This window comes from Bradyrhizobium lablabi, assembly GCF_018131005.1.
In the GTDB taxonomy this organism is placed as follows: domain Bacteria; phylum Pseudomonadota; class Alphaproteobacteria; order Rhizobiales; family Xanthobacteraceae; genus Bradyrhizobium; species Bradyrhizobium lablabi_D.
This window is the reverse complement of record NZ_JAFCJK010000011.1, coordinates 172236-225311: the sequence shown is the minus strand read 5'-3', so window position 1 is coordinate 225311 and position 53076 is coordinate 172236. Positions and strand designations below refer to the sequence as shown.

The window sequence follows — 53076 nt, the reverse complement described above, 5'->3', positions numbered from 1 at the left end:
CGACGGCAAGGCGGGCATGCTGACTCGCGCGGCACTCGGCGCCTATCAGAAGTCAGCGGGCCTGAAGGTCGATTGCTGGCCGAGCGATGCGGTGCTGCGCGCGATGAGCGCGGCGCGCTAAAGCGGCTTGAGATCAAGGCGGACGCTGATGCGGGACGGGTTGTTTCTGCTCAAGCCCGATTTTGAGGATCCAAAAACGCATCCCCGAGCAAACAAAAACCCGGCCGCGAAGGCCGGGTTCGCAAAGCAGAGCGCGGAAGGCGCGTCGGTGGATCAGTCGCAAACCTGGATGCGACGGAAACGCCAGCCATACCCATCCCAGAAGCGTTCGCGGGTCCAGTGGCACGGCGGCCCTTCGACGTAGGCGGGCGCTGGAGCGACGTAGACCGGGGCCGGACGGCTGGCTGCGATCGCGCCGCCGAGCAAGGCACCGCCGATCAGGCCGCCGGCAACGCCGGCGGCGACTGCACCGTCTCCGGCCTTGGCAGGCGGCGCGACGACCAGCGAACCGGCAATCGTGGCGACGGCGACAAGGGCAGCTAAAGTCTTCTTCATTTCTTTGGCTCTCCTGGAGGGTGGTGGCGCCGTGGCCTGGCGCCGGGTTTGAGATGATTCGCACGCTGGTCTTTGACTGCTGTCTCGCTAAACAGCGCAGAACAGTCAACGAAACGTAAACGTGGAAGGCTCAATCAGCCAGAAAAGCGGTTTTTTCACGCCATACAAAGCAGACGTCCCGGAAACCAGTGGATTTCCCGGGACATCTGGTGCGATTTAATCGAGATGAACGGAATCAGTCGCAGACCCTGACGCTGCGAACGCGCCAGCCATAGCCGTCCCAGAATCGCTGGCGCTGCAAGTAGCAGCCGGGGGGCGGGCCGTAGCCGGGCTCGGCGACGTAGGCCGGTCCCGGCGCGTAGCCGGGTCCATAATAATAGCCGTTCTGCGATGCGATCGCGCCGCCGACGATGGCGCCACCGATCAAGCCCGCAGCGACGCCAGCGGCGACTCCGCGTTGCGCCTGGGCCGGAGCGGGCACCGCTACGGCCGAGACCCCTAGGGTGGCGGCGGCGCAGAGCGCCAGCAATGTTTTCTTCATAGCTTCACCTTTCTCGCAGGAGCGGGGACAGCAAGCGATCTGTCTTAGCAAAGGTTCCATATTTCGGTTGAATGATCAATGAACGGCGCCGCCTCGATTAGCGACCAATGCCCGCAAGGCCCTCACGATCATGCGATGCACAAAAGTGGAACCCATCGAGGCACGGAATGACAGCCTTCTTGATCGCAGTGGGTGCGGTGTCGCTGGCGGTCTACGCCCTGATGATGGCGAACGGACGGCACCGGGTGCGGCGCAGTAGCGCCGGGACTGCGGGGACAAGCGGCTCCACCAACGATACTTCAAGCGGCGACAGCTGGAGCTTTGGCTGGTTCGGCGGCAGCTCAAATTCCGATATTGCGTGCAATTGCAGCGGCGACAGCTCGGGCAGTGATTGCGGTGGGGGCGGTGGCGACGGGGGCGGAGGCGGTGGCGATTGAAGTCAATGCCTTTGGAAGCGGCGATCTCGTTTCCCGAAGCGACAGTTTAGACTCATTCCAATTTGGATCGCGCATCAGTTTGGAATTGCTTCAAAAAGCGCTTTTTCCTTTTGCATCCCGTCGGGCCGTTCAATAGATCATGTGGCAGCATCACCGTTGGATCTGCCTTCTCTGATGATCGTCTGTTCCTGTAACGTCCTGAGCGACCACGATGTCCGGACCGCCGTAAATGGCGGCGGGTCCCTGACACGAAATGCCAAGCAGGTGTATGGCTGCCTCGGCTGCAATGCCGAGTGCGGTCGCTGTGCGCGAACCATCAAGGCGATCATCGACGAGGCGCTGGGGCCGTGCGCCAAGGCCTGCTGCAGCGGATGTCCGCACAGCCATCCCCAACCGGCCAACGAAGACGCCCAGCCCGCCGAATTCGGGCTCGCGGCCTACTGATCAGCCCAAGACCACCCGCTTCCATTTGTCCACGCGTTAGCTTTCGCGGAGTGTTGCTCTTGCCCGGAATCTGACTTAGAAACATTCTAAATTAGAATTCCGGCCGATTTGGCACGACAGGTGGAGTGGATCATGCAAGGCGACCCGAAGGTCATCGATTATCTGAACAAGGGGCTGCGCAGCGAACTGACCGCCATCAACCAGTACTGGCTGCACTACCGGGTCCTGAACAATTGGGGCCTGCTCGAGATGGCCAAGGTCTGGCGCAAGGAATCCATCGAAGAGATGGAGCATGCCGACAAGTTCACCGACCGGATCCTGTTCCTCGATGGCTTTCCGAACATGCAGGTGCTTGATCCGTTGCGGATCGGCCAGAACGTCCAGGAAATCATCGAGTGCGATCTCGCATCCGAAGTCGCCGCGCGCGCGCTGTACCAGGAGGCGGCGACCTACTGCCATGGCGTCAAGGACTATGTCAGCCGCGACCTGTTCGAGTCGCTGATGAAGGACGAGGAACATCACATCGACTTCCTCGAGACCCAGCTTGATCTGATCAATCGGATCGGTCTTGAACTCTACACCCAAAAGCACGTCGGGCATCTGCAGCACGAAGATTAAGGCCCCGGGCCGCTGTCGCCGGACGCTCTACCGCGGAACGAAAAAGGCCGCCCACGGGGCGGCTTTCTTGATTCTCGGCCGCATCCCTGCGTTTCGGGGTCGGTCAGTAGCAGCGGATGACGTTGACAGTCTGCTCTACGCCCCCGCGACCGGGGACCGTTACCGTCTCGGTGGGGCAGCTCGACACATACGGCCGATCGGAAGGGGCCACCGCCGGAGGATAGCGATGCGCCCAGTCCCACGGGACGTCATATTTGTACGTGTAGTTGATGTCGTTTGATACCGCCGCCGGCGGAACTTCGGCGAGCGGCGCGTTGTACCCGCCGTAATCGTCTCCGCTTAGCGACGGCCAGAAGATGCCAAGGTTGCGTCCGTGATGACGGACGGCGGAATGCGGCGAGGTGAACCCGCCGCGCGCTACTACACTTCCGGATCTCGCGAATAGGTCGCTCGACGAAGCAAGTATCAACGCTGCAACGCTGACGGACGCTAGGAGCGCCCAATGCATTCTATACGCCATGACACGCACCAACTCGGTTACGAAGCTTTCCAACGAACGCTAAACAGGGCCTCGCCACGCCCGCAAACTCATAATTAATTATTGGTTAAGAAGTAATGTTAACAAGGCGCCGTTGTCTCAAAACGGCACGAGGCGACACCATGTCGCGTCATAGCTGCGTCTTGTAGCGCTCGTAGACGACCTCCTGGCTCTCCGGCTCGCCGAGCGTGGTCTGGTCATGGATCACCTGGCTGATGCTTGGGAATACCTTGCGCTCGACGCGGGTATCCGCCGCCCACAGCCTCGAGCGCATCAGCGCCTTGCCGCAGTGGAAATAGGCTTCCTTGACCTCGATGCGCAGCACCGCGCGCGGCGGCTTGCCGAACTCGATCATCGATCCAAGCAGATCCGGATCGGCCGACAGGCGGCCTCTGCCGCCGATGCGTAGCGTCTCGTCGATGCCGGGGACGAAGAAGATCAGTTGCAGCAAGCCCGTCCCTTCCACGATGTTGCGAAAGCTGTCGATGCGGTTGTTGCCGGAGCGATCCGGCATCAAGAGCTCGTTCGGCCCGGCGACGCAGACGAAGCCCGGCGTGCCGCCGCGCGGCGAGGCGTCGACGCTACCGTCCGAGCCCGAGGTCGCCAGCACGCAGAACGGCGACATCTCGATGAATTTTCTGGCGTGAGCATCGATCTCCGGGCGCGCCTTGGCGATGACGCGCGCGGTCGGTTGTGGATAGATCGTGGCGAGATCCGAAGCGGCAAGATCGGTCAATGCAGTTCTCCGGTCAGTTGCGGCATCTCTCCGTTGCGCCCAGATTAGCATCGAGCACCGCCGTCGTCATCTCGATGTCATCTAAACCGATCCGCCGGCACTCCCCGATGCACGTCGTCGACCGCCTCGGGCAGGCCCGGAGCGATCGAGCTTCTCGCGGCATCGCGCGGGCTCGATCGCGGCCTACATCGTCCGCTGCGGTGCGCTCTGCAAGAGCTCCTGCAACTGCTTCGTGTAGAACCTCGCGTTGCCGGTGGTGAGATGGCCGCGCGTCTCAGTGCTGGCGGGGATCAGATAGATCTTGCCGTTCTTGATCCGCTTGACCGCAGCTTCGGTGACACCGGTCTCCGGCGGGTTGCGCTCGTCATCAGCGGCGTTGATCGCAAGCAGCGTCGCCTCGATCTTCTCCAAGCCGGCGGAGGGATCGTAGTCGTGCGAGGCCTCCCATTGATAGATGTAGTCGTTAGCATCGGCAGTAACCGGCAGCGCCAGCTGTTCGTCCACCATCTTGTCGGCCTGCGCGGCGGTCGGCGTCAGCGTCTGGTAGCCGAGCGTGCCGCCGGCGCTCGCGAAACGATAGGCAGCGATGGCGTATTTCATCATCCGCGGCTGGCTGGTGTAGTTGCCGCTGTTGTAGTCGGGATCGTTGCGGATGGTGTCCAGCATCATCCGCCGCAGCATCCAGTTGCGCGCCGCCATCGCGGTCGGCTGCGAGGCCATTGGCACCAGCGCATCCATCATCTGCGGATAGCGCACGCCCCAGATCCAGGTATGCATGCCTCCCATCGAATTGCCGATCACAAGCCGAAGATGCTTGATGCCGAGGCCTTCGGTGACGAGCCGGTACTGCGCATCGACCATATCGTTGTAATCGTATTTCGGAAAACCCGTCCGCATCGCGTCCGACGGTTTCGACGATTTGCCGTGTCCGATGCCGTCGGGGACGATGATGTAATATTTCGACGCGTCGAGGGGCTGGCCTGGTCCGAACAATTCCCCCGCGAAGGTCGGTGTCAGCATGCTTGCGGCCGAGCCGCCAGAGCCGTGCAATACCAGCACCGGCTGCCCGGTTGGTGCGCCGAGCGTTGTGTAGTGCAACCGCAGTTCCGGCATCGTCTCGCCGGTGTGGAATTTGAAATCTTTCGCGATCCACTCGCCGTCCTTCGGCGCGGGATAATCTGCTGCCATTGCCGTTGCCGACATCGAGACGAGAGCGGCTACAAGCGCCGCGCGAAAGATCTGCATGCGTGTTCTCCCATGGCATGGGCCGCCTTGCCGGGGCCTCATTGCGATGAATCTAGCATGGCAGGAAGCATGCGCCGAGGGCTGCGCATGGCGACGCCAACGGGAAAATTTCACATGCTGCGTGGCGGACGCGGGGAATAGTTCAGCTTCCGTCCTCGACGTTGGTGTCCGGACGGTCATTGCCGGCGGCGGTCTCAGTCAGCCATTTTCCATCTGCGGTCTCGTACTGGATCGCCTCGGTGCGTCCGGGCACGCGCTGCTCGGTGGCGGCACGCCGCGCCGCAGCGAGGGCTGCTGCATGGGTCGCAAACGGTTCAGAAAACACACCGTTCACGGTGTAGGCCCAGCCGCCGTCATGCTGGACGATCTTGTAGGTCACGTGGCTCATCGGGAACCTCGCTCCGCCGAAACGATCAGGGTGTCAGGATAGACCACGATGTCGTATTTTGCAGCAGCGGATCGTCCTTTGGGGGAGCTGCCCCGCCACGGCAGCGCACGGAGAGCTTTCATGTGCCGTAACATCAAGACCTTGTTCAATTTCGAGCCACCTGCCACTGAGGACGAGATCCAGGCCTCGGCGCTGCAATTCGTCCGCAAGCTGTCCGGTTTCAACAAGCCGTCGCAGGCCAATGAGGCCGCCTTCGACCGCGCGGTCGCCGAGGTCTCCGATGCAGCGCGAAAGCTATTGACTTCGTTGCAGACGTCGGCGCCGGTGCGTGACCGCGAGGTGGAGGCGGAAAGGGCGAGGGAGCGTTCGCGGCTTCGGTTTGGCTGAGTCGGCGCGCGACGGCCACAGTGACGCGGCTCACGGTAGGGCAGTACGACGCCGGTCAGGATGCCTGGTCATCCGCGCTCTGGAGCTCCGCCATGACACCAGCCTTTTCGCTACATCAGCATCAATACACCATGTGATGGTGATCACCGCTCAGATGCGCACGTGAAGGAGAATGACCCACGAGCCGAGAAGGGCCGTCACTTCTTGTCCTTCTTGTCCTTGCGGCGGCGCTTTTTCTTCTTCTTGTGATCGTCGTCGTCATCTTCGTCGAAATCGCCGATATCGACGTCATTGGCGATCGCCTCGGCGGCTGCGCGCTCGACTGCCTCTTGCTCGGCTTGCTCCGCCGCTTCGCGCTCCTTGGAGCGTTTGTAATCTTCCCAGGCGTCGAAGATCATGTGCAGCCACGGCATCACCTGGTCGATCGACGGCAATTGGCCGGGCGGGCCGGCCTCGCCGCGCGGACCGGATTGTCCCTGAGGCCCCCGCGGGCCGGCCTCGCCACGCTGGCCTTGCGGACCTGCTTTTCCCTGCGCGCCAGGCTTGCCTTGCGGTCCTGCCTTGCCTTGCGAACCGGGCTTACCTTGCGGTCCCGGCTTGCCGCGGGCGCCCTCCGGCCCCGGCCGGCCCGGATGTCCCTGCGGACCTGGACGGCCCGGCTCGCCCTGACGGCCACGCGGCCCCGATCGTCCCAGGCGAGAAGTTGTGTCGTCAACCAATGCTATGCTCCGTCAAATGGCAGCCGCTTGTATCAGAGGTTGGATGACGGCTTCAATTCTTGGGCCCGCGCCTGTGCACTCGATCAACAGTCATAATTGCGCAGGAGATTCGGCGCGAGGGAGAGCGACGTGCGGTTCTTGACGGGCAGGGAGCAGCATGTGTCGCGCGTGCGCGGTCACGCCCTCTGTAGGCCTGAATTGGTCCCGCCGCTCGACATCGTGGTGACGCGGCACGACGTACCGGACGAGACCGCGTTTCGCGGCAGCGGCGTTCTCGATCTTTATGAAGAGTTGTTTCCGCCGAACGAACGCGACAGTGGCGACGATATCGTGCGTTGGGTGTTGTCGGACGACGTCGGCAAGCGGCGCTGCTTCACCGTCAACGGCGAGGCCGTGTCCTACAGGCTGGATTCACGCTGTTTCATCCTGCGCGCCGCAGAGCGCGCGATCGGGTTGGGCTTCTTCACCTATGATCACGCAAGCCGTCTCCTCTACTGCAATAATGTCGGCGTGCAGACGAAGTGGCGAGGCGGCAGCCTGGCGCGTGCGTTCTATCTCGAAATGGTCGGCATGCTGGATGAGTTGTTTCCGCACAACATCGGCGTGGTGTTGGAAGTCGAATACTTCGATCGCGACAGGCTGGAGGCGATCATCGGCGATCTCGAGCGGGGCGGTGAGCGGCGGATGACCGCAAACGATCAGGTCGAGATCCGAAAATTTCTTCGCGTGAGCTGGTATCGAAAGCTTGACCATGCCTTCTTCGTCGACGTACGCACGAAGCAGCCGATGCTGTGCCGCTCTCCATGCCTCGATCCCGCATTGCCGCCGTCGGTGTGGGCGGGCGCGGAAGAGGACTACTGGCTCATGTGGCATCCGCGCGCCGGCGCGGCCACGGGCGTGTCGGGCGCCGGCGTACTGTGGCGCACGGCGGTCGAGACGCTCTATGTCGAGATTCTCGCGAAATCGCTGGTCGCGGCGGACCCGGATGGCCGGCGCGCCTATTGGGACTACGCGACCACGCGTGTCGCGGGCATGCTGCGACAGGCCGCCACAGTGCCGGTGACCTTCGCCAGCTATCCCGAGCCTGCCGGCAACTCGCTGCTGTCGCGCTGGCGGCAGCTTGCGATCGACCTGCCGATCTGAGCCGCCGCGACGTCGCGGCCTAGTCGCAATGTGGCGGCACCTCGACGCCGTCGGCCGAGTATTCGCGGATCTTGTTGCGCAGGGTACGGACCGAAAGTCCGAGCACGCGCGCGGCACGGGTGCGGTTGCCGTTGCAGCGCGCAAGCGTCTGCAGCACGAGCTCTCGTTCGATTTCGCCGACGGTGGCGCCAATCAACAATGGTACGATTTCATTTGGGGCCAGCGACGGCAGCAAAGCTTGCGGCGCGGGCAGGGTGGACGCGTAGGACATGACACCTCCCGATCAACGCCCGCCTCAACGCTGAAGCGGAAACATCGAGAACCAACTCCCCCAAGCCCATGTCGACGGTGGGCGGATTTGGTTAACAAGCCCTTAACGCGAGGCCAAATGCTTGCCGCGATGGGGAAAATCCTGAAATCGCCATGATTGCGGCCGGCCTTGGCCGTCACACCGCCCGATAGCCGCCATCCACCATCACGATCGACCCAGTGACATAGGCGGACAGGTCGGAGGCGAGGAACACCGCGGGGCCGACGATGTCCTCCGCCTTGCCGGCGCGGCCGAGCGGCGTGTGCGCAATGAAGGTCTTCGCCAGCTCCGGGTTGTTGGCGCGCGCAGTGGCGTTGAGCGGCGTCTCGATGAAGCCCGGGCCGATCGCGTTGACGCGCACGCCCTCTTTGCCGAGTTCGGCGGCGAGTGCGCGGGTGAAACCGAGCACGCCGTGCTTGGAGGCGGTGTAGGCCGGCGAGCTCGGCGTGCGCACATGCACGAACGACTGGATCGAGCCGATATTGACGATGCGACCCTTGCTCGCGCGCAAGGCGCCGAGGAACGCATGCGTCACGTTGAACACGCCGGTCAGGTTGATCGCTATGACGTCCTCCCAGTCCTTGATCACGGCCTCGTCGGCGCCGAGCATGCCGTTGCGGCGCGCGATGCCGGCATTGTTGACGAGGATCGAGACCGGCCCGACCTTGTCCGCCACCCGCTTCGCCATTGCGACGCAATCCTCGCGCTTTGTCACATCGAGTGTGAAGCTCTCCGCCTTGCCGCCGGCACCGCGGATCTCATTCGCGGCGTCCGCTGCCGCATCGCCGTTCATGTCGAGCAGCACCACGCGGGCGCCCTCTTTTGCATAACCTGCCGCGATCGCCCGTCCGATGCCGGAGCCCGCGCCGGTGATGACCGCGATGTGGCTGTCGAGAAGGGCCATGGCGTTTCCTTTTGTTGTTCCGGTGGAGACGCCAGCCTGTATCAGATGGCGTTCATTGTCCACGCAGGCCAGCGATGCTCTGCGTGCATCACGATGTCACCGCCGCATGGATGGCGCGGCAGTGCCGCACGATGTTGTCGTGGGCGACCACGAACTGCTTCAGCGGCGTATCGATGTCGTAGAAATAGATGTTGGCGATGAAGCCGTAGATGCCGGCATCGATGCCACTGGGCGTGTCGCCATGCACATAGCCCTGCTGCGGGATCAGCGCCGCGATCGCGCCGAGATCGGCGAGCCCGCGCGCCATCGCGGCGTCGGGATCGAAGCGGCCGATGCCCTGGTAGTAGTAGCGCTGGGCGTTGAACTCCCTGGCCTTGAGCAGGCCCTCGTCGGTGAGCGCCGGGTGCTCGCGCTTGAGCGCATCGCCGAACAGGCGCCAGTAGCGCTCGTCCTTCCAGCGCGAATACGACATCACCCAGTAGAGGTCGTCGAGCATTCGGGTGATCAAAAGGTTCTGCGTGCGTTGCTCGGGCGTCAGCGCGCTGTCGATCGTAAGGCGGTATTTCTTGGTCAGATAGGCGAGAATGGTCTCGCTGTCGCCGACCGTATCGTCGCCGTCGACGATGTAGGGAAGCTGGCCGCGCGGCGCCTTCGAGGCATCGAAGATGTGCTCATGGCGGAACGGCACGCCGGCGAGTTTCAGGAAGGCAAACACCTTCAGGCCGTAACCGTTGTTGTCGGCGACGCCGAACAGTGTCGGATAGGAATAGAGCGTCAGCATGTGATCAACGCAAAAGAGTGGGCTCGCGCGAAGCCCACTCTACGTGATCAGTCGACCCTTTGCACGCCGCTCATGACGAACAGGTGCCGTTGGCCAGAAGGCCGGTCTTGAAGGCATAGGCGGCTTCGAAGGTCGGCAACTCCATGCTGACGACGGTATAATCCGCCGGCCACGGCGCGCTCGGGATGCCCTGGTCCCAGATCTGGCATAGACCGTTGCCTTGCCAGCGGATCAGATGAAAGGGTGCGGCGCTGGCCGGGCTCGCAGCGGCAAGCGCTGACAGCGTGACGGCAATGGCGGCACAGGCAAATGTGAGGCGACGCATCTGGAAATCTCCGGTTGGAAGAAACGTGCTCCGCAGGGGAGCCCTGGAGCGGAGGGCCGGGAAGCCGAACATGAATTGAGTATTGCATTCCCGAAGACTGGTTCAACGCGCCCGACTTCAAAGCTTCGCGATTGCGCGCGTCGTCGAGGCCGCGCCCGCGACAAATTGCGCCGCAGGATGTGCGAGCTAGACTCAAGGATCACGCGCGATTCGTTGCCGAATCGCGACGCATGCAAATTTTTCGGGAGACCCATCTATGCGCTTGTCATCCGCCCTTCGTACCGCGCTGGTCGCGCTGACGGCTTTCGTCGGCGCCGCGTTTTCATCCGCTGCCCATGCCGACAGCGGATTCGTGACGCTCACGATCTACAAGGCCGGATGGATCATCGGCGGCTCGGGTGGCGGCGGCACGCTGACCTTCCGCGGGCGGACTTATCCGCTCTCCACCGGCGGGCTTGACTATGGTCTGGTGTTCGGCGGCTCCAAGACCGTGCTGCGCGGCCGCGTCAGCAACATCAACCATCCCTCCGATGTCGCGGGCGTCTACGGCGCGGCCGGCGCTGGCCTTGCGATCGGCCGCGGCGCCCGCGCGATCGTGCTGACCAACCAGAAGGGCGCGGTCCTCGAGCTCACCGGGCACCAGGTGGGGTTGATGGCGAATGCGGATCTGAGCGGGCTTGCGATCACGATGCGGTAGGAGATGGCGTTGGTTCCTAGTAGCTCCGTAGTGTGGGTTAGCCGACCGCGTGCGCCGTAGCTGTGCGAGCGAAGGCGGAAGGCGTAACCCACCGATCGCTCGCGAGATGGCTGGTGGGTTACGCTTCGCTAACCCACCCTACAAGCCTTCGAACCGACGACGTCACTCCTTCAACGCTGCCACGCCCTCGATCTCGATCAGCATCTGCGGATTGGGCAGCGCCACCACGACGCAGGTGGTGCGCGCGGGGTAGGGCGGCGGACCGAACGCGCCGGCATAGAGCGCGTTCATCGTCGCGACGTCGGAGGCGCGCGTCAGCAGCACATTGACCTTGACGAGATCGTGGAGCGTTCCGCCCGCCTCGGTCAGCACCCGCTTGATGTTGACGACGACATTGGCGAACTGCGCCTCGAAGCCGTCGGGCAGCCCGCCATTGGCGTCGAAGCCGGGAATGCCCGAGATGAACAGCAGGTCGCCGACGCGGGCGCCGAAGGACAGCGGCGGCGCCTTGACGCCGGGCGGCGGAGGAAAGTGCTTGATCGAGGTCATGGGTCACCCGTCGGCACGAGATGGAATTGCGGGAGCTTCGATTGCGTGTGCGGCGACAGGCCGGCGGCGCCAGAGTTCGTAGCCGATCATGCCGAGGATCATCGCAACGACGAATACGATGATCGGCAGGCTGAGCCCTGCCAGGTTGACCAGCGCAGGTCCCGGGCAGATGCCGACGAGACCCCAGCCAATGCCGAACAACACCGAGCCTGCAACCAACGGGGTATCGATGTCGCGGCGATCCGGCCACGAAAACTTCGTCGCCAACACCGGCGCGGCGCGGCCGCGCGCGACGGCAAAGCCGGCAGCCGCCACGGCGACCGCTCCCGCCATCACGAAGGCCAGCGTCGCATCCCACGCGCCAAACAGGTCGAGGAAGCCGAGCACCTTCTGCGGATCGGTCATGCCCGAGATCAGCAGCCCCGCGCCGAAGATCAGTCCGCAGATGAAGCTCGCGACAACGGCCATCGCGCTAGCCTCCAAATCCGTGACGCACGATCGCAACCGTTGCGAACGCCGTCAGCATGAAGATCATTGTCGCCGCGATCGAGCGCGCCGACAGCCGCGCGAAGCCGCAGACTCCATGGCCGGAGGTGCAGCCATTGCCCATCCGGCTGCCGAAGCCGACCAGCAGGCCGCCGATCGCGACAATCGCGAGGCTCGACGTCATCACGGGCCGCGGCAGCGGCGCGCCGAACAGCGCCGCAATCAGCGGCGCCGCGATCAGCCCCGCGACGAACGCGATCCGCCAGTCGCGATCGGACGGCGCGGCCCGCAGCAACCCGCCCAGAATGCCGCTGACGCCGGCCAGCCGCCCGGTGAGCAGCATCAGCGCCGCTGCGCCAAGCCCGATCAGCGCGCCGCCGAGAAGTCCGGAGAGTGGCGTCAGGTTATGCATGGCGGCAGGCTCGTTGCGGTGCAATCATCTTGATGCGAAGCATCAGCCGGGCGTTTGCCAGTGCACCATCATAGCGCGCCTGCCGAGGCAATGACAAAGCTAAACTGCGACGTGGACCGGGCCACTCAACGCGACAGGGCATCCGCCGCCAATTGTTCGCGGTACTCTTCGTCCAGAAACTGATCGGGTGACAGGCCGTCGTCATTCGTCCTGGCGTACATCCATCGCTTCATGCTTTCGGACGGATCAAACGGGCTTCGTCCCGTCCCGACAACAACGAACCATTGCCGTTGTGTCGTCCTGTCACGCGCCTCGAACAACCAATACCGCCTTTGCGCGTCCTGTCTCCGCGCGTGCGGGCCGCCAATATCAAACGCGGTCGGCTCTTCGCCAAGCATCAGGTGGTAATGACATCGAAAAAGATAGTCTTCGATTTCGATGTGCGAGTATGGAGCCACATCCGAAAGCCGATCGATGCTCGGTGTTTTCTCCCAGTCGATCGGAAACATAGCCATTCGCGTCTCGAGTCAGTCGCAGGGTGAACTAGGTTGTAGGGTGGGTTCGCCGACTGCGCGCGCGGTAGCTCTGCGAGCGAAGGCCGAAGGCGTAACCCACCATCGTTGTCGCGAAGGCCCGGTGGGTTACGCTTCGCTACCCACCCTACGAACTGCGAACTCTCTACACGTTAACACATATCGGCGGGCATTGTCCGCCCGTTGATCCAATCCGCCAGATCGCGCCACGGCTGCAACGTCCAATGTCCGGACGCCGCGCCTGATGGCGAGCATAGCACGAAAACCTCGGGAAAGCCGCTCATCGATGGCTGCCTGCCGAGCGAAATCGCGCTGGTCGGCTTGCGGTAGAACAGGCTCGCCGCCTTCTTGCTGGTGAAGGCTATGGTCCGCGGACGATGCGTCTCGATCTTCGCGCGGAAGCCCGCGACATCGAAGGATTGCGTGGCGATCTGGTGATCCATCCCGGCGCCGGACTTGGAGAGATCGGTGAAGCCGATGCCGAGCTCAAGCAGGGCTGTGAACTCGCTTGGCTGATAACACCGCGGCGCGATCCCTGCCTCATGCAGCGCTCGCCAGAAGCGATTGCCGGGATGGGCGTAGTAGTGCCCGACGGCGGCCGAGCGCGTGCTGGCGGCGGTGCCGACGAAGACGAGACGGAGGTCGGCGCGGAGTTGGTCGGGGAGGCGATGAGGGGCGTTGTCGGGCATCTTCAATGCGACCAATGGACTCTCTTCTATCATGGGCGGCGCATAATCGATACTTACACCGGTCTGCGGATAGGAGAACGAATTGCCAGTCGTAGGGTGGGTTAGCCGAAGGCGTAACCCACCACTGTTTGCGCGAGGGCTCGGTGGGTTACGCTTCGCTAACCCACCCTACGATCCATCACCTTGATACGAAGCATCAGCCGGGTGTTTGCCAGTGCGCCTTCATGGCGTGTCAGCCGCGGCAATGACAAAGGCAAACTCAGGATGCCCCGCTGAATCAGATCTCGCAGTCGATTGAGTTCAAAGCCTTACGCAAACCACCAAATGCGCTCAGTCGACAGGGCTCGGTGTCGCTTGCAGCCCTCGAACGCTCGGAAATGGTAGTTCGCTTGATATCGGCTTCCTTTGGCTTCGGCTTGGGAAGGACAGCGCCAACCTTCCTTGATTTGGGATGGTGCCGATGGTGGTTGATCACCCTCGGGGGCTCCGAAGGACCGATACTCTGGCCTTCCGACGGAGAAATGCGTTCGTCGCCTACAGATGGCTGCGCTGCCTTTTCGTTGCTCGCAGCGGCAATCTCCAGTCGATCACCCTTCGCCAACGCATCATGTGAATCGGAAATGCCTACGGTCGTTTCGGCATGGGGCTGGACGACCGCTGCCACGGTAGGCCGCGGAGTTCTGAGTTCCATTGCCGCTAGTAATCCTACACCCAATGGGATGAGGAGGCCCACCAACACCATTCTCAGCATGATGCTGCTCCGACCTGATAGTGTCGGCGAAAATTCTGCGATCTAATAAGGCAACTTGGCGGCGGCTCACGTAACATCCAGACCTGCGTGCAGGCCGTTTGCAAACAGGGTTAACCGCCGGCGTAGACGTTTCCTGACGCGCGACGCTGAATCGATGAACAGGATCGTCTCCGCCATTGGCGAGGCTGGTGCCACCCGAATTGACAGATAGCCTGCGAGCGCTTTGCGTTGATAGAGTCAAGCCGACGCTGCTGGTGGGAAACGGAGTTTCCGAATGGGTGTGGCGGGTTGGCGCTTCGCGCAGAAGAGAAACATGATCGGGCGGGCGGCCATTGTCGCCGCGCTCGAAGAGTGGGCGGTGATCTGCGCGACGGTGGTCGCGGCCGGCTCTTTGATCATGCTTGTGATCGTGGTCTACACAGATTGGCCGCAGTAGGTGGAACCGACCGCGGCCGGCGAGCACTGGCGCTGTCCTCGGGCGGGGCTCATGAAGCGAGAGCTGTCGCGTTCGGCGCTAAAGCGCGATGCGATCTGCATGAATCATCATCGCGCTTTGGCTTTGTTTGAGCATGTCTCCGCGCAAGCGCTCCGCGTTTGTCGCGAGGTAAAACCGCCTCACACTTCACCGATCACGCTCTATGCGGCACGAACGTACCCGTAGCGCAGGTTGGAGGGTTCCTTGGCCGCCAGTGTGTATTCATTTTTGAGCGCCGCGAGGCGATCTTCGGAAAAGGCTGGCATCTTGTTGTCAGCGGCCCTCAGCTTGATCTTGTAGAACCTGGTCGCATTACCGGAGAAGATCTGCTGCTTGACGGTGCTGTTGGCGTCGCCGAGCGGTGCAAATCCGTATTTTTTCTGCATGTCCTCCGGGATTTCAAGCCGGCGCAGCGCCTCGATCTGCCACTGCGGTGAGCCATACCAAACCGAGTCGGTGCCCCACATGACATGATCCACCCCCATGCCCTTGATCAGCGTGCCGACAAGAGCGGCGCAGAACTTCGGATGCGCGACCGCCGAGTTGGCAAATGACGTGCCCAACTCGGCATAGACATTGGTGACGCCGAATTTCTGCGGGATTTCCGCAAGATCCGAGGCCCACTGGATGCGGCCGGTTTGTTCGAAATCCGCCCACGCCTTGTCCGGCAACTCGAGGAACGCCCGCAGTGCAGAGTGATAGATCACGAAGTTCATCTGCGGCCAATCCTTGGCCGCCTTTCCGATGTCCCAAGCGGTTGCGTATTCCCACACGCCGGCAAACGATTTCTCATAATCGGGCGGCAGCAGTCCCTTGTGGATGCACAGCGTGTTGATGCCCGCCTTCACCGCCTTCTCGTAGAACGGATACATCACTTGCTCGTCGTCGAGGCGCCAGGGGAACTTGGAGGGCGCCAGCGGATCGCCGATCGTGTAGGACTTCCAGGAATCCGGTTTGTAGACCTCGATTGCCTTGTCAACCTCCTCCATCCAGCCGGGCTGTTTGGGCGTTATGACGCTGTGCGCCAGCAGGCGCCGGGAGCCAGCAAAGTCGTTGATGAGTTCACGCGCCTTGACGATCTGTTCGTTGGATAGCAGCCACCAGCTCGGATCGTCAAACGGCGCGCCACTCAAGAGAGCCATATGGGTGTCGCTGTCGTAGTAAATCTCCTTGACGTAATTCTGGAACTTGTAGCGGGCGAGCGACGAGACGCCTTCCTCCTTCATCTTCGGATTCCAGTGGTCACTCGCAAACTGCGCCAGTCCCAACAGCTCCTTATGATCGAACTCGTCGCGGACGAAGTGGGTCTGCACGTCAAAGATGAACTGGTCCGCGAGATTTTGCGACCGGGCAAGCATCAACTCGGGTTCGCGGGCCTCGGCCGGCGCGACCTGGAAAACGTTACCGTAGATATCGTTCATTGCGAGAAACGCCGCGGCCATGCCGCAGCTGGTGTGCAAGAACTGCCGCCGGCTCAGGCCGAGCCGTTTGCCGTTGGCATCGGCGAGTTCGTTGATACGCGTTTCAACCTGCTTCTGAATGGCGCTCTGCGGAGGCGGTAGATACTCGCCGTTTGATACGATCTGGGTAGGGATCGGCGTAGCAGCCGATGCTGCTTCGGCACCGGCAACGAGGCGCTGCTCACGTTCACTAAGCCAACTGCTCATCGTTCTCCTCCCTTAGTTAAGTGCGCGCATCATGCCGCGCGCTCGGCCACTTCCGATCCGCTAAGGGCGTACCGCGTTCTGTCCGCATCGCGCGATGAGAACGGAAGGATTGTTCGAGTTTGATCGGACTAAGCGGCGCCCCGCTTGCGCTCGTGGACTCAACGCCGAAACTCGTAGGGGCGCAAGCGAGGTAATTCGGCAGCGTCGCTGTCCCAACGCTTCATCCTGGGTGCTTGCCAGCAGGTCGGGCATGTCGGCCTTCTTGAACTTGGCGTTCATCTGCGCCATGCCCTTGTCGTTGAGCGCCGCCACGTAATCCCGCACGTCCAGATTATCGAGCAGTCGTAGGGTGGGTTAGCCGAAGGCGTAACCCACCATTGTCTGCCGAAGGCTCGGTGGGTTACGCTTCGCTAACCCACCCTACAATCCTTGGGCTCTCGGCTCGGACCTCGCGCGATGTCCGCTGCTGAACCGCTAGTAGGGCAAAGACTTCGCAGCAAAAAGGCCGGACTTCCGACCGGCCTTTGCTATCGCGTGGATGCGGATGCCCGGGTCAAAACCGGGCATGACAATGGAGAGTGGTGCTACCTCACAACACCCGATTGCTCTCCTTCACCTTCTCTGCATCGAGATACACGTTAGACCCCATCTCCCTGAACTTAGCGCTCATCTGCGCCATGCCGTCCTCGATCGTACCTGACACCGACATTCCGACGCCGGTCGGGTCGTTCAGCGTCGCCGCGTAGTCCCGCACGTCCTGGGTTATCTTCATCGAGCAGAATTTCGGGCCGCACATCGAGCAGAAATGCGCGACCTTGTGGGCTTCCTTTGGCAGCGTCTCGTCGTGGAAGTTCTTTGCGGTATCGGGATCGAGGCCGAGGTTGAACTGATCTTCCCAGCGGAAGTCGAACCTCGCGCGCGACAGCGCGTCGTCGCGCAGTTGCGCCGCGGGGTGGCCCTTGGCGAGATCGGAGGCGTGGGCGGCGATCTTGTAGGTGATGACGCCGGTCTTGACGTCGTTGCGATCGGGCAGGCCGAGATGCTCCTTGGGCGTCACGTAGCAGAGCATGGCGCAGCCGAACCAGCCGATCATCGCCGCACCGATCCCGGAGGTGATGTGGTCATAGCCCGGCGCGATGTCCGTCGTCAGCGGCCCAAGCGTATAGAACGGCGCCTCGCCGCACTCCTTGAGCTGCTTGTCCATGTTGATCTTGATCTTGTGCATCGGCACGTGGCCGGGGCCCTCGATCATGACCTGGCAGCCCTTGTCCCACGCGATCTTTGTCAATTCGCCGAGCGTCTCCAGTTCGGCAAATTGCGCGCGGTCATTGGCGTCGGCGATCGATCCTGGCCGCAGGCCGTCGCCGAGCGAGAATGAAACATCGTATTTCCGCATCAGATCGCAAATCTCTTCGAAGTGCGTGTACAGAAAACTCTCCTTGTGATGCGCGAGGCACCACTTTGCCATGATCGAGCCGCCGCGCGAGACGATGCCGGTGACGCGGTTGGCGGTGAGGTGGATGTAGGGCAGGCGCACGCCGGCGTGGATCGTGAAGTAGTCGACGCCCTGTTCGCACTGTTCGATCAGCGTGTCCTTGTACAGCTCCCAGGTCAGCTTGACGGGATCGCCGTCGCATTTCTCGAGCGCCTGGTAGATCGGCACGGTGCCGATCGGCACCGGCGAGTTGCGCAGGATCCATTCGCGAGTGGTGTGGATGTTGCGACCCGTCGAGAGGTCCATGACGGTGTCGGCGCCCCAGCGGATCGCCCACACCATCTTGTCGACTTCCTCTTCCACCGAGGAGGTCACGGCCGAGTTACCGATATTGGCGTTGATCTTGGTCAGGAAGTTGCGGCCGATGATCATCGGCTCGAGCTCGGCGTGGTTGATGTTGGAGGGGATGATGGCCCGTCCCCGCGCGATCTCGGAACGCACGAACTCCGGCGTGATGAAGGCCGGCACGGAAGCGCCGAAGCTCTCGCCGTCGGCAAGCGCTGCTTCGGCGCGCTCGAGCTGTGCTTTGCGACCGAGGTTCTCGCGCTCGGCGACGTAGATCATCTCCTTGGTGATGATGCCGGCGCGGGCGAATTCGAGCTGGGTGATCTTGTGGCCGTCGAGGCCGCGCAGCGGCGTGTGGTGCGCGGTGAATGCCTTCGCGGCATGCGCGGCGCCGACATTGCCGTTATCCTCCGGCTTGATGGTGCGGCCCTCATATTCCTCGACGCCGCCGCGCTGCTTGACCCAGGCGAGACGGTTGCGCGGCAGGCCGGCATTGACGTCGATCGTCACGGAGGGATCAGTGTAGGGGCCTGACGTGTCGTAGACCGGCAGGTTCGGCTCGCCGGCCCCTTCGGAGAGCCCGATCTCGCGCAGGGGCACACGGAGGTCGGGCGCTGCCTCGGGCGTTGCAAAAATCTTGCGCGAGGCGGGGAGTGCGCCGGTTGTGACGGCGGGACGGGTGCTGTCCGGATTGGAGCGAATATTCATAACGTGTCCTCCGTTTAAATTCCTGGTTAGGCGGCTCTGGCGTCCTGGCCAAGCCACTGCCGCACCCGCGCGTCGGGGTCGGCGTTCTGGGTGACGTCGCTGACGACGGCGATCGAGTCGGCGCCGGCGGCGAAGATCTCGGCCGCGTGCTCGAACTTGATGCCGCCGATCGCAACCAGCGGGATGTCGCCGATGCGCTGTTTCCATTCGGTGATCTTCGGAATGCCCTGCGGCGCAAACCGCATCGACTTCAGCGTGGTGAAGAAGATCGGGCCGAGCGCGACGTAGTCGGGTTTCGCGGCAAGCGCGGTCGCAAGCTCGGCGTCGTCATGGGTGGAGATGCCGAGCGTCAGCCGCGCCTTACGGATCTCGGCGAGATCGGCATCGGCGAGGTCTTCCTGGCCGAGATGCAGGTGCTCGGCGCCGGCGACGATCGCCGCCCGCCAATAATCGTTGACGACGAGTTTTGTCGGTGTGCCCTTGGTAATCGCGAGCGCGTCGGTGACGATCTGCAATGCCTCTCCGTCGTCGAGATCCTTGGCGCGCAATTGAATGGTGCCAACGCCGAGTTTCGTGAGCCGTTCGACCCAGGCGACGCTGTCGACCACAGGATAGAATCGATCAGGATACGCGTGGCGATCAGGATACGGCATGCCAGAACGGAGTCCCGAGGACAGGGGTTGAGGGGGAGGCGAAGTCGCGGGCTTCCATCAGCCCGGCCTCATGGGCGGTGCGGCCGGCCTCGACGCCGAGGCGGAAGGCATTTGCCATCGCGACCGGATCGGCGGCCTTCGCCACCGCGGTGTTGAGCAGCACGGCGTCGTAGCCGAGCTCCAGCGCTTCGGCCGCATGCGAGGGCGCGCCAATGCCGGCATCGACCACCAGCGTGATGTCGGGCAGGCGGTCGCGCAAAAGCTTCAGCGCGTCGCGGTTGATGATGCCTTTGGCGCTGCCGATCGGCGCGGCCCAGGGCATCACCACCTTGCACCCCGTTTCGACCAGGCGCGTCGCGACCGAAAGGTCCTCGGTGCAATAAGGGAACACCTCGAAGCCGTCCTTGATCAGGATCGTTGCGGCTTCGACGAGGCCGACCACGTCGGGCTGCAGCGTGTCGTTGTCGGCGATCACCTCGAGCTTGATCCAGGAGGTGCCGAACAGTTCGCGCGCGAGCTTCGCCGTCGTCACCGCCTCGCGCACGCTGCGGCAGCCGGCCGTGTTCGGCAGCACGGTGACGCCGAGCTCGCGGATCAGCGACCAGAATGCATCTCCGGTCTTGCCGCCGGCCGCCTCGCGCCGCAGCGACACGGTGACGATGCCGGCGCCAGAGGCGCGGATCGCGGCCTGCATGACCGCCGGCGAGGGATAGAGCGCCGTGCCGATCAGCAGGCGGGAGGCGAAGGATTTGCCGTAGAAGGTGACCATTAATGTCTCCGCATGTGGCGGTCTGCTCCCTCTCCCCGCTCTTGCGGGGAGAGGGTTGGGGTGAGGGGCTCGCTCCGCACGTACGTACGCCTCGATACCGGTACCCCCTCACCCGATCGCATCCTGCGATGCGATCGACCTCTCCCCGCAAGCGGGGCGAGGTGAAGAAGGGACGCGGCGACGGTTCTGTTCACATCATCCTCCCTGCCGCGGCGTGATGATCTCGATTTCGTCGCCGGCCTGCAGATGCGTCTCGGCCCAGCGGCTCTTCGGCACCACGTCGTAGTTCAGCGCGATCGCGAAATGGCTGCCCTCATACTCGAGCTCGGTCAACAGCGCGTCGACGCGCGAGGCGCTGATCTCCCGCTGCTCGCCATTGACGATCACGCGCATTGCACCACCTCATTGTCGATTTCGCCGCGCGCCACATAGGCAAGCGTCAGTTCGGCGAGCGCGGGCGCGAGCAGAAAGCCGTGACGGTAGAGTCCATTGACGCGGATATGGTCCCTGTCGATCGCAATCCGCGGCAGATTGTCCGGGAAGGCGGGGCGCAGACCTGAGCCGAATTCGACGATGCGCGCCTCCGCAAATGCGGGATGCACGGCATAGGCCGCGCCAAGCAGTTCCAGCGCCGAGCGCACGCTGACGCCGCGATCCTCGGCCTCGATCGAGGTCGCGCCCAGCATGAACCTGCCATCGCCGCGCGGGATCACGTAGAGCGGCCAGCGTGGATGGATCAGCCGCACAGGGCGCGACAGCTCGACCTCCGCGGTCTCGATCACGATCATCTCGCCCTTGACGCCGCGCAACGATGGCTCGCGGTCGCGCGCGAAAAGGCCGCGGCAATCGATCACGATGCCGTCGAGATCGTCAGCCTCGGCAGCGCTGTTGAACATGATGGCGCCGCCGGCTCTTGCGATCGCGGCATGAATTTGCGGCAGCACGCGGCGCGGCTCGACATGGCCCTCGTCGGGATAGAAGAGGCCATCGCGGAAACGACCCTCGAGCGACGGTTCGAGCTCGCTCAGCGCCCGCGCATCCAACCGGCGATGGCCGCTGGTGAGACGCGCGAAACGCTCGAAATCGGCGCGGTCGCGGGCATGGGCCACCACGAGCGAGCCGTTGAACGGAGTTTGCGGAAAATGCTGCCGCCACAGATCGAGCGAGCGAATGCCGAGCCTGGAGATCACGGGTTCGGATGCCTCCGCCTCGCACCATGGCGCGAGCATGCCGCCGGCCCAATGGCTCGCGGATTCCGTCATCGTGGCGTCACTGCGCTCATGCAGGGTGACTGCGTGTCCGGCCTGCGCGAACAACAGCGCATGCCAGGCACCGGCTATGCCTGCGCCGATGATGGAGACGGAGGATTCCCCCCGCGGTTCTGACGTCTGGTACATCCCTGTCCCTTCGCCGGCATGACCCGGATCAGGTTCAAAGGGTCACCGCGGTCTCGGACTGATCGCCAACTGGCTGGGTCCAAGCGTGCGGTATCTCAGCTCCTCCTCGGAGCACCCCTCGGAACGGTGTTAATGTAGGGCATTGGGCGGGCGTGTCAACGCGTTATGCCAGGAACCGGCGTATGGCTCCCGTGCCGTGGACGCAGCGCAGCGCTGCTGACGGCGCCCGTCGTAAGGATGGATCCCGGCTTTATGCGGCAGCGTTGCGCGAGCGCGCGCCGAATCCAGTACAACGGCGGCCAGAGCATGACCCGGAAAAGTTCGCAGCGGTTTTCCCTCGCGACAACCTAGTTCGCCGGTTGTTCCCGCTTCATCTCTGTGGCTACGGCCGCCTGCTGCTCCTGCCCCGCGAACTGCGGCGGCGCAATCGCGCCGACATGCCGCGCGCCCCTGAGGTGCTCGACCCGCTGCCGCTTTGCGACATAGTAATAGCCGCCCGCGAAATAGCGCACGGCTCGATTGGGATCGCCGTTGGCGGCGCGATAAGCGCCGGCCAGATACTGCACGCCATATTTCAGATTGGTCTCGGGGTCGCGCAGGCCCTCCGCTGTGCCGGAGTAGCCGAGGCCGCGGGCGGTGGCGAGCTTGATCTGCATCAGCCCGATGGTGCCGCCGCGCCCGATCAATTGCGGATGATACTTGCTCTCGCGCACGATGACGCGATGCACCAACTCCTCCGGAACGAGGTTCGCGTTCGCGTGCGCCGCCACCATCGCTTCATATTGCGCGCGCTGCTGCGCCTGCGCGGCAGGGGAAAGCACCAGCACCATCGCTGCGGCGAGCCATGCAAGGTTCTGAAGATCTTTCATTTTTGTTTTCGCTCGGGACGATAAGGTGCGCGTTCCTTTTTTCTCAGGCTCCTCATTGATACGACGAGCGGGCAGGAATGTGGCGAGACTTCCGCAATGTCGGCGGGACGGGTCCATCGTTTTTGCGGTGCGCGCGCGGCGAGCCAGCGTGTCACGTGCAAAAATAGTTAGACTTTTCTGAATCGATCTTGACACACGATTGTCGTGCAAACGACTCACGAAAGGTTTAGGATGCATCAAGACAGTGGGCACGCTTTCAGTCAGCACATCTGTCCATTCAAAGCATCAAGAAGCAAAAACTCATAAGGGAGATGCGCCATGGCTCGTCAGGACAACACCTTTATGCCTCGCGAAAATCCCTGCGCGCAGTGTGGCAAGCCAATCCCGCGTCCGGAGTGGGTGGAGCACAGCGAGGGACGCACGTCCTATCTGTGGACGTGCCGCGCCTGCAACTATCGCTTCGAAGCCATCGCGATCTACGAAGTGGAAGAACTGCGGCAGCCGCTCGCAGCATAACGCAGCGCCCCGATCACGCCGCGGATTTTCGCGCCTCCTGACGCACCGGCAGCTCGATACGGGCGACGAGGCCGTGCGGTTGCCGATCATGCAGCGAAAGCATGCCGCCATGCGCGAGCACGATGGTATTGGCGATCGACAGGCCGAGGCCAAAACCCTCGGCCTCGTCCATGTTGCGCGCGCGGTCGCCGCGCACGAACGGCTCGAGCACATTGGCCTTGTGCACGTCCGAGATTCCTGGACCGTCGTCCTCGATGTCAATGACGAACCTGTCTGCCTTGACGTCTAGACGGACCGTGGTCTGGCCGCCGAAGCGAACGGCATTCTCCACCAGATTGGTGATGCTGCGATGCAGGTCGCCGGGCCGCGCGGTGGCCATTGCGCGCTGCGGGCCCTCGTAGCAGACCTTGTGGCCCATGTCGGCGAACTGGTCGGTGACAAGCTGCAGCGTGCTGGCGATGTCGACCAGCGTCATTTCCTCGAGCTGGCGGTCGTGGCGCAGGAAAGACAGCACCGAGTCCAGCATCGAGCGCATCTGATCGAGGTCGCGCATCATGCGGCCGCGATGGGTCTCGTCCTCGATGAACTCCGCGCGCAGCCGCATCCGCGTGATCGGGGTGCGCATATCATGGCTGATCGCGGCCAGCATCTTGGTGCGGTCGTCGATCAGCATGGTGATGCGCTCGCGCATGCGGTTGAGCGCTCTTGCGAGGGAGCGGATCTCCTCCGGGCCGCGCTCGGACAGCGGGGCGGCCGTGCCGGTGAGGCTGAACGTCTCCGCGGCCTTCACGAAGGAGGACAGCGGCGCAGTCAGCGCCCACGCGGCCCATAACCCGAGCACGGTGACGCTGATGATCGCAAACAGCACCGTCATCATCCACGGCCCGCTCCAGAACGGCCGCAAGTAGGGGTCCGGCGTCAGGTTGGCTGCGATCATCGCGCCGTCGGGCAGGCGGATGACGACGCGGCGGATCTCGCCCTCGCGCGGCGCGGACTCTCCGTCGCGCGGCAGCAGGAAGACTTGATAGCCGGCGCCGAGCCGCCGCAGCGCGTGCAGGTTCGGCGTCTTTGGCTCGCTCAGGGGCTGGACCTCGGCGGGCAACGTAGCAAGCGCAAGCTGCGGAAATGCGCGCGCGATGTCCCCGATCAGCCGCGGCCGCTCGGCCGCCGGCGCAGTGCCGAGCAGTTGCGCGGCGGCGGCAAGCTGAGTGTGCCAGCGATCCGGCGGCTCGGGCTGGTCCGGCCGATGGATCAGGAAGCTCGCAGTGATGATCAGGTGCAGCGCCACCATTGACACGACCATCAGCGCCGCGATCTGTGCGCCGATGCCCCGCAGACTCAACGCGCGCAGGAATCTCATGATCAGCTGCTCGTGGCGGCAACCGCCTCCACCCTCGGGGTGAACATGTAACCGCCGGAGCGCACTGTCTTGATCATGGTGGCTTCCTGCGGATCGGGCTCGATCTTGCGGCGGATGCGGCTCACCAGCACGTCGATCGAGCGCTCGAAAGAGCCGGAGCTCCGCCCTTGCGTGAGATCGAGCAGGCTGTCGCGCGATAGCACGCGGCCGGGCCGCTCGCAGAAGGCGCGCAGGAGATCGAATTCGGCGCTGGTCATGGCGACGCGCGCGCCCTCGGGGTTGCGCAGCTCGCGCAGGCGGATGTCGATGCGCCAGCCGAGGAAGTTCAGCACGGTCGCGCCCTCGATCGCGCTGGCGTTGCGGGCGGCCGCCTGCCGGCGCAGCACGGCGTTGATCCGCGCCAGCAGTTCGCGCGGGTTGAACGGCTTTGCCAAATAATCATCGGCGCCCATCTCGAGGCCGAGAATGCGGTCGACGTCCTCGCCGCGCGCGGTCAGCATGATGATCGGCGTCTGCGATTCCGCGCGCACCTTGCGGCACAGGCTGAGGCCGTCCTCGCCGGGCAGCATGACGTCGAGGATCAGGAGATCGACCCTGTGGTCGGCCATCGCGCGTGCCATCTCATGGCCGTCGGATGCGGTGGTGACGTTGCAGGAATTGGTGCGCAGATATCTTGCGATGAGGGCTCGCGTCTCGCGATCGTCCTCCACGACGAGGATGTTGGGCATCGCCTGGGTCATACCGACTTTTTGTCCGAGATTCGGGGAAACCGCTCAGGAATTTTGTTTCAGTGTGTTTCTGCAAAAATCTCGCCCTGAAAGCTGGGTTAACAGGTCGGGCGCGCGGCGAAAAGGCCTTGCCGGATCAGGCTGGCGCGATCCTCGTGTGAGGTACCTGCGGTCGACGACACGCTGATAATCGTCCCAGCCAACGGTTCCAATAGGGAAGGGTAGCTGCCGTATCTCTCAGGAACCCGCCTCTTGGTGACGCGTTGGTTCCTGGGACTCATTCTGTTCAGGCGTGGAGGGTAAGATGGCAGTCGAGGCCATGGCCAGACCGCACCAACTCATTGCAAGCGATCGCGTCGAGGGCACGGCGGTGCGGCGGCCCAATGGCGACATGATCGGTCACATCGAACGGCTGATGATCGACAAGGCTTCCGGCAAGGTGTCCTACGCGGTGCTCAGCTTCGGCGGTTTCCTCGGCATCGGGAGCAATCTCATTCCATTGCCGTGGGGCCGCCTGCACTACAATCCGAAGTTCGAGGCTTATGAGCTCGACATCGACGACGACGAGTTGAAGCGCGCTCCATCGTTCCGGGCCGACAAGGATTTCGATTGGGGCGATCGCTCACGCGAGCTCGAGCTGCACCGCTACTACGGCGTGCCGCCCTATTGGGGCGGCTTTTGACCGCAAGTTCCGTAGGAACGGTTGCTGACGTGACGGGTTCTTCCAGCATCGATTTTGCAAACTGAGGAGAGCCCATAATGTTAGCGAGATACATCATCGCCGGCGTGGCCGGCTCCGCGCTGCTTGCGACCGCCGCGTTCGCGCAGACGCCGACGGATAAAAGTGACAAGGCCGAGATGGCGCCTGCGACGACGAGTGCGTCGTCGACGTCCTACCAGGGGAATTGGCGGGCCTCGAAGGTCGTCGGTCTCAGCGTTTACAACGACAAGAACGAGAGCGTCGGCTCGATCAACGATCTGCTGATGGACAAGAGCGGCGCCATCAAGGCCGTGGTGATCGGTGTCGGCGGCTTCCTCGGCGTCGGCGAGCATCTGGTCGCCGTGCCGCTCGACAAGGTGAAGCTCGTCGCCGAGCCTGTTGCCTACACGGGCGCATCGAATACCGGAAGCAGCAACAAGACGTCGACGACCACCACGGGAGCCGCCCCGGCGGCGACGTCGAAGGCGAACCCCTGGTATCCCGACCACGCGGTCTTCAACGCGACCAAGGATGAGTTGAAGGCGATGCCCGAGTTCAAATACTCGACCGAATGATGTGCATCGCTTGGCCTGAAATGCGAACGCGTCCGTCGATTGCCGGGCGCGTTTTGTTTTTGGGTGTGCGTCTTCGCGACTTTATCCTTCCGTCGCCTTGATCAGATTGTCGCGGAGTTCAACGACGCCCTTCTGCAATTTCAACACTTCCTCCGGCCGCAGTCCGTGCGGTTTCGCCAACATTGACTGCAGGCCCTGCTCGCATAGTTGCCGGCCAGCGTCGGTGAGGTTGACACGCACCTGCCGTTCGTCTGCGGGATCCCGCCGCCGGAGCAAATAGCCCATCGCCTCGAGCTTCTTCAGCATCGGCGTCAGGGTGTTCGATTCCAGAAACAGCTTTCTGCCGAGCTCGCTGACCGTTTGGCCGTCCTTCTCCGCAAGGGACACGATCGCAATCCATTGCGGATAGGTGAGGCCGAGCCGGTCGAGGCCCTGCTTGTACGCGCGTCCGTAGGCCAGGTTGGCCGTATAGATCGCAAAGCAGAGATAATCGGCCAAGCGACGATCGCTCGCGTTCGCCTGCGGCGGCTCCTCGGGATTCCCTCCCGGAATGGTCATGGAACCAAGATCGGCTGCCATAAACGTCCCTCCTCGCACGAATAAGTGAAGTCTCGCATCCATATATATCGTATCCGATCGAATCGGAAGGCTTGAAATTCGCTTACGAATGATTTTATATATCGTACACGAGTTGATCGTATGCGAAGTAATAGCGAAGGAGAGTTACGATGACTACCCTCAAGAACAGGAGTCTGATCAGGACTGTCGCCCTAGCCGCAGCCTTCTCGGCGATCACGGCAACGTCGGTGTTCGCACAAGCTGCGATTTCGGAACCGGCTGCCTATCAGGCCATGTATCCCTACCGCGACGTGCTCAATAACGGTGCGCCGACCCGCGCGGCGGCTTTGGTGTTGCAGCCGCCGGCGGTCCTGCAGGCCATTCAGAGGCGCGAATCCGGCCTTGATGCCGTCGAGGCGCCGCACCCCTACCACCACCGCAACAGGCATGCCGGCCGGTAAACTCACGGCGGACGTGGATCATTGTTTGGACCCACGTCACGCGAGATGAGCTGACCCCCGGCAGGGCACCCCCGGTAACATTACCCACAAATCGTGCGTGACATTGCTCTCGCCCCGCGACAGCGGGGGAGAGAGCCGAGGTCAGTGCGTCACGAGCGGGCAGCCGCCCTTGTCGAGTGGCCGGAATGCCTCGTCGCCGGGGACGGCGGCGAGGAGCTTGTAGAGGTCCCACTCGCCCTTCGATTCCGAGGGCTTCTTTACCTCGAACAGATACATATCGTGGACCATGCGGCCATCGATGCGGATCTTGCCGTTCTTGGCGAAGAAATCGTTGATCGGGGTCGCGCGCATCTGCGCCATCACCTTCGGCGCTTCGTCGCTGCCGATTGCCTCGATCGCCTTCAGATAGTGCATGGTCGCCGAGTAGAGGCCGGCCTGGATCATGGTCGGCATGTGGCCGACCTTGTCGTAGAAGCGCTTCGAGAACGCGCGGGTCTCGTCGTTCATGTCCCAATAGAAGGCATCGGTGACGATCAGGCCTTCGGTTGCCTTGATGCCGAGCGAGTGCGTGTCGGTGATCTCCTGCAACAGCGCAATCATCTTCTGGCCGCCCTGCGTCAGGCCGAATTCTGACGCCTGCTTCAACGCGTTGGTGGTGTCGCCGCCGGCGTTTGCCAACGCCACGACCTTGGCCTTGGAGGCCTGCGCCTGCAGCAGGAAGGACGAGAAATCCGACGAGTTCAGGGGATGGCGCACCTCGCCGAGCACTTTGCCTCCGCTCTCCTTGACGACGTTGGCAGCGTCGCGCTGCAACGCCATGCCGAAGGCGTAGTCGGCGGTGACGAAGAACCAGGTGTCCTCGCCGCGCTTGACCATCGCCTTGCCGGCGACGTTCGACAGCGCATAGGTGTCGTAGGTCCAGTGAACCGTGTTGGGCGAGCAGGCGATGCCAGTGATGTCGGACGAGCCGCCGCCGGAATTGATGTTGATCTTGTTCTTCTCGCGCGTCAGCGCCGAGATCGGCAGCGCAACCGAGGAGGTCGGCACGTCGAAGATCGCATCGACCTTCTCGTTGTCATACCAGTTGCGCGCGATATTGATGCCGACGTCGGGCTTGTTCTGGTGATCGGCGGCGACGACTTCGACCGGCTTGCCCTTCACCTTGCCGCCGTAATCGGAGACCGCCATCTCCACCGCAGCAAGCGAGCCCTTTCCGGTCGCGTCGGCGTAGAGGCTCGACATGTCGGTGAGCACGCCGATCTTGACGACATCGTCGGAAATCTGGGCATGGGCCGCGCCGCTGAATGCGGCAAGTGCGACACCGGCGGCTGCTGCGGCCAAAAGTGATTTCATCGTTTCTTCTCCCCGTCGTGTGTTGAGGGCTTCGTTTCACGCCGGCTGTTCTATCCGCCTGGCGACGCGCCGCAAAGCTGAAAGGCAATACGGGAACTGCGGACTGACCGAAAAGCGGGCAGGTTGAGCAACCGAACTCGCTTGCGGGGCGCGGAAACGGGAGCCTCAGAACGCGGGCAGTGTGGTCAGGGTGGCGTTGATCGTCCCTTCGGTTTCGACGATCACCCGCAACGTCTTTGAATCGAAGTCGATGCCGGCGAGGCGGATGCTGGTGACCTCGGCGGCGACGCGGATGCCTTCCTCGTTCTTCTGCAGGTCGGCGATCGCAGCCGCAATCTTGTGTTGCGCGTTGCTTGCGAACGGCTTCAGGTCGACGATCAGCTTGTCGGCGAGTGTCTGCTGCAGCCGCGGGATCACCGCGCGCGCGGCGGCGCCGAGCAGGCCGAACGCGGCCTCGGATTCGACGGCGAGCTCGACATCGGTCAGCCGTAGCGTCTGCTGCGCCTGGTCGAGTCGCGGGCGGCCCCAGATATGGACGGTCGCCTCGGCGCCGAGGCCGAAGAAACTCTTCTTTTCCTGGGCACGGACCAGGAGGGAGATCAGGAGGCGGTCGCCGGAGGCGGCGACGCTTGCACGCTTGACGGTGACGTCGACGGGCCCGGAACCGTCCTCGGGAAAGGTCTTGTTCTTGAGCTGCGCCTCGATCAGCTGGGTCAGCGAGGTGAAGGACATGTCGACCGGCATGCCGATCGCGACCCCGCCGGACATCGGCGGCACGATCGAGAGCTTTTCAGGAAACGGGCAGGTGGGCTTGGTCTCGCTTTCGGTGATGCGGGTTTCGGCCTCGATGCCCAGCGCCATGATCACCGCCGAGGCGTCGACCTTCGGCTGAGCCGCGATGGCTCGGGTCGGCCGCAGTTCCAGCCAAAGCGCCGGCAATGACGAGGTCCCGCCGGTGCCCTGCAGCGGGATCGAGCGGCAGGCCTTGGCCCATTGCGCACGTGCGTTGTTCTCGAAGCTCGGGTCGTTGTGCAATTTCTGCTGCACGGCGGCGAGTTGATCGGCGAGCTGCTTGTCGATCACCGGCTTGACCTGCGCCGGCACGCTGAGGCGCACGCCTGAGGCCGACAGGCTGGTGTCGCCGAGGCCGACCTGCGCCTGCAGGTTGGGCTCGATCCGCCAGGAGGCGCCAAGCTTCGGCCGCGAGGTCACGGTGACGTTGCCCTTGATCTCGGCGTTGGCATTGATCTGCTTGATGTTGACGGCGCCGATCTGCTTGGCGACGTTGCCGCCGAGCAGACTGCCGAGCGCATCGCCAACCGCGCCGGTCGCCTTGGCCGAGAGCGAGCCGGTGACGTTGAGCGTTCCGCCGATCGGCGTCGTCAGCGTCAGCACGTCCTGGCCGCCGCTGACCGCAATCGGGCCGCGCGATGCGGTCCAGCCGATGTCGGCGTTCTGCAGGATCTGCGACACCGGATTGTCGGCCTTGCCGCTGAATTGCTTCGGCGCGCTACGCTCCGCAGCATCGCGGATTGCGGACAGCGTCACCGCGACCTGTGCCACGACAGTCGAGGTGCGCGGCGCCGGCGACAGTGGCGGCAATTGCGCGAGCGGCGGTGGCGGCACCGTAGCCCGCGGCGCCAGCCAGTCCATGGCCTTCAGGCTGACCAGGAACGAGACCGCCACCACCGATACCCCGATCAGTATCGTTTTTGGATGCATCGGCAGACGCATCACTCCCCCGGATGAAATGAATCAGGCGACTTGTACAGGCCCGCCGATGGCGGCGCCAGTATGGCCGGATCAAGCTGCATCGGCGGCATAAGATGGCTCGTGCCGTCATTGACACGGCAGAGTTAACGATCGTGAACGCGACAACGGCCCCGGCGATGCCGGAGCCGCTGTCTCTATACGAATATATGAGGTTAGCGGATCGCCGTACCGAGGTCTGCGCGGCGGTCGGTCATCGGCAGCACGATCACCTTGGTTCCAACATTGACCCGCGAATAGAGGTCGGTGACGTCCGCATTGGTGAGCCGCAGGCAGCCCGAGGAGACACGGGTTCCGATCGTCTCCGGCGCGTTGGTGCCGTGGATGCGGTAAATGGTGCCACCGAGATACATTGCGCGGGCGCCGAGCGGGTTACCGGGGCCACCGGCCATCTGACGCGGCAAATAGGGCTGGCGAGCGATCATTTCCGGCGGCGGCGTCCAATCCGGCCATTCCGCCTTCCTGGTGATGGTCTGGGTGCCCGACCAGGTAAAACCCTCGCGGCCGACGCCAATGCCGTAGCGCATGGCCTGGCCGTTACCGAGCACGAGATAAAGATAAGTATTCGGGGTATCGATGATGATGGTGCCCGGGGCCTCGCGGGTCGGGTAGTTGACGACCTGGCGCCTTAGGCGGGCCGGCAGGGCGGCGGCGCGGTCCTCGTCCTGGACCTGCGGCATCGACTGAACTGGCGGCGGTGCGGCCTGGGTCGGCGGCGTCATGATGAACGGGAAGATCGGCAGCGGAGCCGCCGTGGCCGAAGCGGAAAAGGCAACGGCACCAATCGCCAGCGCGCCGAAGGCGGCGGCAGCGAGACGCGAGTTCAGCTTGATGGAATTCAACATTTTCGACCCCTGTTATTTTGCGCCCTGCGCGCCGTTTTGGCGCGTCGTTGGATCGAAGGAGTACAGATCAGGCGTTTCAGGATGTTTGCACGAAACCGCCAAAATGGTTTCGTGGCTTTAAGGATTGTTTCGTGCGTGTTTCGTGCGCGTCGTTAACGGCGGGGTGTGCGGTGCGTCGGAGCGTGCGCTGGTCGAGGCGCTCGTGCAGTCGCCACGGATGCGGTCACGGACACACCCCGCGTCGATATCGTCGCGGCCGGTCGATCCGGCCTCGCTGGAAGCTGTGAGCCAAGGGCGTGCAATGGTGATGTTGTTGCGCGAAGCGTCGCGCTCACACCCAACATGGCGATGCGCCGTCGAGCTGCAACATAAACATTGCTCTCGGTGCGCATTGCTCTCGGTGCACTCGGCGCGAGCGCGACGTATGCGGCCTTGTTACGCGCGCATCCGCGGCAGGCCCGTCGCGGCGCCGCCGATCACGACGCGGCGGTCGGCCACCGCGTGGTGGAATTGATCGAGCGTCAGCCCGATCACGGAGAGATCGCCTTCCTCGATCGCGCCGTCGTCGTAGCAGTCGAGCGCCTCGCGCAAGAGATTGTCCGCGTCTGCCTGCATCGCTGCGAGCTCCTCCGCCGTCGTCGCGCCGCGTACCTTCGCAATCAGCTTGAGGAGATTGTCGCGATGGGTAATGTATTGCTCGCGCTCGTCGCGCTTGAAGTAATGACGCAGCCAGGCGCCCGCCGATCCGAGCCCGGAGAGCAGGAGGACCACACCCCAGATGTAGTCGGAGTACTTCTCCAGGAAGGTGCGCTCGGTGCCGTCGATATAGGCAGCGGCGCCCTGGTGCGCGGGCAGCGCGGCGTCCTTGTCGGTGTCGGGCTTTTCGATCTTGGCCGCGCCCGGCACCTCGCGCGCGACCTGCAGCCGCACCGCGAACAATTGCCGGACCAGCGCGCCGACGGTCGCCTCGGGCAGCGCGTGTTGCGCGATGATCAGGTGGTTGACGCTGACGGTCTCGACCTTGTCCTCGGGGCGAGCCGGCGACGACGAGAAGATGCTGCCGGCAATCTCCTCGGACTCGTAGAGCGGATGTTTCTGCGCGATAGCCTCCGAAACCTCGATCGGCAGGAACCTCGGTTCGCCACGCGCGGCGGCGGTCGCCGCGATCGCATCGGTGGTGATCTTGCTGTCGAGCGGCCCGACGCTCATGTAGGCATCGAGCGAGGGGTCACGTGCGAGATCGGCGATCCGGTCGGTGGCGAACTGGCTGACCGCGACCTTGTCCGGATTGACGCCCGACTCGGTCAGGATCACGTGGAGCAGCGTCACGTTGGCCTGCGTGCGGCCGATGACGCCGATCTTGCGGCCGGCGAGGTCGTCAATGCTCTTGATCCTCGGTCCCGCTTGCCGCTTCGCGCCCCTCGGCCTCGCGCCCGAAGCCGTCCACAGCACCACGACGTTCTTGCGCAGGATCGCAATCGACTCGGCGCTGGCGGGCAGATTGAGATCGCCGCGCGCGACCGCGAGGTCGGTCTTGTTCTCGGCGAACAGCGCGATGCTTTCGGCGGCGCCCTGGGTCGTGACCGGCGCCAGGCGAACCGAACTGCCGTCGTGGGCAAAGGCTTGGGCGAACGCCTGCACCAGCTTCACATCGTCGCTGCCGGGCGGACCGACCGCGATCCGCAACGTCACCGGACGCAGGACGTAATAGAGCGTGCCGGCGGCGACGCCGAACAGAAAGATGCCGGCCGCAAGAATCAGGAGCGACGAGTTTCGTCGCCTGAGCCTGCGGACGGTCGCGCGGCGATTTTCGCTCTGCTCTGACATCTCACTGTCACGTTACACGAAAATCAGCCAAAGCGTGGTGAAAAAGAACCTTACATTTCGATGACGTCATACGTTTGAAACATCCATGTCAGAACGTCGTGGGAGCAGAATCGCATTAACGATTTGGATCTCCTGCGATGCGCATACTCGTTGCGACCGATGCCTGGCATCCGCAAGTCAACGGCGTGGTCCGGACACTGACCTCGCTTGCGCGCAGCGCCGCGACACTCGGCGCCGACATCAACTTCTTGACGCCCGACGGCTTTCCTTCGGTCGGCATGCCGACCTATCCGGGCCTGCGCGTCGCGCTGCCGAATCGCCGCGAGATCGCGCGCAGGATCGAAGAGGCCGCGCCGGAGGCGATCCACATCGCCACCGAAGGCCCGATCGGGTGGGCCGTGCGCGGCTACTGTCGCCGCAACAAGCTCGCTTTCACGACGTCCTATACCACGCGCTTCCCGGAATACGTCTCGGTGCGCACCGGAATTCCCGACAGCGTCGGTTACGCCGTGCTGCGCCATTTCCACGCCGCGGCGTCGATGACGATGGTCGCGACCGAGTCGCTGCGGCAGGAGCTCTCCGATCGCGGCTTCCGCAGGCTCGGCTTCTGGACCCGCGGCGTCGACACGCAACTTTTCAATCCGGACGCACCGGCCTCGCTCGATCTGCCGCGGCCGATCTTCATGACGATGGGCCGCGTCGCGGTGGAGAAGAATCTCGACGCCTTCCTGTCGCTCGATCTGCCGGGATCAAAGGTCGTGGTCGGCGATGGCCCGCAGAAACCGGCGCTGCAACAGAAATATCCCGATGCGGTTTTCCTCGGCGAGAAGAAGGGCCAGGACCTGACTTCGCATCTCGCGGCCGCTGACGTCTTCGTGTTTCCGAGCCTCACCGACACCTTCGGCGTGGTGCAGCTCGAGGCGCTGGCCTGCGGCACGCCGGTCGCGGCATTCCCGGTCACCGGCCCGAAGGACGTGATCGCGGATCATCCGATCGGGGCGATTGACAGCGACCTGCGCAGCGCCTGCCTGCGCGCGCTGACGATGTCGCGTGCGACGTGCCGCAACTTCGCGCTGGAGCGTTCCTGGGAAAACAGTGCGCGCCAGTTCATCGGCAATCTGGCCGCGTTGCAGCCGAGCCGCGCGCCGCGGCCCGCCCGCCGCGTCGATCGCCGCACTGCCGTGCCGAACTAGAGCATGATCAGGAAAGTGTGTAGCGGTCTTCCGAAGAAGATCATGCTCAAACAGCGAGAGACGAGATCATGATGCGATTCGAATGATTGCATCATGATCGAGCAACCAAATCGAACGAGAGACGAGAGACCTCATCTATGGCAAATATCATGAAGCTGGACGCCAACCGCTCCCTGGACTTCGACCGCGAAACGGTCGAACAGGCCTATGACCGTTGGGCGCCGATCTACGATCTTGTATTCGGCGGCGTGTTCAGCAAGGGACGCCAGGCCGCGATCCAGGCCACCAACAAGATCGGCGGGCGCGTGCTCGAAGTCGGCGTCGGCACCGGCATCTCGCTGCCGCTCTATGGTCAGCACGTGCGCATCTTCGGCACCGACATCTCGGAAGCGATGCTAGAGAAGGCCAAGAAGCGCGTCGCCGAGCATGGCCTGAAGAATGTCGAGGGGCTCGCGGTGATGGACGCCGAGAAACTCGAATTCCCCGACAACTCGTTCGACGTAGTGATGGCGCAGTATGTCGTGACCGCGGTTCCGAATCCGGAAGCCGCGCTCGACGAATTCGCCCGCGTGGTGCGTCCGGGCGGCGAACTGATCATTCTGACCCGCGTCAGCGCGGACGCCGGCATGCGCCGCTTCATCGAGCAGAGGCTGCAGCCGGTTGTGCGTCCGCTGGGCTTCAGGACGGCCGAATTCGCCTGGTCGCGCTACACCAGGTGGCTTGCCGGGGCGCGTGGCATGGAGCTGGCGGAGCGCCGCCTGATCCCGCCGCTCGGCCACTTCTCGCTGGTCCGTTTCCGCAAGGCCGAGGTCGCCCGGGCGGCCTGAACTTTCCGGGTCTCATGATTGAGGAGGCGCCCGGCGTCGTCCGCAACCATAAGGCCTCGCTGCAGCCTCATCCTTCGAGACGCTTGTTTGCGCAGGCTCCGCAGGATGAGGGGTCCCAAGTTGCGTCACGGCGTCGCCCCGCTTTGTCACATGTCATTATGATGATGTCACACGGGCTACATCGAATCCCTGTAACCCTGTCCCGAAAGATGTTGGGGGAACCAATGATCCAGAATTTCCTGCAAGAGCTGCGTACCCAGCGTTGGGATGACCACCGCTACTATCACCACAGCCGGATCAACCAGAGCCTGCACTTCGTCAGCGCGCTGAGCTTCCTGTTCGCCTATGTCATGCTGTTCTTCGATCCTGTGGTGTCGGCGCTGGTCGGCTGGCTGGTCTCGATGACTTCGCGCCAGGCCGGTCACTTCTTCTTCGAGCCGAAGGGCTACGACCACGTCAACGAGGCGACCCACGAGCACAAGGAAGAGATCAAGGTCGGCTACAACCTGCAGCGCAAGGTGGTGCTGATGGCGATATGGGCGCTGTCGCCGATGGTGCTGTACTTCGACCCGACCCTGTTCGGCCTGTTCAAGCCGTGGGCGACGTTCGCCGACTTCACCCGCCAGGTGGCCAAGATCTGGCTCGCGGTCGGCATCGGCGGCCTGCTGTTCCGCACCGTCCACCTTTTCTTCATCCGCGACGTCGAGACGGGCCTCGTCTGGATGACCAAGATCATCACCGATCCCTTCAACGACCTGAAGCTCTATCACAAGGCGCCGCTGTTCCTGATGAAGGGCGAACTGATCGACCCCGGCCTGCATCTCGTCGGCGAACTGGAAGAGAAGCACGCCTGAGCGCGATGCGCCGATACCAGGATTATTCGTTGACTCTCGTCATGCCCGGGCTTGTCCCGGGCATCCACGTCTTGGGCACCACAGTAAAATGGCTTCACGTTGCGCGCTCGCTTTGCCTCGCCCCGCATGCGGAGAGATGCGCAGGCCGCCTCTGGCGGCCGTTCTGGAGAACGACGAAGCGAAGCTTCGGCTATGTCGCGTCGTGAGATGCTATCCGGGTGAGGGGGACTCTCCGCGAATCCGTCTGTCACTGACTTCGCGGAGAAAGCCCCTCACCGAAGCCGTCTCCCGGCAAGAGCGGGGCGAGGGAGCACATGGGCGATGGCTGGCCTCAGCGCCTGAACTTCACCGCGACCATCTCCTTCAGGATCCGCCGCTTGATGTTCTTGTTGGTCAGTCCGGGCTTGTGCCACCACCAGCCGTCGCGCCGCATCTTTTCGCAAGCGGCGACGAAGCGGTCGGCGACCTCGGCGAAGTCGGCGTCGGTGTAGTTCAGCGTGAAGATCAGGCGGCCGGTGCCGACCCAGCTCAAGGCAAGTCCCTCGGCCCGCAGGTAGTATTGCAGCATCCAGTTGTAGCGGGACGGCTCGGTGTAATGCACCATCCAGATCGACGAGAGATTGGCGACGCGGACCGGCAGGTCCTGCGCGGCGAGGCGATCGTTGAGCGACTTGGCGCGGCCGTTCCAGGTCTCGTCGAGGCCGTTGTAGATGGAACGGAAGTTCGGGCTGGCAAGCCGGCTCAGGAACTCGTCCATCGCCGTCATGACGTAGGGATGCGAGTTGAAGGTGCCGCGCGCAAAGCAGATGTCGGCGGGACGGTCGTCACGGAAGCGCCGCATCAACTCCTTGCGGCCGCAAACGACGCCGATCGGCAGGCCTCCGGCGAGGCTCTTGCCATAGGTCACCATGTCGGCCTTGACGCCGAAATATTCCTGCGCTCCGCCGGCGGCGAGGCGGAAGCCGACGAATACCTCGTCGAGAATCAGCACGATGCCGCGTTGGTTGCAAACCTCGCGCAGTTTGTTCAGCCATTCCGTGTAGGCGGCGCGGTCGTACCGGCCGGAGCGGGAGCTGTCGACCAGCGCCGAATCGCCCGGCGCGTTCGAGTTCGGATGCAGCGCCTGGAGCGGGTTTACCAGCACACAGGCGATGTCGCGGCGCGTCCGCAGCACGTGCAGCGTTTTCTCGGACATGTCGGCGAGCGTGTAGGTCTCGTGCGGCGAGACCGGATTGCCGACGCCGGGCTGCACGTCGCCCCACCAGCCGTGATAGGCGCCCGCGAAGCGCACCAGATGGCTGCGGCGAGTGTGGTAGCGGGCAAGCCGCACCGCCTGCATGACGGCCTCGGTGCCGGACATGTGGAACGAGACCTCGTCGAGCCCGGAGATCCCGCAGAGCCGCTTGACGTTGTCGGCAATGATCGGGTGGTAGGGACCGAGCACGGGCCCCAGCGCATGCGCGCGCTTCTCGGCCTCGGCAATGCACTCCTTGTAGAAATCGTTGCCGAAGATATTGACGCCGTAGGAGCCGGTCAGGTCATGGAACACGTTGCCGTCGATGTCGGTGACGGTGACGCCTTTCGAGGCCTGCATGAACGCCGAGGTGCTGAGATTCTCGCGCACCAGACGGCTGTACTGGAACGGCACGCGGTAGGCTTCGGTGAACTGCAGGTCCGAAATGCGCTCCGATACCTCGCTCGTGAGCGCCCGTCCCTTGGGGAAGCGGTCCTGGTAGATGCCGGCGAGCCGGAAGAAACCGTCCTGGCGCTGCAGCGCGACCTCGGCCGGGGCGTCGTCGGAGCGGAAGAATTCGTCGATATCGAATTCGTAATGCGGGACCAGCCGCGCCACCATCTTGGACATCTTGGAATGCCCGGTCAGCGAGCGGTGTTTTGCGCGCGACAGGGCAAGCCGGGCTTTGACTTTGGGGAAGGCTGCGGCGGCGCCGGCAAGCGCGGCGACGGACAGCGAGAGAATCGGAAGGGGCGAATCCATGACAGAAGCGCTAGCGTCACCAGCTAACAGATTCATGACAGTGAAGGGCCTGATCTCGGCATTCACGCAGCAGGAGAACCTTAATTTCCTGCTGACGAACCGGATTCCGCGGGCCGCGCTGACCCGTTTCATGGGCTGGTTCTCCAAGGTCGAGATCCCGCTGGTGCGCGACGCCTCGATCGCCTGCTGGCGGCTGTTTTCGGACCTCGATCTCACCGAGGCGAAGAAGACCGAGTTCAAGAGCCTGCATGACTGCTTTACCCGCGAGCTCAAGCCCGGCCTGCGCCCGGCCGATCCCGATCCGTCCGTGATCACGAGTCCGTCGGATGCGATCATCGGCGCGCACGGCCGGATTCAGGACGCAGAGTTGTTCCAGGTCAAGGGCGCGCCCTATTCGCTGCTCGATTTGCTCGGCGATCCCGCCCTTGTCGAGCAGCACCGGAACGGCCGCTTCGTGACGTTGCGGCTAACCTCGAGCATGTATCACCGCTTCCACGCACCCGCGGACCTCACCATCGACAAGGTCACCTTCATCCATGGCGACGTCTGGAACGTCAATCCGATCGCGCTGAAGCGGATCGAGCGGCTGTTCTGCAAGAACGAGCGCGCCGTGCTGCGCGCGAAGCTATCGGGCGGCGAGGCGCTGACGCTGGTGCCGGTCGCCGCCATCCTGGTGGCGAGCATCCGTCTGCACTTCCTCGACGTCACACTCAATGCGAAGACGAGGGGACCCGTCGACTTCGCTTGCGAGGCCCATGTGCGCAAGGGCGACGAGCTTGGCTGGTTCGAGCACGGCTCGACCATCATCGTGCTGGCGCCGGATCATTTCGAGTTCTGCGACAATGTCGCGGATGGATCGCGGATCAAATGCGGCGAGCCGCTGCTGCGAAAACCGCTCACAGCGTTTTCAAGCGAAGCGAGTGCCGGTTCGCGTGAAGAAGGTGCGTCAAAATAAAGCGTCTCGAGCTTCGGCTCCGATTCAAACCGAACCGAAACGCTGCTGACCTCGCTTTTTCCATCGGGCGTCTTTATATGTTCGGGATCGTCCGAGACAATTCCAAATCGCAAACCTGGTGCACACGAGATGGCACGGACGCCTGTTCTTGCGGCGGGAGGCATTGTGCTGCGGCGAGAGGCGCCGCCGCGCTTTGCTGTCGTGCGTCTGCGCAAGCGCAATGAATGGGTGCTGCCCAAGGGCAAGCTCGACGGGGGCGAGACGCCGCGCGCCGCCGCTGAGCGCGAGGTGCTGGAAGAGACCGGCCACGCCGTCGATGTGCACGAATTCCTTGGCACGCTGGTCTATGAGTCCGGCGGCCGCTCCAAGATCGTCCACTACTGGCGCATGGATGCCGGCGACCAACCGGTGCGGCAGTTGATGAACGACATCAAGGCGGTCGACTGGCTGCCGCTCGAGGACGCCATTGAGCGCCTGTCGCGCAGCTATGAACGTGCGTTCCTGGAAAATGTCGGCCCGATCGCGCTACAGGCCGCGGCACTCGCCATGAGCGCGCGCCATGCGCAGGCACGGGCCGTGGCCGCCGGGAAGCCGCGCAGCCGCCGTCCCGTGGCGCCGCCCGTTGTCGAGGGAACGCCGGTGGCGGAGACGCCACTGGCGGCGCAATCGGATGCCGATGCACCGGCCATGGCGCCGGACCACATCGGCGCGGGTGCGTTCGATGTCGTCGCAACGGATCAGGTCGTCGATCCGGCCGCGCCCGCGGAGCCGCCATCATGTGCCGTCGCGATCAAGCCGGTCGGCACGACGCGGGAGCATGCCGCGCGAAAGAACCTCATTCAGCGCGTGCGGGACTGGCTGCGCCGCGCGGCCTGACGCCGTCAAACCACATCATCGCTGCCTGTCCCCTGGCGGCGGCCTCGCGCCCCTCGGAGCGGGCTGCGGCCGTCGCTGCATTAAGCCGGGCCGGCCCTGCAATCCGGGCCGTTGCAGCCCGGGCGGCACTCCGCCGGGCACGGCTTGCCGAATGGCCGGTGGCCGCGGCTGGCCTTGCGGCGGAATCGTCGGCGGGATCGCGCCTTGCTGTGGAGCGACAGGCGGCCGCGCGCCGCCCGGTTGGGTGTTGCCTTGGCGCGGCGATGGTTGCGCTCCGCCCGGCTGGCCGGTCAGCGGGCGCTGTGGCGCACCCTGTTGCGGTGCACCGGCCGGTTGCTGCGCGCCTTGCCGGCCGGGTACGCCGGGTTGCTGTTGACCAGGGCGATTCGGCTGTTGCTGCTGCGGCTGGCCCGGACGGTTCGGCTGGCCCGGCTGTTGCGGCGCGTTGCGGTTCTGGCCCGGCGTTTGGTTCTGCCGCAGCTGGTTCGGCTGCACCGGCTGGCCGCGGTTCGGATAGGGCGCACCCGGATTGGTGCGACGGAAGTCCGGATTGGCGCGGCGGAAGTCGCGCTGCTCGGTGACGACCTGCCGTCCGACTGTCTGTGCGCTGTGCAACTGGCGTACAAAGCCCTGGTCGCGCGCGATTTGCTGCGGCGTGATCGTCAGCGGCACCGCGGCGAAACGCACGCCGCCGATGCCGGGACGAATCGCAAAACCGCTCGCGCCGCGAGTCAGCACTCCGAGCGAACTGCCGCTGCGGTCGCTGACCTCGATGCGCCCGACCCGTCCGTCGGCGTCGGGATAGAGTTTGATGCCGACATTGGTGCTGCTGGTGGTCGCGCCTTCCGGAACTTCGACGAGGCCGGTGGTGCCGCGAATGCCGAGCGTTGCGGTCGGCGTCGAGATCCGCATGTTGCCGGTCTTGGCGACGGAGGCGGCGACGAAGGCGACAGTCCCTTTGGCAACGTCGAACAGCGCGCTGTTCTGCCTGCCGCCCTCTTCATAGACATAACTGTCGATCTTGATCCTGGCGTTGGCCTTCAGATTGAAGGTGGTGGCATCGTTGAAGGTGATGCCGAGAGTCGAACTCGCCGCGGTGGTGACCTCGTCGTCGGAGTAGATGTCGTCACGGATCTGCAGCGTCGTCGTCGCGCTGTGGCGCGTTACCGTCGCGGAGCCGGTCAGCGTCGCAACGTTGCCGATTGGCTCTGCTGCGGCTGCCTGCGGACTCGGTGACGGCGTTGCCTGCGCAGGTACGGACGTTGCTGGTGCCGGCGTTGTCGCGGCGGGCGTCTGCGTGGGCGCGGGCTGCGCCTGTGCGAACTGCGTCGGCTCCGGCGCGGCCATGGCGTCCGCTAACCAGCCGGTCATGAAGGCCGCACACAGCAGAAATGCGAAACAAGGCCTGCGCCGCATCACCACGAAATCCTGGGGAGCACTAGACGAATGAAGCGGCACTTGAGCCGCGTCAGGCTGAATGCCGAATGAACGGGACGACCGTGTTGTCATGACAGGCCGCAACGATCAAGCGCCGCCTTGCCGACCAGCGACACGTCGTGCGTGTTCAGCTCGTCATGAGAATCCATCAGCCGCGCTTGTGAGGGATGACGAAGACAATTTCACTTGAAATGGCCGCTGCCGCCGCTGATGAGAGATGAACCCTTCACATATCATGCGATTGATGTAGTCTGCTTAGAGAGCCGCTCCCAGATGTGCCGAAGTTCTGGAGATTGACCGGCGGCGTCGCTGCCCACGGCGGGCCTGTAGTCCTCTTTATATCGTCTGAACTGCTCTTGATTTGGAATCGCCTTGCCGAGCTCACGGCACGGCGCATTGATCATTGCAAACACTTACGAATGGAGGAATTGCCATGCATTTCTGTTTCACCGGTCAATACACGCCGCGCGCTCTCAATAGCATCATGGAAAATCCGACGGTCAGCCGCTACGAGGCGGCCAAAAAGGTCGTTGAGGCAGCAGGCGGCAAATTGATTTCGATGTACAGCACGGCAGCCAATGGGCCGGGTGTCCTGATGATTATCGACGTGCCGGACCCGAACATGGCGCCCGCCATCAGCGGGGTCGTCGTGGCTGCCGGCACCCTTTCCAACGTGACGTTGACGCGCTTGTTCACACAGGACGAGATTGTGCAGGTGCGCCAGAAAGCGATCAAGGTCAGGGAGGCCTACACGCCTCCGGGCGGCTAGGAGCACGATGAGATGAGCGCAACCGCTACGCGTTTGTCGCGAGGGAAACCGCTACGGACTTCTCATGATGCTTCAGCGAAGGCGGAAGCAATCGATGGCGCCGCACGCGCTCAAAGCATGGATCGCTTGGCTGCGCTTGCAATGACGTGAGAGAGGTTCAAACGCAACGCGCCCGGCGGGGGCCGCCGCCGGGCGCGAAATTCGGGTCTGTTGGTGATGCCTAGAAAACGCCGAGGATGATGGCGCCTACGAAGGCGAGTGCGATGTACGCGGCCACAATGCTCAGCTTGCTCAGCAGAGGACTCGCGAAATCCATTGAGAAGCTCCTTTGGTTCACAACGGTACCGTTATTAACACTAAAGTTAGCAAGGGGTTCCTTGCCGTAAAAGGCAGCGCTACTGTCCATCCGCCTCCCTTCACCACGGCGCCGGTTCCGGCATATGGTTAAAGAGACGTGAAATCAATGCGTTGAAGAGTCTTTAAATAAATTCGTCGAACGTGCGCGCATGGCGCGTGGAGTTCGTTTGTATCTCGTCGGCTCCCTTGTCCTTGTTTCGCTGGCTGGATGTGGTCGCGGTCTGTTTCAGACCGCCGAACGTGAGCCGTGGCGGGCCGAGGCGGAAGCCGCATGTCTCAAGTCCGGCGCGGTCAAGGAGGGTCCCGAGCTTGTCCGCGTCGAACCGATCTCCGGTCCCGGAGTGTGCGGCGCAGAATTCCCACTCAAGGTTGCAGCGATCGGGGAAGGCAACGAGATCTACGGATTTGCCGACACCGATCTGCGTCCGCCGGCCCCGATCGGAAATCAGCCGCGCTGGCCGATCAATCAGCAGCCAAATCCGCCACCGGCGCAGGCACCTTATTCCGGTCAAGCGGCGGGTCAGCAGAGCTACGGCGCGCGGCCGAACGGGCCGATCTCGCTGGCCCCGCCGGGTGTCGCGACGCAGGAGGATGAGATCGACCTGCCGGCCGACGGCGTACCGGGGCCGAAAGACGGCTCGTCCTACTATCCGGGGCTGCCAGGCACGTCGCCCCGCGACCGCGCCGCAGCGCCTTATTCACCCGCGCCGTATTCGCAGCCGCAGCAGCCCGGGGCGGCGCCCCTGCCGCGGCTTGGCCCGTCGAACGGCAATCCGGTGATGACGGTTGGCCCGGTCGCGGTGAAACCGACTGCAACGCTGGCCTGCCCGATCGTCTCGGCGCTCGAACGCTGGCTCGCGGATTCCGTGCAGCCAGCGGCGCAGCGCTGGTTTGGCGCGCGCGTGGTCGAGATCAGGCAGATCTCCGCCTATTCCTGCCGCGGCATGAACGGCAATCCGCATGCGCATATCTCCGAGCATGCCTTTGGCAATGCACTCGATATTGCCGCCTTCACGCTCGCCGACGGCCGGCGCATCACCGTGAAGCAGGGCTGGAGGGGCATGCCGGAGGAGCAAGGTTTCCTGCGCGATATTCAGGGCGCCGCCTGCCAGCAGTTCAACACCGTGCTGGCGCCGGGCTCCAACGTCTACCATTATGACCACATCCACGTAGACCTGATGCGGCGTGCCAGCCGCCGTGTCATTTGCCAGCCCGCCGCCGTCTCTGGCGAGGAAGTCGCCGGGCGGGCCTCCGCGCGCAACCCCTATGCATCGCGCGAGCCTTATGTCACAGGTTCGCTTGGCGGCGGGAGGCCGTCCGGTCCGCGGCGCAAGGCCGGGGTCGACGAAGAGGACGAGTTCGAGGACGAATAGGGCGCGGGGCGCTGGCGTGGATTGTGCGCGTCACGTACAAACCGTGGCCATTTTCTACGCCTATATTGGTTGGACCCGGCTGCCCGGCTGATTTGCAAGGGGATGCTATTGCAGGACTTGCCTATAATTCTCGTGATCGAAGACGACCGCGATCTCCAGTCCATGGTGGAGGATGCCTTGAGGGATGGCGGTTATGAGCCGGCGATCGCGGGCTCCGGCGAGGAGGCACTGACGCTGCTGAAGGCCTTTCAGACCAAATACAGCGCGCTGGTGGTCGACATCCGCCTGCTCGGTCGGCTCGACGGCTGGCGGGTGGCGCGTGGCGCGCGCGAGGTCGATCCGTCGTTCCCGGTGGTCTACATCACGGGCGGCGGTGGCAATGAGTGGCCGACCAGGGGCGTGCCGAACAGCGTGCTGCTGCAGAAGCCGTTCTCGCCGGATCAACTGGTCGAGGCGGTGTCCGAGGTCCTCAAGGCTGCGCCGCGGGCATAAGCGGTTTGCGCGATCTATCATTCCGCAACGGGCTCGCGAGGGGATCAAGCCATGGAGCGCCTCTCACGATCTGTGGCGGCGTCCATTGAGCGTCCAGCTACTGAACGAATTTGCCAATGTCGCCGACCGGAAGCTCGGCGATGATTGAACCGGAAGCGAGTATGCGTAGAGCAAACTCGGATTGTAGTTCGATGCGATTTGGCTGCGCACGCTCAAGGGCACGCCGCAGCCCTTTCGATCGTCCGGGATCGTCGACCTTTCATTCCATGACGCGCTGATCGTTGCATCTGCGACCGAGGCCGACTGTGCCCTCTTCTAATCGCGAGAACATGCAGCGTTGCCGCGTGTTCGATCGAAGGACCGCGGTGAGCAACCCGATTGAATGATCCTCGCTCTTGTTACTTTCAGTAGCCTATCTCTCGAGACGCCGGTGCAGACTGTTACGCGAACTGTCCTGCGCCGAACCTCGGCTGCCATCGGCATTGATTTTGTGATGATGGGATTTGAATTTGTGATGTGACGAACCGAGCATGCCCGACTAGCCTTCCGACAAAAATGGACGGTTAAGGAATCGAATGCCAAACGCAGCAGTCGCGACACGTGCTTCGCAATCGAAGGGCAGCACAACACCACAGCAGGTAGATGTCGCGGTCGTGGGTGCCGGCTTTGCTGGCCTCTATCTGCTGTACCGGCTGCGCAAGGCCGGCTTTGCGGTCGTTGTGCTCGACGAGGCCGGCGACGTTGGCGGCACCTGGTACTGGAACCGTTATCCCGGCGCGCGCTGCGACATCCAGACCATCGACTACAGCTATTCGTTCGATCCCGAGCTCGAAACGGCTTGGACCTGGTCGGAGAAATACGCGACCCAGCCGGAAATCCTGCGCTATCTCGGCTTCGTCGCCGACCGTTACGATCTCCGCCGCGACATCCGGTTTGGCACCAATGTGAAGGCTGCGATATGGGATGATGCGAGCGAGCGTTGGCAGCTTGCGACCGAGAACGGCGCGCCAGTGTCCTGCCGTTACTACATCATGGCGACCGGCTGCGTGTCGGCGCCGAATCTGCCGGAGATCGACGGCGCCAAGGACTTCAAAGGAAAGATCTACTTCACCGGCCGCTGGCCGCATGAGGGCGTCGACTTCAAGGGAAAGCGCGTCGCCGTGGTCGGCACGGGATCGTCGGGCATCCAGTCCATCCCGCTGATCGCTGATCAGGCCGCGCAGCTCACCGTGTTCCAGCGCACGCCCAATTTCGCGCTGCCCGCTCATAACGGTCCGGTACCGGAGGATCGCAGGGCGTTCTTCGAACGCGACCGCGCCGCTTATCGCGAACAGGCGCGCTGGTCGACGGGGGGCGTGCCGTATCCGCAGACGACGGTGGTGAGCTGGCAGCTGAGCGACGCCGAGCGCCGCGAGCGTTTCGAGAAGGCGTGGGCCGCCGGCGACCTCATTCACATCCTGAGCCAGCTCTGGGCCGACCAGGCCGTCGACGTCGACGGCAATGCGCTGGTCTGCGAGCTGGTCCGCGAGAAGATCCGCGGCATCGTGAAGGACCCCGACACCGCTGCGGCGCTGACCCCGTACGATCATCCGTTCGGAGCCAAGCGTCCCTGTCTCGATACGGATTACTATGCGACCTACAACCGTCCCAACGTCAGCCTGGTGAACCTGCGCCAGGAGCCGATCAAGGCGATCACCGAGACCGGCATCATTACGGACAAGCGCAGCGTCGACGTCGACGTGATCGTGTTCGCCACCGGCTTCGACGCGATGACCGGCGCGATCCTGGCGGTGCATCCGATCGCGGGGCGCGGGGGCAAATCGCTGTCCAGCGTCTGGGCGAATGGACCGCAGACCTATCTTGGGCTCACGGTCGCGGGCTTCCCCAATTTGTTCTTGATCACCGGTCCCGGCAGTCCGTCTGTGCTGTCGAATATGGTCGTCTCGATCGAGCAACATGTCGACTGGGTGGTCGACCAGTTGGCTGCATCGCGCGACGCGGGCTTCACGACCATGGAAGCGACCGAAGCGGCGCAGGCGGGCTGGGGGCGCCACATGGCCGACTGCGCGATGTTGACGCTGCATCGGTTCGCCAACAGCTGGTACACGGGCGGCAATGTTTCCGGCAAGCCGCGAGGCGTGATGCCCTATACCGGCGGTGTCGGCCATTACCGCGGCATCTGCAACGAGGTGGTGAGCCGTGGCATGCTCGGCTTCAATCTCACGGGTCCCAACGTCGCCGCACAATGCAATGACGGCCAAATCGTCCGCCTGCAGCCGGATGTGCGTCTGGTGTCGAACATGCTCGCCGGGTTGAAGCCGCCGCCCGTCGAGACGTTGGGCGCGCAGGGGGCGCGTGCCTTCCTCAACCAGCTCAACAAGAGCCGCCCCGCGGGCCGTCCGGTCGGTGAGGTCTGCGGCGGCATGCTGCAGGGGGCCGCCGGTCCGTTACCGTACATGCTCTATCGGCCGGCGACGCCGGGACCGCATCCGATCGTGGTCTACTTCCACGGCGGCGGCTGGGTGTTCGGCGACGAACAGTCCGATGATCCGTTCTGCCGGGACATCTGCCGCCGCGCCGACATGATCATCATCAGCGTCGGCTACCGCCATGCGCCCGAGCATCGCTTCCCGGCGGCCGCGGAGGACGGCTATGCGGCGACGCGGTGGATCTCCGAACACGCAACCGAACTCGGCGGCAGAGCAGGACCGGTGCTGGTCGCCGGCTGGAGCGCCGGCGGCAATGTCGCGGCCGTCACCTGTCAGCTCGCTCGCGATCGCGGCGGGCCGGCCATCGCAGGTCAGTTGCTGGTCACCCCAGTGACCGACTGCACTTTTGACCGTCCATCGTATGTGGAGAATGCGACGGACTACTTCGTGACACGCGGGCAGGTGTACTGGTTCTGGGACCTGTACTGTTCGCCCGCCGATCGCACCGATCCGCGCGCCTCACCGCTGCGTGGCAAGCTCGAAGGCCTGCCGCCGGCGTTCGTGGCGACCTGTGAATTCGATCCGCTGCGCGACGAGGGGATTGCCTATGGCGATGCGCTGGCAAAAGCCGGCGTGCCGGTCGAGCAGCTCAAGGCGCCCGGTCACTTGCATATGTCCTTCACTATGGTCGACGTCATCATCACCGGCGTCAGCGGCCGCGTAAAGATGGCGCGGGCGCTGCGGCGCTTCGCGGGACTGCCCGAGGACGTGGAGCAGGCCCAGCCCACGCGCAATGTTCTGCTGTCGGAGGCGAATGCGGCAGCAAAGTAACGCAGGACTCTGCGCCCTCTATCGCGCTTGCGGGCAGGGCGCAGCGTCGCCTGTTCCATGGTAAGCGACGGCAATACGCAGAACCGGCCTTTGCCGCTCGACTGTAGGTATACTCTTTCACGATTGATCGCGTTATGAGCTGCTTCACAGGAGCGGCTTCGTGGTCATGTCTTGTTGACGCTAGAGTATGATCTTCCCGCAAACGCCACGCGTTTGTCACAAGGGAAAACCGCCACACGTTTTCCCGGATCAGCTCTAGCCCAGCTCGAATGTCGTGACGCCGAAGATACGATGCACCTGCAACTGCGGAATCGCGCCGGTGTACATGCGCGCGGTCTCGAACACCGGCGAGAGACCGAGGTCTTGCGCGAGCGCAACCGCGTCGCGGTTGATGGAAGGAACATCGAGGAACGTTTCGCCGCTGCCCACACTTGCCAGCAATGCCGACAGAACGGCTTCGGCCGCGGGGCGGTCGTCGGCGACCAGCGGGCCGATCTTGCGGCCGCTCCGGCATGGCCGGATCACGCCCCAACCGGCGAGCCGGCCGTCACGCAGCAGCGCTCGTCCGGTATGCCCTTGAGCGCTGACCCACGCGCGCAGAAATGCCGGCCGCGGCGCGGGAAACACCGTCGCGTCGTCAGCCTCGATAACTGCCATCGGGATGTCGGTGAGTGCGGCGATGCCGGGCTTGGTCGCATCCGGCGCAGAGAGCCAGCCGCCATAGCGCACATTGGCGTAGGCGAGCTTGAATCCGGACTTCCGGTAATTTTCCTGCTGCGCCACCACGCCATCGAGCCCGACCACGCGCCGATGCGCATGCGCGATCGCTGCGTTCCAGATTTGCAGGCCATAGCCGCGACCGCGCAAATCCGGGCATACGATGTAGAAGCCGAGAAAGGCGAACCGCGAACCGTAGTTGATGCAGGATATGACTGCGGAAGCGGCGCCGGCGCGTTCGCCGATCAAGAAGCCATTTGGGTCTTCAGCGGCGAAGCAGGCGGCGTCCGCAAGCCCCGGATTCCAACCTTCGGCTGCGGCCCAATCCACCGCGAGTGGGATCTCGTCGGGCCGCATCGGGCGGATGATGAGGTCGGTCATGACGGTCAGCCGTGTCAGTCGCACATGCGCCGAGCGTAGCGCTGGAGGTCAGGACGTTCCAGTCGGCCGCAGGTCGCCGTCGCCGCGATCTGATCGGCCGTCCTTCCAAAGCCAGCCGGACAGCGCGGTCGCGCCGGCAGCGCCAAGCAGCTGGGCTGCAATGAACGCGCCGACCCCGCTTGGCGCGATGCCGGCAAACGTGTCGGAGAGGGCACGCGCTATCGTCACCGCGGGATTGGCGAACGAGGTTGATGCGGTGAACCAATAGGCCGACGTAATGTAGAGCCCAACAGCGTAGGGAACCGCGGCCGGATTTCGTGCGATGCATCCGAAGATCGTCAGCAGCAAGCCTGACGTCGCGATGCATTCCGCAAGCCATTGACCGCTGCCCGTGCGCTGCGTGAGCGAAATTTGCCACATCGGAAGTTCGAACATCAGATGCGCAAGCCATACGCCGGCAATGGCGCCGACGATCTGCGCGACAATGTAGGCGCACGCCGTGGTCCAGCGCGATTCACCGCGACAGGCAAATGCCAGCGTGACCGCAGGGTTGAAATGGGCACCCGAAATCGGTCCGAAGATCAGGATGAGGACAGTGAGAATGGCGCCGGTCGGTATTGTGTTGCAGAGCAGCGCGAGTGCGACGTTTCCGCCAGCCAGCTTGTGCGCCATGATTCCGGAGCCGACGACGGCGGCAAGAAGGAATGTCGTGCCAAGCCATTCCGCGACGATCCGCCGGTCCGCCGACGGCATCAGTGCGCCTGAGTGTTCGAAGCAACGATCCGCTCGCCGTCTTCCTTGACGAAGTCGCCGCGCTGCGGCGGGAGCAGTTCGACGACCTGTTCCGATGGTCGGCACAGACGCACCCCGCGCGGCGTCACGACGATCGGCCGGTTGATCAGGATCGGGTGCGCCATCATGGCATCCAGGAGATCTTCATCCGTCAGGTCCGGATTTTCAAGTCGCAGCTCCTGATACGGCGTACCCTTCTCGCGCAGCAACGCACGCACCGAAATTCTCATCCGCTCGATCAATTGCCGAAGCAATGTGCGCGATGGCGGCGTCTTCAGATATTCGATGACATGCGGCTCGATGCCGGCATTGCGGATCAGTCCGAGCGTGTTGCGCGACGTACCGCAATCCGGATTGTGATAGATGATGACGTCCATTGCTCGCGTCCGTCAGCAGCAGGCCGAGGTCTTCACGTCAGGTTCGGCCTCGAGCTTCGGTGCGCAGCAGGCGCTCTGCTTCTCGTGCGCAACGCGCGCGCGGTTTTCGCCGCTACCGTCGCCATAGGTCGTGCTTTCGCCGGTGGTGTGGAACGTTTCCCAGGCGATGCCCGCGGGATCCTCGATCCAGGATTTTTCCGACTTGGCGTAGCAGCAGGCCGTAGCACCCTGCTCAATGATGTCGCCACCCGCCTGGCGCAGCCGCGCATAGACCTCGTGCAGTTCCCCGGTGTTCTCGACCTGGATGCCGAGATGGTCGAGGCCGGGCTCGCGGCCGCGAGTCGAGATCGCGAAATTGACCCGCGGATCTTCGAGCATCCATTTCGCGTAGTCTGGCTTCAGCACGGATGGCTGCGCCGCGAACAGCGCCGAATAGAATCCGACCGATTTCGTAATGTCCTCGACCGAGACGTGAACGTGGAGGCGCTTCATGGCATGTCCTTTCAGGCTGGCAGCTTTGCGCGCTTGCGCGCGGGCTTGCATCCGACAGTGGCCGTGCAGGGCGCACCGCCGCAGCAGTTCTCGGTCAGGAAGCCGAGCAGGGCGTTCATCGTTTCGAACTGCGCCGTGTAGATCATCGAACGGCCATCTCTTCGCACGGTGACAAGACCGGCCGCACGCAACCGGTCGAAGTGGAAGGTCAGCGTGTTGGGCGCGACGTCCAGCGCCTCGGCCACGGCACCGGCCGGCATCCCGTCGGGACCGGCCTGCACGAGCAGCCGGAACACATCGAGCCGATTGTCCTGGGCGAGCGCGCCCAGCGCCGCAACGGCCTCCGTTTTTTCCATAATTCAACGAATATTGAAATATGGAGAAAAGTCAAGCGCGAGGGAGCAGGGCTACCGCATCGCGCCGAGCGAGTTTGCGTTGCTCTCCTTTCGCCCGAGCGACCGACGCGATGTCGGCTCGATTGCTTGGCTAGCGCGATGACGGGAATTCAGGCCTTCGGCCGATATGCCGCAAAGAACACCCGCGTCGCGCTGTCGACCACGGTCGCGATCCGTTCGGGCGAGGGCGACGGTTTGGCCTGGAAGATGAACGCCTGGAACAGCGTCGCCTGGCACATCTGCATGAATTGCCAGGCCGCAAGCTGGTAATCGTCGATCACGAGTTCGCCGAGCTTCGCGCGAGCCTCGAGATAGGTCGCGAGGCGATCGACGGTGTGCGCGATCACGTGGTTGTAGAACCGGCTGCCGACCTCCGGCATCCGCTCGGCAATCGCCATCACGGTACGGATCGCCGAGCCGCCGCCGGGCCGGCACAGCAGAGCGATATAGGCACGTCCGAACTCGGGCAGGGTGGTGTCGACGTCACGCGCGGGGTCGAAGTTGAAGGCGGTCCTGGACTGCTCGATCTTCTCTTCCTCGACGATGGCTTCGAACAGCCCGTACTTGTCGGGGAAATAGACGTAGAGTGTGCCCTTGGAGACCCCGGCGGCACGCGCGATCTCGCCCATGCTGGCGCCGTCAAAGCCGAGGTCCAAGAATACCTTGCGGGCGCCGTCAAGGATCTGGCGACGCTTCGTGGAATCCTCGTCGGCGACGAGGTGGAGCGAATGTTGGGGCGATGCAACCATAGACTTAGACTCTTGGGGAGGAATTCAACCCAAATACGCAAGGAACAGGAATCGAAGCATTACAAATCCGCGCGACGGAACATAGATTGACCGAACCGTTCAGTCAATGCTATCGTGTTTGTTGAAGTTGCCCCGCGAGGCCGGTTACGGCCACGCGTATTGAGATTTTTGTAGTTGTATTGGGGAGGCCATTGATGGCCGCAGCGAGAGATCAGGCCGCGCGCATCGTCCGTACCGAGGCCGGGGGCGAGCCGGCGCGCGACGCGTCCGCCTGGGCGGGCGAACAGGCCGGATCTCACGTCGCCGATGAGGCGAGGCGGCGTCCCGCTGAAACCCCCGCCGCGCCGGCGCCTGCGCCTGCAGCCGACAAGCCGGCGGAGCCTCCGGCCGCGACCGCGCCGAAATCCGGCAAGCGCAAATTCGTGATGATGGGCGTCGTGGGCCTGCTGGCGCTCGCGGCCGCCGGCTACGCGACCTACTATCTGCTGGTGGGACGCTTCTACGTTTCGACCGACGACGCCTATGTCCGCGCCAACAACACGATGCTCGGCGCGCGTGTCTCGGGCCATGTCGCCGCGATCTTCCCCGGCGACAACGCGCTGGTGCATGCCGGCGACGTGGTCTTCCGGATCGACGACGGCGACTATCGCATCGCAGCCGAGGCCGCGCGCACCAAGATCACGACCCAGCAGGCAACGATCGAGCGCATCGGCCGCCAGATCGTCGCGCTCGAGAGTGCGGTCGGGCAGGCCAAGGCGCAACTCGTATCCGCCGAAGCCGGCTTGAAGCGCGCCGGTCTCGATTTCGACCGCCAGCAGGAACTGAGCAACAAGGGCTTTGCCTCGCGCGCCACCTTCGAAGTCTCGGAGGCCGGCCGCGACCAGGGCGTTGCCGCGGTGAAATCGGCGCAGGCCGCCTATGATGCCGCCAAGGACAATGTCGAGGTGACCAAGGCGCAGCAGGCCGAGGCCCGCGCTCAGCTCGCCGAGTTGCAGACCCAGCTTGCCAAGGCGGAGCGCGACCTCGATTTCACTTCGGTGCGCGCGCCGGTCGATGGCACCTTCTCCAACCGCCTGGTCAATGTCGGCGACTTCATCAACATGGGTCAGCGGCTCGGCAATGTCGTGCCGCTCGACGACGTCTTCATCGACGCCAACTACAAGGAAACCCAGCTCAAGCGCATCCGGCCGGGCCAGAGGGTGACGATCAAGGTGGACGCCTACGGCTTCCGCAAGTTCACCGGCGTTGTCGACAGCATCTCGCCGGCGGCAGGCTCGGTGTTCACGCTGCTGCCGCCCGACAATGCGACCGGCAACTTCACCAAGATCGTGCAGCGTCTGCCGGTACGGATCCGTGTGCCCCGCGCCGTCGCCAGGCAGGGTCTGCTTCGCGCCGGCATGTCGGTCTACACCACCGTCGACACCCGCGAGGGCGCGGCCGATGCCGACAACGACACCGACCTCGACTCGCCGGTGATGACCCATCCACAATGAATTTCCAATGCTTCGGATCGGCGATCTGAAGCTGATGGCACGATGAACCATGGCGAACGCGACCACCGCTTCAGCCTCGATGATGAACGCCG

Annotated in this window: 61 protein-coding genes, 1 pseudogene and 1 riboswitch (2 of these 63 running past the window's edge); of the genes and pseudogenes, 23 read left to right on the top strand and 39 right to left on the bottom strand. The window is 63.7% G+C overall.

Annotated elements, in window-relative coordinates; genetic code table 11:
* Positions 1-121, top strand: the end of a protein-coding gene (locus JQ553_RS28810; protein ID WP_249144648.1) for a lytic murein transglycosylase. Its footprint begins 1079 nt before the window's first position; the window shows 121 of its 1200 coding nt (coding positions 1080-1200); its start codon lies off the left edge, out of view; it ends in the stop codon at positions 119-121.
* A 152-nt stretch (positions 122-273) separates the two neighbouring features.
* Here JQ553_RS28810 and JQ553_RS28805 read toward each other — a convergent pair whose 3' ends face one another.
* Positions 274-555: a hypothetical protein gene (locus JQ553_RS28805; protein WP_212503424.1), complete on the bottom strand. Its 282-nt coding sequence runs from the start codon at positions 553-555 to the stop codon at positions 274-276.
* A gap of 235 nt (positions 556-790) precedes the next feature.
* Positions 791-1096, bottom strand: coding sequence for a hypothetical protein (locus JQ553_RS28800; protein WP_212503423.1), 306 nt, complete (start codon positions 1094-1096; stop codon positions 791-793).
* A gap of 167 nt (positions 1097-1263) precedes the next feature.
* On the opposite strand from JQ553_RS28800, the gene JQ553_RS28795 reads away from it, so the two are divergent.
* From JQ553_RS28795 to bfr, 3 genes are all read left to right on the top strand, one after another.
* Complete coding sequence (locus JQ553_RS28795) at positions 1264-1533, top strand: hypothetical protein (RefSeq protein ID WP_212503422.1); 270 nt, start codon at positions 1264-1266, stop codon at positions 1531-1533.
* Between the two features lie 174 nt (positions 1534-1707).
* The gene (locus JQ553_RS28790) at positions 1708-1977 is read left to right on the top strand and encodes a bacterioferritin-associated ferredoxin (RefSeq protein ID WP_212503456.1); all 270 of its coding nucleotides are present in this window, start codon (positions 1708-1710) and stop codon (positions 1975-1977) included.
* A gap of 132 nt (positions 1978-2109) precedes the next feature.
* A complete protein-coding gene (bfr, locus tag JQ553_RS28785) occupies positions 2110-2595 on the top strand; it encodes a bacterioferritin (protein WP_212503421.1) in 486 nt (161 codons plus the stop codon).
* Between the two features lie 103 nt (positions 2596-2698).
* Here bfr and JQ553_RS35355 read toward each other — a convergent pair whose 3' ends face one another.
* From JQ553_RS35355 to JQ553_RS28770, 4 genes are all read right to left on the bottom strand, one after another.
* Complete coding sequence (locus JQ553_RS35355; protein WP_249144635.1) at positions 2699-3115, bottom strand: hypothetical protein; 417 nt, start codon at positions 3113-3115, stop codon at positions 2699-2701.
* A gap of 148 nt (positions 3116-3263) precedes the next feature.
* Entirely contained in the window at positions 3264-3869 is a 606-nt protein-coding gene (locus tag JQ553_RS28780) for an MSMEG_1061 family FMN-dependent PPOX-type flavoprotein (RefSeq protein WP_212503420.1), read from the bottom strand.
* Positions 3870-4052: 183 nt separating this feature from the next.
* A complete protein-coding gene (locus JQ553_RS28775; protein WP_212503419.1) occupies positions 4053-5114 on the bottom strand; it encodes an alpha/beta fold hydrolase in 1062 nt (353 codons plus the stop codon).
* A 142-nt stretch (positions 5115-5256) separates the two neighbouring features.
* A complete protein-coding gene (locus tag JQ553_RS28770; RefSeq protein ID WP_212503418.1) occupies positions 5257-5502 on the bottom strand; it encodes a DUF2188 domain-containing protein in 246 nt (81 codons plus the stop codon).
* 120 nt (positions 5503-5622) lie between these two features.
* On the opposite strand from JQ553_RS28770, the gene JQ553_RS28765 reads away from it, so the two are divergent.
* A complete protein-coding gene (locus JQ553_RS28765; RefSeq protein WP_212503417.1) occupies positions 5623-5889 on the top strand; it encodes a DUF2277 domain-containing protein in 267 nt (88 codons plus the stop codon).
* A 197-nt stretch (positions 5890-6086) separates the two neighbouring features.
* Here JQ553_RS28765 and JQ553_RS28760 read toward each other — a convergent pair whose 3' ends face one another.
* Positions 6087-6608, bottom strand: coding sequence for a collagen-like protein (locus JQ553_RS28760; protein ID WP_212503416.1), 522 nt, complete (start codon positions 6606-6608; stop codon positions 6087-6089).
* 129 nt (positions 6609-6737) lie between these two features.
* Between JQ553_RS28760 and JQ553_RS28755 the strand changes: the two genes are divergently transcribed.
* Complete coding sequence (locus JQ553_RS28755) at positions 6738-7751, top strand: hypothetical protein (RefSeq protein ID WP_212503415.1); 1014 nt, start codon at positions 6738-6740, stop codon at positions 7749-7751.
* A gap of 19 nt (positions 7752-7770) precedes the next feature.
* On the opposite strand, the gene JQ553_RS28750 is transcribed toward JQ553_RS28755, so the two are convergent.
* The 4 genes from JQ553_RS28750 to JQ553_RS28735 all read right to left on the bottom strand — a co-directional run bounded on the left by JQ553_RS28750 (position 7771) and on the right by JQ553_RS28735 (position 10071).
* The gene (locus JQ553_RS28750) at positions 7771-8022 is read right to left on the bottom strand and encodes a helix-turn-helix domain-containing protein (protein WP_212503414.1); all 252 of its coding nucleotides are present in this window, start codon (positions 8020-8022) and stop codon (positions 7771-7773) included.
* Between the two features lie 175 nt (positions 8023-8197).
* The gene (locus tag JQ553_RS28745) at positions 8198-8965 is read right to left on the bottom strand and encodes an SDR family NAD(P)-dependent oxidoreductase (RefSeq protein ID WP_212503413.1); all 768 of its coding nucleotides are present in this window, start codon (positions 8963-8965) and stop codon (positions 8198-8200) included.
* Positions 8966-9053: 88 nt separating this feature from the next.
* Positions 9054-9746: a glutathione S-transferase family protein gene (locus tag JQ553_RS28740; protein ID WP_212503412.1), complete on the bottom strand. Its 693-nt coding sequence runs from the start codon at positions 9744-9746 to the stop codon at positions 9054-9056.
* A 70-nt stretch (positions 9747-9816) separates the two neighbouring features.
* Positions 9817-10071, bottom strand: a complete 255-nt coding sequence (locus JQ553_RS28735) for a hypothetical protein (RefSeq protein ID WP_212503411.1) — start codon at positions 10069-10071, stop codon at positions 9817-9819.
* Between the two features lie 256 nt (positions 10072-10327).
* Here JQ553_RS28735 and JQ553_RS28730 point away from each other — a divergent pair, with 256 nt between their 5' ends.
* Entirely contained in the window at positions 10328-10768 is a 441-nt protein-coding gene (locus tag JQ553_RS28730) for a hypothetical protein (RefSeq protein WP_212503410.1), read from the top strand.
* A 162-nt stretch (positions 10769-10930) separates the two neighbouring features.
* Here JQ553_RS28730 and JQ553_RS28725 read toward each other — a convergent pair whose 3' ends face one another.
* From JQ553_RS28725 to JQ553_RS28700, 6 genes are all read right to left on the bottom strand, one after another.
* The gene (locus tag JQ553_RS28725; RefSeq protein ID WP_212503409.1) at positions 10931-11317 is read right to left on the bottom strand and encodes a RidA family protein; all 387 of its coding nucleotides are present in this window, start codon (positions 11315-11317) and stop codon (positions 10931-10933) included.
* 3 nt (positions 11318-11320) lie between these two features.
* Entirely contained in the window at positions 11321-11785 is a 465-nt protein-coding gene (locus JQ553_RS28720; RefSeq protein ID WP_212503408.1) for a DUF6691 family protein, read from the bottom strand.
* Positions 11786-11789: 4 nt separating this feature from the next.
* Complete coding sequence (locus JQ553_RS28715; RefSeq protein ID WP_212503407.1) at positions 11790-12215, bottom strand: YeeE/YedE family protein; 426 nt, start codon at positions 12213-12215, stop codon at positions 11790-11792.
* A gap of 125 nt (positions 12216-12340) precedes the next feature.
* Positions 12341-12730: a hypothetical protein gene (locus JQ553_RS28710; RefSeq protein WP_212503406.1), complete on the bottom strand. Its 390-nt coding sequence runs from the start codon at positions 12728-12730 to the stop codon at positions 12341-12343.
* Between the two features lie 170 nt (positions 12731-12900).
* Positions 12901-13437, bottom strand: a complete 537-nt coding sequence (locus tag JQ553_RS28705; protein ID WP_212503455.1) for a mismatch-specific DNA-glycosylase — start codon at positions 13435-13437, stop codon at positions 12901-12903.
* A 277-nt stretch (positions 13438-13714) separates the two neighbouring features.
* Positions 13715-14188, bottom strand: coding sequence for a hypothetical protein (locus JQ553_RS28700; RefSeq protein ID WP_212503405.1), 474 nt, complete (start codon positions 14186-14188; stop codon positions 13715-13717).
* 274 nt (positions 14189-14462) lie between these two features.
* Here JQ553_RS28700 and JQ553_RS28695 point away from each other — a divergent pair, with 274 nt between their 5' ends.
* Positions 14463-14624: a hypothetical protein gene (locus JQ553_RS28695; protein ID WP_212503404.1), complete on the top strand. Its 162-nt coding sequence runs from the start codon at positions 14463-14465 to the stop codon at positions 14622-14624.
* Positions 14625-14824: 200 nt separating this feature from the next.
* On the opposite strand, the gene JQ553_RS28690 is transcribed toward JQ553_RS28695, so the two are convergent.
* The 7 genes from JQ553_RS28690 to JQ553_RS28660 form a co-directional block, all read right to left on the bottom strand.
* The gene (locus JQ553_RS28690) at positions 14825-16330 is read right to left on the bottom strand and encodes an amidohydrolase family protein (RefSeq protein ID WP_212503403.1); all 1506 of its coding nucleotides are present in this window, start codon (positions 16328-16330) and stop codon (positions 14825-14827) included.
* A gap of 589 nt (positions 16331-16919) precedes the next feature.
* Positions 16920-18818: a phosphomethylpyrimidine synthase ThiC gene (thiC, locus tag JQ553_RS28685; RefSeq protein WP_212503402.1), complete on the bottom strand. Its 1899-nt coding sequence runs from the start codon at positions 18816-18818 to the stop codon at positions 16920-16922.
* A 26-nt stretch (positions 18819-18844) separates the two neighbouring features.
* Positions 18845-19471, bottom strand: coding sequence for a thiamine phosphate synthase (locus JQ553_RS28680; RefSeq protein ID WP_212503401.1), 627 nt, complete (start codon positions 19469-19471; stop codon positions 18845-18847).
* On the bottom strand, positions 19458-20240 hold the full coding sequence (locus tag JQ553_RS28675; RefSeq protein WP_212503400.1) for a thiazole synthase: 783 nt from the start codon (positions 20238-20240) through the stop codon (positions 19458-19460). The genes JQ553_RS28680 and JQ553_RS28675 overlap by 14 nt, the downstream gene beginning before the upstream one ends.
* Positions 20241-20435: 195 nt before the next feature.
* Positions 20436-20633, bottom strand: a complete 198-nt coding sequence (gene thiS / locus JQ553_RS28670) for a sulfur carrier protein ThiS (protein ID WP_212503399.1) — start codon at positions 20631-20633, stop codon at positions 20436-20438.
* On the bottom strand, positions 20624-21637 hold the full coding sequence (locus JQ553_RS28665) for an FAD-dependent oxidoreductase (RefSeq protein WP_212503398.1): 1014 nt from the start codon (positions 21635-21637) through the stop codon (positions 20624-20626). Before JQ553_RS28665 ends, thiS begins: the two co-directional genes overlap by 10 nt.
* A riboswitch (TPP riboswitch) is annotated at positions 21625-21766 on the bottom strand. It overlaps the preceding gene by 13 nt.
* A 218-nt stretch (positions 21767-21984) precedes the next feature.
* A complete protein-coding gene (locus tag JQ553_RS28660) occupies positions 21985-22506 on the bottom strand; it encodes a lytic transglycosylase domain-containing protein (protein ID WP_212503397.1) in 522 nt (173 codons plus the stop codon).
* Between the two features lie 318 nt (positions 22507-22824).
* On the opposite strand from JQ553_RS28660, the gene JQ553_RS28655 reads away from it, so the two are divergent.
* Positions 22825-23022, top strand: a complete 198-nt coding sequence (locus JQ553_RS28655; protein WP_212503396.1) for a hypothetical protein — start codon at positions 22825-22827, stop codon at positions 23020-23022.
* Between the two features lie 13 nt (positions 23023-23035).
* Here JQ553_RS28655 and JQ553_RS28650 read toward each other — a convergent pair whose 3' ends face one another.
* Positions 23036-24382, bottom strand: coding sequence for an ATP-binding protein (locus JQ553_RS28650; RefSeq protein ID WP_212503395.1), 1347 nt, complete (start codon positions 24380-24382; stop codon positions 23036-23038).
* Between the two features lie 2 nt (positions 24383-24384).
* Positions 24385-25122 carry a response regulator gene (locus tag JQ553_RS28645; protein WP_212503394.1) on the bottom strand — a complete coding sequence of 246 codons (738 nt, stop codon included), beginning with the start codon at positions 25120-25122 and terminating at the stop codon, positions 24385-24387.
* A 292-nt stretch (positions 25123-25414) separates the two neighbouring features.
* On the opposite strand from JQ553_RS28645, the gene JQ553_RS28640 reads away from it, so the two are divergent.
* The gene (locus JQ553_RS28640; RefSeq protein WP_212503393.1) at positions 25415-25792 is read left to right on the top strand and encodes a PRC-barrel domain-containing protein; all 378 of its coding nucleotides are present in this window, start codon (positions 25415-25417) and stop codon (positions 25790-25792) included.
* 77 nt (positions 25793-25869) lie between these two features.
* On the top strand, positions 25870-26385 hold the full coding sequence (locus JQ553_RS28635) for a PRC-barrel domain-containing protein (RefSeq protein WP_212503392.1): 516 nt from the start codon (positions 25870-25872) through the stop codon (positions 26383-26385).
* 81 nt (positions 26386-26466) lie between these two features.
* Here JQ553_RS28635 and JQ553_RS28630 read toward each other — a convergent pair whose 3' ends face one another.
* Complete coding sequence (locus JQ553_RS28630; RefSeq protein WP_212503391.1) at positions 26467-26964, bottom strand: MarR family transcriptional regulator; 498 nt, start codon at positions 26962-26964, stop codon at positions 26467-26469.
* Positions 26965-27113: 149 nt separating this feature from the next.
* Here JQ553_RS28630 and JQ553_RS28625 point away from each other — a divergent pair, with 149 nt between their 5' ends.
* Positions 27114-27404, top strand: a complete 291-nt coding sequence (locus JQ553_RS28625; protein ID WP_212503390.1) for a hypothetical protein — start codon at positions 27114-27116, stop codon at positions 27402-27404.
* A gap of 141 nt (positions 27405-27545) precedes the next feature.
* On the opposite strand, the gene JQ553_RS28620 is transcribed toward JQ553_RS28625, so the two are convergent.
* The 4 genes from JQ553_RS28620 to JQ553_RS28605 form a co-directional block, all read right to left on the bottom strand.
* Positions 27546-28757 carry an ABC transporter substrate-binding protein gene (locus JQ553_RS28620; protein ID WP_212503389.1) on the bottom strand — a complete coding sequence of 404 codons (1212 nt, stop codon included), beginning with the start codon at positions 28755-28757 and terminating at the stop codon, positions 27546-27548.
* 165 nt (positions 28758-28922) lie between these two features.
* On the bottom strand, positions 28923-30491 hold the full coding sequence (locus JQ553_RS28615) for a DUF4403 family protein (protein ID WP_212503388.1): 1569 nt from the start codon (positions 30489-30491) through the stop codon (positions 28923-28925).
* A gap of 191 nt (positions 30492-30682) precedes the next feature.
* Positions 30683-31372 (bottom strand): L,D-transpeptidase, encoded by a 690-nt coding sequence (locus tag JQ553_RS28610; RefSeq protein WP_212503387.1) that lies wholly within the window; start codon positions 31370-31372, stop codon positions 30683-30685.
* 435 nt (positions 31373-31807) lie between these two features.
* Positions 31808-33199, bottom strand: coding sequence for a TAXI family TRAP transporter solute-binding subunit (locus tag JQ553_RS28605; protein WP_212503386.1), 1392 nt, complete (start codon positions 33197-33199; stop codon positions 31808-31810).
* Positions 33200-33336: 137 nt separating this feature from the next.
* Between JQ553_RS28605 and JQ553_RS28600 the strand changes: the two genes are divergently transcribed.
* The 3 genes from JQ553_RS28600 to JQ553_RS28590 all read left to right on the top strand — a co-directional run bounded on the left by JQ553_RS28600 (position 33337) and on the right by JQ553_RS28590 (position 36073).
* Positions 33337-34392, top strand: a complete 1056-nt coding sequence (locus JQ553_RS28600; protein WP_212503385.1) for a glycosyltransferase family 1 protein — start codon at positions 33337-33339, stop codon at positions 34390-34392.
* 137 nt (positions 34393-34529) lie between these two features.
* The gene (locus tag JQ553_RS28595; RefSeq protein WP_212503384.1) at positions 34530-35219 is read left to right on the top strand and encodes a class I SAM-dependent methyltransferase; all 690 of its coding nucleotides are present in this window, start codon (positions 34530-34532) and stop codon (positions 35217-35219) included.
* A gap of 224 nt (positions 35220-35443) precedes the next feature.
* The gene (locus JQ553_RS28590) at positions 35444-36073 is read left to right on the top strand and encodes a hypothetical protein (protein ID WP_212503383.1); all 630 of its coding nucleotides are present in this window, start codon (positions 35444-35446) and stop codon (positions 36071-36073) included.
* Between the two features lie 331 nt (positions 36074-36404).
* On the opposite strand, the gene JQ553_RS28585 is transcribed toward JQ553_RS28590, so the two are convergent.
* The gene (locus JQ553_RS28585; protein ID WP_212503382.1) at positions 36405-38069 is read right to left on the bottom strand and encodes an aminotransferase class III-fold pyridoxal phosphate-dependent enzyme; all 1665 of its coding nucleotides are present in this window, start codon (positions 38067-38069) and stop codon (positions 36405-36407) included.
* Between the two features lie 34 nt (positions 38070-38103).
* On the opposite strand from JQ553_RS28585, the gene asd reads away from it, so the two are divergent.
* Together asd and JQ553_RS35150 are read left to right on the top strand one after the other, a co-directional pair.
* A complete protein-coding gene (gene asd / locus JQ553_RS28580) occupies positions 38104-39024 on the top strand; it encodes an archaetidylserine decarboxylase (RefSeq protein ID WP_212503454.1) in 921 nt (306 codons plus the stop codon).
* A 129-nt stretch (positions 39025-39153) separates the two neighbouring features.
* A pseudogene (locus JQ553_RS35150) lies at positions 39154-39600 on the top strand (NUDIX hydrolase); the annotation flags it as partial.
* A gap of 315 nt (positions 39601-39915) precedes the next feature.
* Here the strand turns inward: JQ553_RS35150 and JQ553_RS28570 are convergent.
* Positions 39916-41271 carry a FecR domain-containing protein gene (locus JQ553_RS28570; protein WP_212503380.1) on the bottom strand — a complete coding sequence of 452 codons (1356 nt, stop codon included), beginning with the start codon at positions 41269-41271 and terminating at the stop codon, positions 39916-39918.
* 499 nt (positions 41272-41770) lie between these two features.
* Here JQ553_RS28570 and JQ553_RS28565 point away from each other — a divergent pair, with 499 nt between their 5' ends.
* From JQ553_RS28565 to JQ553_RS28550, 4 genes are all read left to right on the top strand, one after another.
* Entirely contained in the window at positions 41771-42106 is a 336-nt protein-coding gene (locus tag JQ553_RS28565; RefSeq protein ID WP_212503379.1) for a GYD domain-containing protein, read from the top strand.
* Between the two features lie 506 nt (positions 42107-42612).
* The gene (locus tag JQ553_RS28560) at positions 42613-43836 is read left to right on the top strand and encodes an extensin family protein (protein WP_212503378.1); all 1224 of its coding nucleotides are present in this window, start codon (positions 42613-42615) and stop codon (positions 43834-43836) included.
* 108 nt (positions 43837-43944) lie between these two features.
* Complete coding sequence (locus tag JQ553_RS28555; RefSeq protein ID WP_212503377.1) at positions 43945-44328, top strand: response regulator; 384 nt, start codon at positions 43945-43947, stop codon at positions 44326-44328.
* Between the two features lie 575 nt (positions 44329-44903).
* Positions 44904-47588 carry an alpha/beta hydrolase fold domain-containing protein gene (locus tag JQ553_RS28550; protein ID WP_212503376.1) on the top strand — a complete coding sequence of 895 codons (2685 nt, stop codon included), beginning with the start codon at positions 44904-44906 and terminating at the stop codon, positions 47586-47588.
* 255 nt (positions 47589-47843) lie between these two features.
* Here the strand turns inward: JQ553_RS28550 and JQ553_RS28545 are convergent, their stop codons facing one another.
* The 6 genes from JQ553_RS28545 to JQ553_RS28520 all read right to left on the bottom strand — a co-directional run bounded on the left by JQ553_RS28545 (position 47844) and on the right by JQ553_RS28520 (position 51491).
* Complete coding sequence (locus JQ553_RS28545; protein ID WP_212503375.1) at positions 47844-48686, bottom strand: GNAT family N-acetyltransferase; 843 nt, start codon at positions 48684-48686, stop codon at positions 47844-47846.
* A gap of 48 nt (positions 48687-48734) precedes the next feature.
* Positions 48735-49439, bottom strand: a complete 705-nt coding sequence (locus tag JQ553_RS28540; protein ID WP_212503374.1) for an MIP/aquaporin family protein — start codon at positions 49437-49439, stop codon at positions 48735-48737.
* Positions 49439-49855: an arsenate reductase (glutaredoxin) gene (gene arsC / locus JQ553_RS28535; RefSeq protein WP_212503373.1), complete on the bottom strand. Its 417-nt coding sequence runs from the start codon at positions 49853-49855 to the stop codon at positions 49439-49441. The genes JQ553_RS28540 and arsC overlap by 1 nt, the downstream gene beginning before the upstream one ends.
* A gap of 12 nt (positions 49856-49867) precedes the next feature.
* Positions 49868-50347 (bottom strand): ArsI/CadI family heavy metal resistance metalloenzyme, encoded by a 480-nt coding sequence (locus JQ553_RS28530; protein ID WP_212503372.1) that lies wholly within the window; start codon positions 50345-50347, stop codon positions 49868-49870.
* Between the two features lie 11 nt (positions 50348-50358).
* Positions 50359-50703, bottom strand: a complete 345-nt coding sequence (locus tag JQ553_RS28525) for a helix-turn-helix transcriptional regulator (RefSeq protein ID WP_212503371.1) — start codon at positions 50701-50703, stop codon at positions 50359-50361.
* 149 nt (positions 50704-50852) lie between these two features.
* On the bottom strand, positions 50853-51491 hold the full coding sequence (locus JQ553_RS28520; RefSeq protein WP_212503370.1) for a TetR/AcrR family transcriptional regulator: 639 nt from the start codon (positions 51489-51491) through the stop codon (positions 50853-50855).
* A gap of 194 nt (positions 51492-51685) precedes the next feature.
* On the opposite strand from JQ553_RS28520, the gene JQ553_RS28515 reads away from it, so the two are divergent.
* A complete protein-coding gene (locus JQ553_RS28515) occupies positions 51686-52984 on the top strand; it encodes an HlyD family secretion protein (RefSeq protein WP_212503369.1) in 1299 nt (432 codons plus the stop codon).
* A gap of 49 nt (positions 52985-53033) precedes the next feature.
* Positions 53034-53076, top strand: the 5' end (the start) of a protein-coding gene (locus tag JQ553_RS28510) for a DHA2 family efflux MFS transporter permease subunit (protein ID WP_212503368.1). It continues 1550 nt past the right edge of the window; the window shows 43 of its 1593 coding nt (coding positions 1-43); it begins with the start codon at positions 53034-53036; its stop codon lies off the right edge, out of view.

Excerpts from the sequence above, each read along its gene's own strand:
- JQ553_RS28730 (WP_212503410.1), top strand. The coding sequence starts at position 10,328 with ATGCGCTTGTCATCCGCCCTTCGTACCGCGCTGGTCGCGCTGACGGCT.
- JQ553_RS28740 (WP_212503412.1), bottom strand. The coding sequence starts at position 9,746 with ATGCTGACGCTCTATTCCTATCCGACACTGTTCGGCGTCGCCGACAAC.
- JQ553_RS28675 (WP_212503400.1), bottom strand. The coding sequence starts at position 20,240 with ATGGTCACCTTCTACGGCAAATCCTTCGCCTCCCGCCTGCTGATCGGC.
- JQ553_RS28665 (WP_212503398.1), bottom strand. The coding sequence starts at position 21,637 with ATGTACCAGACGTCAGAACCGCGGGGGGAATCCTCCGTCTCCATCATC.
- JQ553_RS28715 (WP_212503407.1), bottom strand. The coding sequence starts at position 12,215 with ATGCATAACCTGACGCCACTCTCCGGACTTCTCGGCGGCGCGCTGATC.
- JQ553_RS28595 (WP_212503384.1), top strand. The coding sequence starts at position 34,530 with ATGGCAAATATCATGAAGCTGGACGCCAACCGCTCCCTGGACTTCGAC.
- JQ553_RS28550 (WP_212503376.1), top strand. The coding sequence starts at position 44,904 with ATGCCAAACGCAGCAGTCGCGACACGTGCTTCGCAATCGAAGGGCAGC.
- JQ553_RS28775 (WP_212503419.1), bottom strand. The coding sequence starts at position 5,114 with ATGCAGATCTTTCGCGCGGCGCTTGTAGCCGCTCTCGTCTCGATGTCG.
- JQ553_RS28770 (WP_212503418.1), bottom strand. The coding sequence starts at position 5,502 with ATGAGCCACGTGACCTACAAGATCGTCCAGCATGACGGCGGCTGGGCC.
- JQ553_RS28690 (WP_212503403.1), bottom strand. The coding sequence starts at position 16,330 with ATGAGCAGTTGGCTTAGTGAACGTGAGCAGCGCCTCGTTGCCGGTGCC.
- JQ553_RS28725 (WP_212503409.1), bottom strand. The coding sequence starts at position 11,317 with ATGACCTCGATCAAGCACTTTCCTCCGCCGCCCGGCGTCAAGGCGCCG.
- JQ553_RS28645 (WP_212503394.1), bottom strand. The coding sequence starts at position 25,122 with ATGACCCAGGCGATGCCCAACATCCTCGTCGTGGAGGACGATCGCGAG.
- JQ553_RS28530 (WP_212503372.1), bottom strand. The coding sequence starts at position 50,347 with ATGAAGCGCCTCCACGTTCACGTCTCGGTCGAGGACATTACGAAATCG.
- JQ553_RS28680 (WP_212503401.1), bottom strand. The coding sequence starts at position 19,471 with ATGCCGTATCCTGATCGCCACGCGTATCCTGATCGATTCTATCCTGTG.
- JQ553_RS28650 (WP_212503395.1), bottom strand. The coding sequence starts at position 24,382 with ATGAGATTCCTGCGCGCGTTGAGTCTGCGGGGCATCGGCGCACAGATC.
- JQ553_RS28570 (WP_212503380.1), bottom strand. The coding sequence starts at position 41,271 with ATGACCGGCTGGTTAGCGGACGCCATGGCCGCGCCGGAGCCGACGCAG.
- JQ553_RS28590 (WP_212503383.1), top strand. The coding sequence starts at position 35,444 with ATGATCCAGAATTTCCTGCAAGAGCTGCGTACCCAGCGTTGGGATGAC.
- arsC (WP_212503373.1), bottom strand. The coding sequence starts at position 49,855 with ATGGACGTCATCATCTATCACAATCCGGATTGCGGTACGTCGCGCAAC.
- JQ553_RS28745 (WP_212503413.1), bottom strand. The coding sequence starts at position 8,965 with ATGGCCCTTCTCGACAGCCACATCGCGGTCATCACCGGCGCGGGCTCC.
- JQ553_RS28605 (WP_212503386.1), bottom strand. The coding sequence starts at position 33,199 with ATGTCAGAGCAGAGCGAAAATCGCCGCGCGACCGTCCGCAGGCTCAGG.
- JQ553_RS28560 (WP_212503378.1), top strand. The coding sequence starts at position 42,613 with ATGGCGCGTGGAGTTCGTTTGTATCTCGTCGGCTCCCTTGTCCTTGTT.
- JQ553_RS28710 (WP_212503406.1), bottom strand. The coding sequence starts at position 12,730 with ATGGCTATGTTTCCGATCGACTGGGAGAAAACACCGAGCATCGATCGG.
- JQ553_RS28695 (WP_212503404.1), top strand. The coding sequence starts at position 14,463 with ATGGGTGTGGCGGGTTGGCGCTTCGCGCAGAAGAGAAACATGATCGGG.
- thiC (WP_212503402.1), bottom strand. The coding sequence starts at position 18,818 with ATGAATATTCGCTCCAATCCGGACAGCACCCGTCCCGCCGTCACAACC.
- JQ553_RS28795 (WP_212503422.1), top strand. The coding sequence starts at position 1,264 with ATGACAGCCTTCTTGATCGCAGTGGGTGCGGTGTCGCTGGCGGTCTAC.
- JQ553_RS28700 (WP_212503405.1), bottom strand. The coding sequence starts at position 14,188 with ATGCTGAGAATGGTGTTGGTGGGCCTCCTCATCCCATTGGGTGTAGGA.
- JQ553_RS35355 (WP_249144635.1), bottom strand. The coding sequence starts at position 3,115 with ATGGCGTATAGAATGCATTGGGCGCTCCTAGCGTCCGTCAGCGTTGCA.
- JQ553_RS28805 (WP_212503424.1), bottom strand. The coding sequence starts at position 555 with ATGAAGAAGACTTTAGCTGCCCTTGTCGCCGTCGCCACGATTGCCGGT.
- JQ553_RS28615 (WP_212503388.1), bottom strand. The coding sequence starts at position 30,491 with ATGCGTCTGCCGATGCATCCAAAAACGATACTGATCGGGGTATCGGTG.
- thiS (WP_212503399.1), bottom strand. The coding sequence starts at position 20,633 with ATGCGCGTGATCGTCAATGGCGAGCAGCGGGAGATCAGCGCCTCGCGC.
- JQ553_RS28540 (WP_212503374.1), bottom strand. The coding sequence starts at position 49,439 with ATGCCGTCGGCGGACCGGCGGATCGTCGCGGAATGGCTTGGCACGACA.
- JQ553_RS28565 (WP_212503379.1), top strand. The coding sequence starts at position 41,771 with ATGCATTTCTGTTTCACCGGTCAATACACGCCGCGCGCTCTCAATAGC.
- JQ553_RS28660 (WP_212503397.1), bottom strand. The coding sequence starts at position 22,506 with ATGAAAGATCTTCAGAACCTTGCATGGCTCGCCGCAGCGATGGTGCTG.
- bfr (WP_212503421.1), top strand. The coding sequence starts at position 2,110 with ATGCAAGGCGACCCGAAGGTCATCGATTATCTGAACAAGGGGCTGCGC.
- JQ553_RS28625 (WP_212503390.1), top strand. The coding sequence starts at position 27,114 with ATGACTACCCTCAAGAACAGGAGTCTGATCAGGACTGTCGCCCTAGCC.
- JQ553_RS28515 (WP_212503369.1), top strand. The coding sequence starts at position 51,686 with ATGGCCGCAGCGAGAGATCAGGCCGCGCGCATCGTCCGTACCGAGGCC.
- JQ553_RS28800 (WP_212503423.1), bottom strand. The coding sequence starts at position 1,096 with ATGAAGAAAACATTGCTGGCGCTCTGCGCCGCCGCCACCCTAGGGGTC.
- asd (WP_212503454.1), top strand. The coding sequence starts at position 38,104 with ATGACAGTGAAGGGCCTGATCTCGGCATTCACGCAGCAGGAGAACCTT.
- JQ553_RS28705 (WP_212503455.1), bottom strand. The coding sequence starts at position 13,437 with ATGCCCGACAACGCCCCTCATCGCCTCCCCGACCAACTCCGCGCCGAC.
- JQ553_RS28520 (WP_212503370.1), bottom strand. The coding sequence starts at position 51,491 with ATGGTTGCATCGCCCCAACATTCGCTCCACCTCGTCGCCGACGAGGAT.
- JQ553_RS28630 (WP_212503391.1), bottom strand. The coding sequence starts at position 26,964 with ATGGCAGCCGATCTTGGTTCCATGACCATTCCGGGAGGGAATCCCGAG.
- JQ553_RS28545 (WP_212503375.1), bottom strand. The coding sequence starts at position 48,686 with ATGACCGACCTCATCATCCGCCCGATGCGGCCCGACGAGATCCCACTC.
- JQ553_RS28600 (WP_212503385.1), top strand. The coding sequence starts at position 33,337 with ATGCGCATACTCGTTGCGACCGATGCCTGGCATCCGCAAGTCAACGGC.
- JQ553_RS28525 (WP_212503371.1), bottom strand. The coding sequence starts at position 50,703 with ATGGAAAAAACGGAGGCCGTTGCGGCGCTGGGCGCGCTCGCCCAGGAC.
- JQ553_RS28765 (WP_212503417.1), top strand. The coding sequence starts at position 5,623 with ATGTGCCGTAACATCAAGACCTTGTTCAATTTCGAGCCACCTGCCACT.
- JQ553_RS28750 (WP_212503414.1), bottom strand. The coding sequence starts at position 8,022 with ATGTCCTACGCGTCCACCCTGCCCGCGCCGCAAGCTTTGCTGCCGTCG.
- JQ553_RS28790 (WP_212503456.1), top strand. The coding sequence starts at position 1,708 with ATGATCGTCTGTTCCTGTAACGTCCTGAGCGACCACGATGTCCGGACC.
- JQ553_RS28720 (WP_212503408.1), bottom strand. The coding sequence starts at position 11,785 with ATGGCCGTTGTCGCGAGCTTCATCTGCGGACTGATCTTCGGCGCGGGG.
- JQ553_RS28610 (WP_212503387.1), bottom strand. The coding sequence starts at position 31,372 with ATGTTGAATTCCATCAAGCTGAACTCGCGTCTCGCTGCCGCCGCCTTC.
- JQ553_RS28585 (WP_212503382.1), bottom strand. The coding sequence starts at position 38,069 with ATGGATTCGCCCCTTCCGATTCTCTCGCTGTCCGTCGCCGCGCTTGCC.
- JQ553_RS28655 (WP_212503396.1), top strand. The coding sequence starts at position 22,825 with ATGGCTCGTCAGGACAACACCTTTATGCCTCGCGAAAATCCCTGCGCG.
- JQ553_RS28640 (WP_212503393.1), top strand. The coding sequence starts at position 25,415 with ATGGCAGTCGAGGCCATGGCCAGACCGCACCAACTCATTGCAAGCGAT.
- JQ553_RS28620 (WP_212503389.1), bottom strand. The coding sequence starts at position 28,757 with ATGAAATCACTTTTGGCCGCAGCAGCCGCCGGTGTCGCACTTGCCGCA.
- JQ553_RS28635 (WP_212503392.1), top strand. The coding sequence starts at position 25,870 with ATGTTAGCGAGATACATCATCGCCGGCGTGGCCGGCTCCGCGCTGCTT.
- JQ553_RS28735 (WP_212503411.1), bottom strand. The coding sequence starts at position 10,071 with ATGCGTCGCCTCACATTTGCCTGTGCCGCCATTGCCGTCACGCTGTCA.